The organism is Arthrobacter sp. CP30 (genome assembly GCF_053470025.1).
In genome coordinates this window covers 285,414-338,312 of sequence record NZ_JBQEMM010000004.1, presented here as the reverse complement: position 1 = coordinate 338,312, position 52,899 = coordinate 285,414, and the positions used below count along the sequence as shown (strand labels likewise).

Below are 52,899 nucleotides of genomic sequence, written 5' to 3'. Positions count from 1 at the left end.
AGGTGGGGTGGGTGGGGCGGTCGGTGGAGCTCAGATGCTCACGGGAGCGGCGTCGACGGCGCGGTCAGCACGGACGCATCCCGTCCGGCGGGTTGTTGCCCGCCGTGGTGTGGATGCCCTTCAGGAAGAGGCCGTCGTTGTTGGCGTCACGGTTCGGACCGGACTTCTGCCGGTACCAGGGCCCGCTTGCCCGGTTGATGTAGCAGTTGGAGGTCATGGAGGTGTTGTTGTACATCCAGTGCTCCCCGGCGCAGTCGCGGGTCGCGTCGTTGAAGTTCGTGCCGTTGGCCGGGTCCATGCAGCTGCGCGAGCTCAGGTCCGGACCGCCGGCCGTGATGGTCCATTCGGTCTTCGGTGGGGGCGGCGGTGGAGGGGCTTCGCCACTCCGTGCGGCGGCCTCGGCAACCGGCCCCGGCTGGTCGCGGGAGTTGAGCGAGCGCACCCTGATCGAATGGCGCTCGCCATAGCCGCTGGTGTTGACGGTCCTGCTGCCCGAGTTGCCCACGTCCTCCCAGCTCCCGCCGTCGATGCTGATCTGGATCTGGCGGACGTCGTGCGCGGAGGTGCTCGGAGCACCCCAGCTGAGCTCGAGGCTCTTCTGCTCGGCCCGGCCGTCCCGCCCGGACGCCATGGCCGCACCGGGTGAGCCGTACGGCCGCACGGCGGCGGAGGGCGCGCCCGGGTCGCTCGTGTAGCTCGAACCGTCGCTGGCGACGAGCGCCCGGACGGTCGCGGTCACGTTCTGCCCGTTGGCGAAGCCGCCCACGGTCTGGTTCTGGCTCAGGGGCCGCCAGCCCCCACCGTTGAAGCTCGCCTCGTAGGAGACCTCGCCCGCGCGGGCGCCGTTGCGCTGGGCGGCGGAGAGCGGGGTGAAGGTGATGGTCACGGCGCGGCCCGCTCCACCGGTCTCCGCCTCGACCAGTTGCGGCGGGGCCGGTGGTGCCGGATTGCCGACCGCGCGCCGAGGCGCGGACTGCGCACCGTACTCCGACCAGCCGGCCCGGTTGAAGGAGCGCACCGCGTAGGAGTAGTCGGCTTCCGCGTTGTCCACGGTGATGGTCTGCTGGGATGCGGGAGCCTCGGGGAGCGTACGGACGAGGGCGCCCCCGCGGAACTCCTGCACCTGGTACTTCGTCACCGGGGCGCCGTTGGGGTCGGCGTCGTTCCAGTCGACGGACAGCTGGCTCTGTGCACCGACGGACTGGGCGCGCGTCGTGGTCGGCGCCTGCGGCACCCCGGGCAGCCCGGCGGGCGTCTCGGCGGCGGAGTAGTCGCTCCAGTCGGACGGGTCGGGGGCGGCGTTGCGCGCCTGGACGCGGACCCGGTAGGCCGTCCCGTTCTCGAGGCCCTCCCAGACCACGGGGCTGCCCGCAACGGAGCGCTGGGTCGCTCCGCGGGGCGGGGCGGGTGAGATCTGCAGCTCGTAGCCCTCGATCGGGGACCCTTCGTTGGTGGGCGGCGTGAAGTCGACCGTCAGCGATCGGTCCCCGAACACCAGCGTGGGTGGGGCCGGCTGGTCCGGTTTGGTGTCGGGCCGGGCCGGGGCGCTCGCGGGCGAGGGGTCGGAGGTACCGTTCGCGTTGGTGGCCGTGACCTGGAAGACGTACTCGACGTTGTTGGTCAGCCCCGTGATGGTGCAGGTGGTCGTGGGGCATTCCTGGGTCACGCCGCTGGTTCCCGTCACGGTGTAGCCGGTGATCGGTGAGCCGTTGCTGGCCGGCGGATCCCAGGACATCACGGCGGTCCTGCTGCGCACGGACTCGACGGTGGGCGTGCCCGGCGCACCCGGCGTGCCCTCGACGGTGAGGCGGATCTGCCCGGTCGCGTACCGGTTGCTGTCCCCGGTCTTGTCCCCCACGGTGTACTGGACCGTCATGCTGCCCACGAAGTCCGCTGCGGGAGTCACGACGACGGCGTCGCCCTGCAGGGTGGCGGTGCCGTTCCCGTCGGCGGTGGCGTCCACGACGGTCAGCGGCGTGTCCTCGAACGGGTTGGCGTCGTTCTCGAGGACCGGCACCGTGACGGGCTCACCCTGGATGGCCTTGGGGACCACGTCGGTGTTCGCGACGGCGAGCGGGCGGCTGGACGCGAGGACGGTGAGTTCCACGACGTTGATGGCCGTCTCCTGGCCGTCGGTGACGGAGATGCCGAGGCGGCCGACCGTCCCGGGGCGCGCAGCATCCGTCGCGCGGACCTCGAGCACGGACCCGTCGAGCGTGGCGTCGAACCCCGGCGGGACCTCGCCCTCGACCGCGAACGCGAGCGAGTCGACGTCCTCGGGGTTGGCGTCGCCGGCCAGCTGCCGGAGGTCGAGGGATGCCGCCGGCTCCGCGATCGCCGGTTCGAGCGACCCGGAGGTCAGCGTCGGGGGGATGTTCCGTTCCGCGGCGGGGATGACGTTCGTCAGGACGGTCAGCGTGCTGCTGAGCCCCTCGGGGTCGTCCGGTCCGCTGCCGTCCGTCACCTCGAACGTGATCGACCCGCGGCCCGCATAGTCGAGGTCGGCGCCGTACACGAGCGTGCCCGGGTCCCGGATCAGCTCGGCCTGGTTGTCGACCCCGATGGCCACGACCTTCTCGGCGACGGTGACGCGCGGAGTGCGCCCCTCGCGTACCTCGACGAGGGCACCGAGGTCGAGGACGAGGTCCTCGCCGGCCGTCACGTCGAGGGGTGCGTCGGAGAGCAGCGTGGGGTACTGCTCACCCAGGCGGGGAACCCAGATCACGGCGCGGGCGACTCCCCCGTCGATGTCCTCGACCTCGTACGGGATGAGCTGGTCCTCGGCGGTGAGATCGACCGTCACCACGTCGTCCCGGCCGACCGTGACGCCCTCGTAGGCGGGGTCGACGGTCACCTCGAGGTCCTCGCGGACACCGTCGGGATCCTCGTCGTTGTCGAGGACGGGGACGACGACGGCGGTCTCCCCCCTGGTCTCGGACGGCTCCACGCGGTCGTCGCGGGCGATCGGCAGGAGCAGCTCGGCGTTCTGGTCGACCGTGACGGTGATCGCCGCGTCGGCGCTCCCGCCCCGGCCGTCCGTGACCCGGTACCGCACCGTGAAGGTGCCCTGCTCCTCCGGCGCCGTGAACAGGATGCGGCCGTCGCGGATCTCCGGCGCCATCCCGGCAGGCTCCGCGGAGAGCGCCTCCGGGACCAGGCGCAGGGGATCTCCGTCGGGGTCGGAGTCGTTGCGCAGGGCCTCGACGGCGATGGCCCGCCCGGGCCGCAGCAGGACGCCGTCGTCGACCGCGACCGGCTGCTGGTTGGACTCCGCCGCAGGCGCGATGCCCACCTGCACCGTCCCGGTGTTCTCCAGGCCGAAGCGGTCCCGCACGCGGTAGGTGAAGGAGTCGGTCCCGGCGCCCGTCGCGGAAGCGGTGAAGTCGATGTAGTTGGTACCGGGGACGGCGGCCCCCTGGCGCGGCGCGCTGTCGATCCCGGTGAGGAACACCGAGTCGCCGTCGGCGTCGATGCCGTCCAGCGGCACGGGGATGCGGATGGTGGACCCCGCGATCACGCGGCCCTCCAGGTTCCGCGGGACCGGCTGGGCGTTCTTCGCGTCGTCGCGCGCCTTAATGGTGATCCGCACCTCCGCGGAGTCCACCTGCCCGGTGCTGTCCTTGACGTCGTAGATCGCGTAGACGGTCTTGGCGGTCTCACCGGCGACGAAGCGGAGCACGTTCTCCGACGCGAAGATGCGGCCGTCGGCGGGGTCCACGGACTGGGCCAGCACCGGATCGAGGGTGAGGGCGTCCCCGTTGGGGTGCGTGTCGTTGTCGAGCACCGGGATGTTCACGACGTCGCCCACGCGCACCGTGGCGGCATCGGGCGTGGCCTGCGGCGGGAGCAGGGTCTCCGGTCCCGCCACGGACAGCACGCTGACCTCGCCCGTCGCGGAGGCGGTGCCGTTGGAGACCGTGTACGTCAGGGTGGTCTGCTGGTTGAGGCTGCGGACGTCGTGGATACGGAGGATGTCGTGGTCCAGCAGGGCGACGTCCAGCGGTGACCCGTCCGGGGTGCTCACGGACTGCACCACCATCACGCCGCCGGTCGGGTCGGTGTCGTTGGCCAGGACGTCCACCAGGACGTCGCCGTTGCGGGGCAGGAGCGCGACGTCGCGGACGGCCACCGGCGCTCCCTCGATCCCGCTGGTCCGGGCATCCACCCGGATGAGACCGGTAGCGGTCTGCGGGCCGTTCGTCACCAGGTACTCGACGTAGGCGGTGCCCGCGGCCGACGGTGTGAACGCGATCGTCCCGGTCTCGTAGTCGGGGGCGATCGGGGCGTCCCCACCCGTGGCCTCCGCCCGCGCGAGGCTCAGTTGCCCGCCGGCCGGGTCGAGGTCGTTCTGCAGCGGTGAGAGCTGCACCTCCTGGCCCACGACGGCGGTGAAGTGGTCGAAGTTCGCGACCGGGGGCAGGACGCCGTTGGCACGGACGTCGAAGACGATCGTGCCCTCGACCTGCTCGGCACCGTCCGAGACCACGACGGCGACCTCCTTGACGCCCTGGCTCTTGCCGACGTCGCGGAAGGTCAGGAGCCCGTCGGAGCGGGTCCGGACCTGGTCGCCGTCGGGCGTGGGCGCGGCGCTGACCAGGAACAGGTCATCGCCGTCGGGGTCCTCCCACGTGTTCAGGATGTTCTGGCTGACGCTCCGGCCCTGCTCCACGAGGATGGTCGTGGGCCGCTTCGCGCGCGGCGCCTCATTGGTGTCGGGACCGCGGACGTCCACCGTGACCGACGCGCCGGCCGTTCCACCGCGTCCGTCCTCGATCTCGTACCTGTAGGTGCTCCTACCCTGCGGCGCGTCCTCGGGCACCACGATCTGCATGCCGGCGCCGTCGTAGATGCTCTGCACCGTGCCCGACGCCGGCTGCTCGCCCGCCAGGGTGGCCGTCAGCAGGTCCCCGTCGGGATCGGTGTCGTTGTCGAGGACGTTGAGGATGGTGGTCCGGCCGGCCCGCGCCCCGAAGCTGTCGTCGGTGGCGACGGGCGGGCGGTTCTCGCCCGAGCGGTCGGGCAGCGTGTTGACGGGGTTCTCGCTCGCGGACTCCTCGTCCTGCTCGTCGGACTCGTCCTTCGGCGGGATGATATCACCCCAGTTGTCCACCAGCTCGAGGTTCTGCTGGACGAGCCAGACGTCCCCGGCCGCGGTGTCGTTGAGCACCACCACCTCGCGGTTGACACGGAAGACCAGCTCGGACTCCGCCCCGATGTTCGGGATGTCCTGGCGCTGGTCGTCGGCGTCGTCGCGGCAGTCGCGGAGGTAGGTGGCGGCTCCGGCCCACGCGGCGTGCAGGCACGCCCCCTGCACCACGGGCACTGCGGGCCGGCCGTTGCCGATGTCCGTCACCACGGCGTCGGCGCCGTCGAGCGGCTGCTGGATAAGCGAGGTCTCGGTCGCGATTGCGACGGCGTCCGCCGCGGGCCCGCTCTGCTGCAGCTCCGCCCGCTCGGTGTCGTCGAAAGCCACCAGCGTCCCGTCGGGGAGGAGGACCTGCCCGGACGCCGGGTCGAAGACCACCGCGTCCTGCCCGATCACGGCGACCTGCAGGTCACCGGAGTCGGCGAGCTCAGGGACCTGGCGGACGTCGGGCTCCTCCCACGTACCGTCCTGGCGGACATCGTAGGTGGTGACGGTGGCGTCCTCGGGGTTCGCGACCACCACGCGACCGGTCGGGGAGACGGCGGCCACCGAGCCCGGCCCGGAGGACACGGGTTCCTCCTCCTGGTCGTCGAAGCCTGCGAGGTCGGCCGCGGTGGTGATCCAGACGGTCCCGGATGTCTGGTCGGTGACGGCCACCGTGGTGCCGCCCATGGCCACCTCGGCCGCTCCGGGCAGCTGCACCTCCGTGCCGCGCACCACGTTGGCGATGTCGACGGGGCTGACCTTCGACTGGTCGGTGTTGATGTTGAAGACTGTCGACGCCTCCTGGCGGAGGTCGAAGGCGTCGCTGTTGGCCGCGTACCCGCCGTCGAGGAGGCGTGACTGGTAGTTGAGGTGGCCCACCATGCCGAGGTTCTCGTTGGTGACCCACACGCCGCCGTCGTTCAGGTCGACATCGGCGGTCGCGAAGCCCGGATAGAGGAGCGCACCGGCGACGACGCCACCCGTCACGGCAGTGGCGACCGCCGTCGAGAGGGCGCGGCGATGCTTCGCCTGCGCGCGTCTGAGACCTACGAACTTCACTCTTGTGCCCCACTTGATCGGTACTGCGGGCCACCGACGCGCGGCGAGCACGCCCCGGAGGACGGGCGACGGGCGCATGGGTGGTCGCTAGCAGTGTCGCACGGCGTGCCGGTTGTGCCAACGCGGGGCGTCCGGCGGGAACGCCAGGGGCGGAAGCGTGGCGTCCGGTTGCCGCTACACCGGCTTCCGCTCCGGGCGGCCGGGCGGCTGCATGCTGACGCTCGGCCGGGGAGACGCCCGGTGCTCAGTCGAGGACGAGTCCGCTGCCGGTCCCGCGCGCCAGGGTGACCGGACGCACCTCCCCGAAGCCGCGCACCTGGCGGGGCGCGTGGGGCGTGAGGACGAACTTCTCGTTGGTGTCGAGCGTGGCGGCGGTGGACCCGTCCACGAGGACCTCCCCGGGTTCCGCGAGCGCCGTGAGGCGCGCTGCGAGATTGACCGTCGGCCCGTAGATGTCACCGAGCCGGGAGAGCACCCGTCCCCAGACGAGGGAGCAGCGCGCGGAGGGCAGGAACTCGTCCTCCGTGAACGCCTTGGCGAGCGCCAGTGAGATCTCCGCACCCGCCTCGGGTGACTCGGCGATGTAGAGGACCTCGTCACCGATGGTCTTCACGAGGCGTCCGCCGCCCACGGAGATGATCTCTGCACTCTTGTTCTCGAAGCGCTGCACCAGCTGGGCCAGGGTGCGCTCGTTCATCTGGCGGGACAGGCTCGTGTAGGACACGAGGTCCGCGAAGCCGACGGCGCGGGCCAGGGGCAGCGGGGCGTCCTGCTCGTCGCCGTCACGGCCCGCCTCGCTGGACGCGAGCCCCGACTCCGCGCGCAGGGCCAGCCGCTGCACGGCGGCGTTCATCTGCCGGCGCCATGCGTAGACGAGGGTCCGCTCCAGCGGGTCGATCAGGTCCGGGAGCTCCGAGACGAGGGTCTTGCGCGCGTCGGCGTCGGTGAGGCCGCGCTGGGCCACCATCTCCTCGACGATCGCCTCGATCTGCCAGACGACCATGCGGTCCGTCATCTGGCCGACCGCTCGCGTGATGGAGATCGCCGCGTCCTCGGTGAGCTGCTCCTGGCGCACCATGTCGATGATGGTGGTCAGGGCCCCGAGGTCCTTCTCCGTGAAGGCGATGTCGTCGTCGCCGATGTTCGGGAAGCCCATGGCGCGCCACAGCTTCCGCGCCGAGAGCAGCGAGACCCCTGCGCCCGCCGCGATGTCACGGCGTTTCAGCGTGCGCTCGGCTCCCAGCAGTTCACGCTCCAGCCGGCGGATGGTCTCGCGGTCGAGCTCGATGGGCCCTGCCGGCGCCGCCTCCTCCGGACCGGCGGTCGCCATGTCCGGCTGCAGCTGCCAGACCGCCTTCGACGCCGTCGAGGCCGCGGCCTCGGGCGCGTCGTCGAGGCGGCTCGTGTCCGTCCGCGACTCCGTCGGGACGGCAGGTGCGGTGGCCGGATCAGGAGCCGGGGCGCTGTCGCGCGTATCCCCCGGCGGGGTGGCCGGAGCCGGGGCGCTGTCCGCTGCCCTCACCGGCGCGCGGTCCGATGCGCCGGGGGCGGCGCCCGGGCCGTGGCGGTCCTCGACTGTCACGCTCGCTCGCTCCTGCCCTCGTGGTGCGGCCATTCCTGGCGCGCCCGACCGTCCTGGTTCCGCCCCGCCCCGCCCCGGGCGTACTGCGGATCGATTTCCATGTCTACACCATCGAACATGCGGGTCAGGGGCAGGTCGCTGATCGCCTGCACCACGAACTCCTTGAAACGGGCTATCTGCGGTACGTCCCGGTAGGCGTGCGCCCTGTCGAACCCGAGGTCGGCGATCAGGGTCCCGCTGCCCACCATGCGCTGGATGAGACCCTGCTCGGTCTGCAGCTGCGAGATGGCGGAGAGGTTGATCTGGTGCTCCGACCGCCGGGCCGCACCCCTGCGGTGGATCAGGCGCATACTCGTGAGCACGAACCGGTTGCTGGACCATCGGAGCAGCGGACGGACGAGCACCCGGAGCAGCAGCAGGACCACGACCGCGAGGAGCACCAGCAGGAGCACGGGCTGCCAGTCCCCGAGATCCGCGACGTCGCGGCGCATGAGGAAGCCGAGGCCGAACCCGCCGAGCGCGAGGAGCACGAAGCCGAGGATCACCGGCCCCACGAGCGGTAGGGGCGAGGGCCGGGTCCGGACGAGGACCCGTTCCCCCGGCAGCAGCTTGATGCGCACCGCTACACCTGCGGGCGGAGGTGCACGACGTCGCCCGCCGAGACGGTGTGCCGCTCGCCGTCGTCGTCCCGGATCACCAGGGCGCCGTGTCCGTCGAGGCGCAGGGCGCGGCCCGTCAGGGACCCGCCGGGCAGGTCCGCGCGGACGTCCTGGCCGAGCGTCGCCATGCGGGCGGCGACCCGGGCCTGCAGGGAGGGTCCGCCGTCCCAGTCCGCGTCGGCGTCGCCGTCGACATCGCAGAAGGCCCGGTACCGGTCGGCGAACGTGCGGAGGAAGGACTTCAGCAGGATGTTGCGGTCGGTGGTGCCGGCGTACTCGAGCAGGAGGCTCGTCGCGGTCGGGACGGGCAGCTCGTCATCGGTGAGGCTCACGTTGAGGCCCACCCCGACGACGACGGCGGGGGGTTCGGCACCAGCGCCCGGGACGAACTGCGCGAGGACACCGGCGAGCTTGCGGCCGTCGACCGTCACGTCGTTGGGCCACTTCAGCTGTGGTGCGATCTCCGTCCGGTCCTCCACACTCTCGGCGAGGGCGAGCGCGGCCAGCAGGGAGAGCCACGCGTAGGCGGCGGTCGGCACGGGGCGCCCATGCCGGTTGAAGGGACGCAGCAGGATGCTGACGAAGAGCGAGGAACGCTCGGGCGCGGTCCAGCTGCGGTCGAGCCGCCCGCGGCCGGCGGTCTGCACCTCCGCGCACAGGACGCTGAGATCCGGCCATCCAGCGGTCTCCCGCTGGGCATGGTCCACGAGGTCCGTGTTGGTGGACCCGGTCCGCTCGACGATGTCGAGGCGCGGGAACGGACCGGCAGGCATGCACAGGGCTGTCCTCAGCGCGCCGAGGTCGAGGCCGGGGCGCTCGAGATTGGAGTAGCGGGAGGACATGCCTTCGATCCTATCCGGCCGGGTGCCCTCCCCACCGGAGCGGGGCGTCGGGGGGATCAGGGGGATCAGAGGAAGATGTCCGGCACCAGCCGGTCCTCGGTCGCTCCCAGGCTGTATCCGGTGAGGTCCGTGACCCCCTCGTCGCGGAGGACCTGCTCGTCCGTGTAGAAGTTGCCGGTGCAGTCGCTTGCGGCCCGCACGAGCACGGCGTGCGCGGCGTCGGCGACGATGTCGGCGCTGCGGGCGGCCTGCACCATGCGGGTCCCGCCGGGCATGTTGCGGATGGCTGCCGTGTCGATCAGCGTCGCGGGCCAGAGTGAGTTCACGGCGACGCCGTCGTCCTTCAGTTCCTCCGCGAGCCCCAGGGTGGTCAGGCTCATGCCGTACTTGGCCATGGTGTAGGCGAGGTGCAGGCCCGCCCACCTCGGGGCGAGGTTCAGCGGGGGCGAGAGGGTCAGGATGTGGGGGTTGGCCGACCGTTTCAGGGCGTCGAGGGCGAACTTGCTCAGCATGAAGGTGCCGCGCACGTTGATGTCCGCCATGAGGTCGTAGCGCTTCATGTCGACGTCGGGGGTCTTCGAGAGGTCGATCGCCGAGGCGTTGTTGACCACGATGTCGATCCCGCCGAAGCGACCGACGGTGGCGTCCACGGCGGCGCGGACGTCGTCGTCGTTCCGGACGTCGCCGACGAACGGCAGCGCGGCCCCGCCGGCCGCCTCGATCTGCTCCGCGGCGGTGTACACGGTGCCCTCGAGCTTGGGGTGCGGCTCGCCGGTCTTGGCCATGATGGCGACGTTCGCGCCGTCGCGGGCCGCCCTCAGGGCGATGGCGAGGCCGATGCCGCGGCTCCCGCCCGACATGATGATGGTGCGTCCGGCGAGGGTGGGGAGACGGTCCGCCCCGGCATCCGTGGCGGGTGATTCCTGAGCTTCGTCGCGTGCAGTCATGGCACCAGCCTAAGCACTCCCCCCAGCGGGAGCGGCGTGCGACGCACCGATGTTACCGGCGGGTAACATCGCTCGGCCGGCTAATCGATGGGGAGGGAAACTGTAGGGCTCCTACAACAGCGGGCGCCGTGGGCGTCACTAGACTGGGTGGATTGCGCCGAACGTTGTCGGAAACCTCCAGTGACGCAGCGCATACCCCCGCCACCCGCCGACCGGAGTACCAATGCACCAGGACCTGCAGCCCGACCTCACCACGACGGCCGGGAAGCTCGCCGACTTCCGGAGGCGCACCGCGCTCTCGGAGCAGCCCTCAGGTCCCGAGGCCATCGAGAAGCAGCACGCGCGCGGCAAGAACACGGCGCGCGAGCGCATCGACCTGCTGGTCGACGAAGGCTCCTTCGTCGAATTCGACGCCCTCGCCGTCCACCGCTCGACGGCCTTCGGCATGGAGCGGAAGAAGCCGCTGGGCGACGGCGTGGTCTCCGGCTACGCGACGGTGGACGGACGGCTGATCGCCGTCTTCAGCCAGGACTTCACCGTCTACGGCGGATCCCTCAGCCAGGTCAACGGCGAGAAGATCGTCAAGGTGCAGGAGTTCGCGCTCCGCAACGGCTGCCCGGTCATCGGCATCAACGACGGCGGTGGGGCACGCATCCAGGAGGGCGTGGCCTCGCTGGCGATGTTCGCGGACATCTTCCGCAACAACGTGCACGCCTCGGGCGTCGTCCCGCAGATCTCCCTCATCATGGGTCCCTGCGCCGGCGGTGCGGCCTACTCCCCCGCGCTCACCGATTTCGTGGTCATGGTGGACAAGACCTCGCACATGTTCATCACCGGTCCCGATGTCATCAAGACCGTCACCGGCGAGGACGTCGACATGGAGACCCTCGGCGGCGCCCGGCAGCACAACACGACGACGGGGACCTCCGCCTACCTCGCCACCGACGAGGCCGACGCCATCGGCTTCGTGCGCGAGCTCCTCGACTTCCTGCCCTCGAACAACCTCGCCGAGGCCCCGCTGACGGAGTTCGTCGAGGAGCCGGACACCACCGACGAGGACCTCGCCCTCGATGCGCTCATCCCCGACGCCGCCAACCAGCCGTACGACATGCACGCCGTCATCGCCGCGGTGGTGGACGACGGCCACTTCCTCGAGCTGCAGGCCCTCTATGCACCGAACGTCGTCACCGGGTACGCCCGGGTGGAGGGCCACACCATCGGGATCGTCGCCAACCAGCCGCTGCAGTTCGCCGGCACGCTCGACATCAACGCCTCCGAGAAGGCGGCCCGCTTCGTCCGCCACTGCGACGCCTTCAACATCCCCATCCTGACCCTGGTGGACGTGCCCGGATTCCTCCCGGGCAAGGACCAGGAGTTCCAGGGCATCATCCGCCGCGGCGCCAAGCTGCTCTACGCCTATGCGGAAGCCACCGTACCGAAGCTGACGGTGATCACGCGCAAGGCCTACGGCGGCGCGTACATCGTCATGGGCTCCAAGAAGCTCGGGGCGGACCTGAACCTCGCGTGGCCCACCGCGCAGATCGGTGTGATGGGCGCGCAGGGCGCGGTGAACATCCTGTACCGCGGCCGGCTGAAGGCCGTGGCCGACGCAGGGGGTGATGTCGAGGCGGCGCGCGCCGACGCCGTCCAGCAGTACGAGGAGGAGTTGCTCAACCCGTACCAGGCAGCGGAGCTCGGGTACGTGGACTCCGTCATCGCGCCGTCGGACACCCGGCTCCACATCGTCCGCGGCCTGCGGGCGCTCCGTGACAAGCGGGCGTCCAACCCCGCCAAGAAGCACGGGAACATCCCGCTGTGAGCGGCCACCGGGACGGGCACGACGGCGATGCTACGGCCTCGGCCGATCCCGTCGACGACGCCGGCGCCGAGGGCGCCGTGCTCTCCGTGGTCTCGGGTGCGCCGACGGACGAGGAGCTGGCGGCGCTCACCGCCGTCGTCCTCGCCCTCCGGGATACCGGCGAGGTGGAGGAGGCCCCGGACCAGGGGCGGTCCTGGTTGCGCCGTGCCCTGCTGCGGCTCGGGCCGACCCCCGGCCCCGGCTCATGGCGGCGCAGCGTCCGCTGACGGCGTCCGTCCGTCCGCCGAGCGGCCCGTCCGAGGGCGTGCGCGGCGTCGGGGCAGCGGCCCTGGCTGCGCCCCGTTCGGGGCAGCGCCGGGGATACCGCGGGCCGGATCAGGTCACCGCGCCGGGACGGTGCGGCTCCGGCCGCGGAACTCCGCGACCGCCCCGTCCGCCGAGGTGACGTGGACGTCGTACAGGCCGCTCCGCCCGGTGCTCGACAGGACCGACCCGACGGCAGTGAGGGTCTGGCCCTCGTAGGCCGGCGCGAGGAACGTGACGTCGGCCCCGGACGCGACGGTGATGACCCCCGGTGTGCCCGCCGGGTCGTTGCACGCCAGGGCGAAGCACGTATCGGCGAAGGCGAAGAGCACGCCGCCGTGCACGATCCCGAAGCCGTTCACCATGTCCCGGCGGAGCACCATCGAGATGCGCGCGCTGCCGGACTCCGCCGCCTCGACGGAGACCCCGAGCCAGGCGGACATGTGGTCGTTCTCGAGGAGCGGATGGGTGATGGGCATGAGCGGCCTTCCGATGGACGTCCTCCGTGTATACCAGTGACAGGCGCCGGTGTCCGGTAGCCCCCGGTCCTCCGTGCGGTGCTACGGGCCGGTCTTGGTGGCCTCCGGCAACCGGTCGGCAGTAGGCTCGGAACGTGACCCACACCACCCCAGCCCCCGCCCCGGGCGAGCAGCCCGACCGCCCGTCCACCGCCATCGACGCCGTGGCCACCTCGTACTACGAGACCCTCCTGGAGCTCATGCCCGACTTCGCCACCGAACTGGGACTCCCGGGTCGCGAGACGGAGTACCGCGACTACTCACCGGCCGGCATCGAGGCCCTCACCGAGGCCGCCGGCACCACGCTCCGCCTGCTCGAGGACCTCGCACCGTCGGACGACGTGGACGCCGTGACCCTCGACGCCATGCGCGAACGCCTCGGCCTCGACCTCGAGATCCACGAGGCCGGGCTGGACTACTCCGAGCTGAACAACATCGCCTGCCCGGCCCAGGGCATCCGCGCCATCTTCGACCTCATGCCCACCGCGACCGCGGAGCAGTGGGGCCACATCGCGGGCCGGATGTCCGCCGTCCCTGCCGCCATCGACGGCTACGTCTCGTCGCTGCGCACGGGCCGCGAGCGCGGGCTCGTCGCTGCCCGCCGCCAGGTCGAGATCGTGATCGAGCAGTCCACGAAGTACGCGGAGGACGGCGGCTTCTTCGACGCCCTCGGCGCGACGGACCGGGCCGACGACGGCCCGCTGCCGGAGTCCCTCCGGGAGCAGCTCCGGACGGGTGCCGGTGCAGCCCGCGGCGCCTACCGCACCCTCGCCGCCTTCCTGCAGGACGACCTGCTCCCGGATGCCCCCGAGAAGGACGCCGTCGGCCGCGAACACTACGCCCTGATGTCCCGGTGCTTCCTCGGCTCGGCCGTGGACCTCGAGGAGACCTACCGATGGGGTGTCGAGGAGCTCGATCGCGTCATCGCCGAACAGGAGGCGGTGGCCGAGGAGATCAGTGCGGGCGCGACCATCCGCGAGGCGATGGACCTCCTCGACGCCGATCCGGCTCGGCAGCTCCAGGGCACCGACGCCCTGCAGGCCTGGATGCAGACCCTCTCGGACAGAGCCGTGGACGCGATGGCCGGCGTGCACTTCGACATCCCGGACGTCATGCGGCGCCTCGAATGCAGGATCGCACCCACGAAGGAGGGCGGCATCTACTACACCGGCCCGAGCGACGACTTCTCGCGACCGGGCCGGATGTGGTGGTCGGTACCCGAGGGCGAGGACTCCTTCACGACCTGGAAGGAGACCACCACCGTCTACCACGAGGGGGTCCCGGGCCACCACCTCCAGATCGCGACCGCCACCTACCAGCGGGCCCTGCTCAACCCGTGGCGCCGCAACGCCATCTGGGTCTCGGGCCAGGGCGAGGGCTGGGCGCTGTACGCGGAGCGCCTCATGCAGGAGCTCGGCTTCCTGTCCGATCCCGGCGACCGCCTCGGCATGCTCGACGCGCAGCGCATGCGGGCGGCGCGGGTGGTGTTCGACATCGGCGTGCACCTCGAACTCGAGATGCCGGAGCGATGGGGCGAGGGCACCTGGACGCCGGACAAGGGGTACGCCTTCCTGAAGGAGAACATCGCCATCAGCGAGGGACAGCTGGCCTTCGAGTTCACCCGCTACCTCGGCTGGCCCGGCCAGGCCCCCGCCTACAAGATCGGCCAGCGCCTCTGGGAGCAGGTCCGGGACGAGGTGCGCGACGCCGAAGGCGACTCCTTCGATCTCCGCGCCTTCCACACCCGGGCCCTCAACCTGGGCTCGGTGGGACTCGACACCCTGCGGCGAGCGCTGGTCGCATAGCGCGAGCTTCGTCACACGCGGGCGGGCCTGCAGGCCCGCCCGCCCGTGATGGCGGCGGCCGGCGGTCGGGCCTCGTCCCGCTGCGGATAGACGGTGCGTAACATTTCGCAACCTGCACTTCGTCCCGGTATACGCCGACCCCTAGTGTTTCCGGCGTGTCTACTGAAACCACCTCCGTGCCCACGCGGCGACCGTTGCCCCGCTGGGTGACCTCGTTCGGTCCGCAGATCATCGCCGCCCTCGTCGTCGGCCTGGCCCTCGGCCTCCTCGCGAAGAACACCGGCCACACGGCCGAGACGCCCAACGGACTCGGCACCACGCTCGCCACCCTCGGCTCGAGCTACGTGGCCCTGCTGCGCGCCGCCGTCGTCCCCCTCATCTTCACCGCCGTGGTCAGCTCGATCGCAAACCTGCGTGCGGTGAACAACGCCGCGCGCCTCGCCGGCCAGACCCTGCTGTGGTTCGCCATCACGGCCCTCATCTCCGTGGTCATCGGGATCGCGCTGGGAGTCGTCTTCCAGCCGGGAGCCGGCACGGGCGCCACCCAGCCGGACGAGTACACGGGGACCACCGGCAGCTGGTGGGCGTTCCTCACCGGGCTCATCCCGGCGAACTTCCTCGGACTGCAGGCATCCTCCAGTGTCGCCGAATCGGGCTCGGTCACCACGGCGCTGAACTTCAACGTCCTGCAGGTGCTGGTGGTCGCCATCGCCGTCGGTATCGCCGCGCTCAAGGTCGGCAAGCAGGCCGAGCCCTTCCTGACCTTCAACGCGTCCGCCCTCGCCGTCATCCAAAAGGTGCTCTGGTGGATCATCCGCATCGCACCGCTCGGCACGGTGGGGCTCATCGGCAACGCGGTCGCGGTCTACGGCTGGGACACCATCGGCTCGCTCGGCAAGTTCACCCTCGCCATCTACGTGGGCCTGGCCCTCGTGCTGTTCGCCGTGTACCCGGTGCTGGTCAAGACCCACGGGCTGTCCGTCCGCCAGTACTTCTCCGGCGCGTGGCCGGCGATCCAGCTCGCCTTCGTGTCGCGCTCCTCGGTGGGCACCCTCCCGCTGACCCAGCGTGTGGCGGAGCGGAACCTGGGCGTTCCCCGCGCCTATGCGTCCTTCGCCGTCCCCCTCGGTGCGACGACGAAGATGGATGGCTGCGCGGCCATCTACCCCGCCATCTCGGCGATCTTCGTGGCCCAGTTCTTCGGCATCGACCTGACGCTCACGCAGTACCTGCTGATCGCGCTCGTGTCGGTCCTCGGCTCGGCCGCGACCGCCGGGACCACGGGCGCAGTCGTCATGCTGACCCTCACGCTCTCCACCCTGGGACTCCCCCTCGCCGGCGTCGGCCTGCTCCTCGCCGTCGACCCGATCCTCGACATGGGGCGTACCGCGGTCAACGTCGCGGGCCAGGCCCTCATCCCCACGATCGTCGCCAAGCGGGAGGGCATCCTGGACACCCGTCTCTACGACGCGCAGCGCAACGGTGATCCATTCGCCGATGACAGCACGATCGACGAGGTCGACGTGGAGACCGCCGCCTCCGCCACGAACGACGGCATCTCGGTGGCCCGCTGACCGCGGATACCCCCTCCGGTCGCTGACTGCGGCCCGCCCCGACCACCGGGGCGGGCCGCAGCCGTTCCCCGCTAACGATTCGGCGCCGTTCGACGGCACAGCGGCGCTTTCCCGTCCCGGTAGGCGGACCATGGACTCACCTATCCAGCTCGACAAGGTGGTGCGCCATGAACCGATCGCGCACGACGGGGAAGATCCCCGCCGCACTCGCCGTCCTCGCCCTGACCGCAGGCCTCGGCCTCGCGGGGGCGCCGCCGGCATCCGCCGCATACTGCGGCATCACGTGGGGCTCGACGGCCAAGACCGCCCCCACCTCCTCCTCCGCTCCCATCACCGATGTGCGCTCCGGCCGGCACACGTGCTTCGACCGGCTCGTCATCGATGCCCGCGGCCCCGTCTCCGGGTACCGCGTGGCCTACGTGGACCAGGTGACCCAGCCGGGCTCGGGCGCCACCGTCCCCCTCAGGGGTGGTGCACGCATCTCCCTCACGGTCCTCGCGCCGGCCTACGACGCCGCAGGACGGGCCACCTACTCACCGGCGAACCGGACGGAGCTCACGGATGTGGCGGGCTACTCCACGTTCCGCCAGGTGGCCCTCGCCGGGAGCTACGAGGGCCGGACGACGCTCGGCCTCGGTGTGCGGGCGCGCCTTCCCGTCCGTGTCATGGTCCTGCCCGGCCCGGGCACCGGTTCGAGGGTGGTGGTCGACGTCGCACACCAGTGGTGAGGATTTCTACCGGTCCCGGCGCGCCGTCGCTCCGGGACCGGGCCCCGGCCTGGACGGCGACCGGCCCCGGCGTCCCCGGCCCTAGGCTTGGGGCATGACCGCACGCCTGATCCTCGCCTCCAGATCGCCTGCCCGCACCAAGCTCCTCGCCGAGGCGGGCATCGAGCACCGCGTCCTCGTCTCGGACGTCGACGAACCCGCCGTCGTCGCCGCCTACGGCGAGCTCGACCCGCACGACACATCACTGCTTCTCGCTCGCGCCAAGGCGGAGGCGGTCGCGTCACTGCCCGACGCCGATGGCTCACTGGTGATCGGCTGCGATTCCGTCTTCGAGTTCGACGGCGAGGCCCACGGCAAGCCCTACGAGTCCGCCGTGGCCATCGAGCGCATCAGCCGCATGCGCGGACGGTCGGGCGTCCTCCACACGGGCCACTGGCTCGTGGACACGCGTGACGGCGGTTCGGGTGCGACCATCGGCGCAGTGTCCTCGGCAACGGTGTACTTCGGGGCCATGACCGACGACGAGGTGCGGCGGTACGTGGCCAGCGGGGAACCGCTGCAGTGCGCGGGATCCTTCACCCTCGACGGCCTCGGCGGTGCGTTCATCGACCGCATCGACGGGGACCCGCACGCCGTCGTCGGGCTCAGCATCTCCACCCTGCGAGCGTTGCTCCACTCTGCCGGGGTGCCCATCACCGCCCTGTGGGGCGACGCGCCGGCGTTGTAGGTTCCCTACAAAGGATCGGCACACAACACTCCCTCGGACCACGATCCATGGGCAGAAGCGACAAAGGCGGGCTAGGCTCCGATCTGAGAAGAAGGAGTTCAATCCCCCATGAGCCAGTCCCCCGCAGCCCCGTCCGAGTCGTCCGACACCGGTACCCCGAGCAGCCCCGCCGGTCGCTCGCGGGAACTCAGGCCCATGACGAAGGTGCTGGTGGCAAACCGCGGGGAGATCGCCGTGCGCGTGATCCGGGCGGCACGGGACGAGGGCCTCGCCTCGGTCGCCGTCTACGCCGATCCGGATCGGGACGCCCTCCACGTCCGGATGGCCGACGAGGCCTTCGCTCTGGGCGGCGAGACCGCGGCGGAGTCGTACCTCGTCATGGACAGCATCCTCGACGCCGCGCGGCGCAGCGGGGCCGACGCCATCCATCCCGGGTACGGCTTCCTCTCCGAGAACGCCGAGTTCGCGCAGCGCGTGATCGACGCCGGGATCACCTGGATCGGGCCGTCGCCCGAGTCCATCTCGCAGCTCGGCGACAAGGTGCAGGCCCGGCACATCGCCGAGCGTGTGGGCGCCCCCCTGGTCCCGGGGACCAAGGACCCGGTCGAATCCGTGCAGGAGGTCGTCGACTTCGCGCAGGAGTTCGGGCTGCCCCTGGCCATCAAGGCGGCCTTCGGCGGCGGCGGACGTGGCATCAAGGTGGTGCGCAGCCACGAGGAGATTCCCGAACTGTTCGAGTCGGCGGTCCGCGAGGCGACGGCGGCCTTCGGCCGCGGCGAGTGCTTCGTGGAGCGTTTCCTCGACGCACCCCGGCACGTCGAGACGCAGTGCCTCGCCGACGCGTACGGCTCGGTCGTCGTCGTCTCGACGCGTGACTGCTCACTCCAGCGCCGCAACCAGAAGCTCGTCGAGGAGGCGCCGGCTCCGTTCCTGTCTGCTGAGCAGAACACCCGGCTGTACGAGGCGTCCAAGGCCATCCTCCGTGCGGCGGGCTACCAGGGCGCCGGCACCTGCGAGTTCCTCGTGGGACAGGACGGCACCATCTCCTTCCTCGAGGTCAACACCCGCCTGCAGGTGGAGCACCCCGTCTCGGAGGAGGTCACCGGGCTCGACCTCGTGCGGGAACAGTTCAGGATCGCCCGCGGCGAGGAACTCGGCTACGGGGATCCAGCCGTCCGCGGCCACTCCTTCGAGTTCCGGATCAACGGGGAGGACGCCGGCCGTGGCTTCATGCCCGCTCCGGGCACGGTCCAGACGTTCACGCTCCCGAGCGGACCGGGTGTCCGCGTGGATTCCGGGATCGAGGCCGGAGAGGTCATCGGTGGCAACTTCGACTCCATGCTGGCCAAGCTGATCGTCACCGGCGCCACCCGCGAACAGGCGCTCCAGCGCGCGCGGCGGGCCATCGGTGAGATGGTGATCGAGGGCATGCCGACCGTGCTCCCCTTCCACGCCGCCGTCGTCGCCGATCCGGCCTTCGCCCCGGAGAGCGGGCCGTTCTCCGTGCACACCCGCTGGATCGAGACCGGCTTCGCCAACACCATCGAGCCGTGGACCGGCCCGGCGGAGCCGACGCCGGAGGAGGACACCCGCCAGCGCGTCACCGTCGAGGTCGGCGGCCGCCGCCTCGACGTGGTCCTTCCTGCCGGCCTCGGAGCATCCCCGAACGGCCGGACCGGCACGCCGGCCAAGTCGAAGAAGTCCGCCCGTGCCCGGGCCGGGAAGACGGCCGTCAGCGGGGACGAGCTGACCTCGCCCATGCAGGGGACGATCGTGAAGGTCGCCGCCAGCGACGGCGATGCGGTGCGTGAGGGTGACCTGATCGTCGTGCTCGAGGCCATGAAGATGGAGCAACCCCTGACCGCCCACAAGTCCGGAACCCTGTCCGGTCTCACCGCGGCACCCGGGGACACCGTCTCGGCGGGATCGGTGATCGCCACCATCGGCGATTGAGCCGGTCCGTCCCGGACCGTCAGCCGCCGTTACCCTTGCCCCGGGCTTCGTCCGCAGCTTTGTCGGCGGCCCTCTCGGCCTCCTTCCTGGCCTGCTCGGCGGCCTTCTCCGCGGCCTTCCGCTGCTGCTCGGCGGCCTTGTCAGCCCCCTGCCCGCCGTCACCCGGCGTCACTGCCCCCTGATCAACCGCTCCCCCGTCCCCCGCGTCCTCGTCCGGTTCGTTCTCCTCGGCTTCGTTCTCGTCCGTCTCGCCGGGTGTAGGTGCCGCCGGTGCCGCCGGTGCCTCCGAGACCGGAGCCGGGACCGGCGACTCCGGTGCCGGGTCCGCCGGGGCCGGAGTCGTCCCTGCCGGCGCCGGAGGGCCCGAGGTCCCTGTCGGGGCCGGCTCGGGCGCCGGGGTCCCCGCGGGAGCACCGTCGGCCGGCTCCTCCGCGGCCCGGAGGGAGGCGATCACGGCATCGATGTGCATGCCGATGAGCGAGGCACGGTCCTCGTTCACCGTTCCCGCGTCGCGGGCGCCGTCCACTTCCGCCCGGAGGCGTTCGGCCAGGGCGATCGCCCCGGTGCTGTCGCCTCCGGCTGCGGTGGCAGCGATGGTGCGCACCTCCGCCTGGAGGTCCCCCGCCGTCGCGGGATCGATCGGCTCGGCGCCGCACCCGCCGAGGAGCAGTGCCGCAGCGGCGAGCACCGGAAGGACGCCGATCCTGTACCGGGTCATCACTGCACGCTTTCGTAGAGTTCCTGGAGCCGCTCGCCCGGTTCGCCCGGCACCGCCGGCAGGGGCTCGATCCCGGGCGGGGAGCCGTCCGCGGTCATCGTTATCATGATCCAGAGGCCTGCGGCCGCCAGGGCCAGCACGGCGAGGAGAGCCAGGACCCACGGCAGGGCGGAGCGACGGCGGACGGGACGGGACGATGGACGCGGATCCCGGGTCTCGCCCGCGCCGTCGGGGTGGTTCTGGTCCACGGCGTCCGACACCCTGGTCGGGGCAACCCCCTGCGCCTGCTGCGCAGTGTCCGGGGCACGGTCACTCCAGGGGCGCTCCGCAGCGCCGACGCGACGCAGGCCCGAGACGCTGTCCGTGACGCGGTCCGACGGCGCCGGTAATGCTGTCACCGCAGGTGCAGGCCGTGCCGGGACCGCCGTCGACGGCAGGGGCGACGGCGACGGTAGCTCGGGGGCAGGCAGGACCGCCGTGCGTGGATGGGTCGACGACGGGGACTCGACGGCCGCGGGCACGGCCGCCGTGCCTGCATCGGGTGACGGCGCGCGCTCGGTGGCGGGAGGGAGGACCGCAGTGTGCGGGTCGAGCGACGCGGATGGCCCGGCGGCAACGGGCATCGCCGCGGTGCGCGGCTCCGGCGAGGCCGCGCCCCGGGGACCGGGCGCCGTCCAGGCAGCCGCCGGCACCTCGGTCGACGGCGTGCCGGCGGGCTCCCTCGACGCGCCGGTCGCGTCGGGTCCGCGCTGCGGGCCCATGACAATGAGGGCACGGACGACGCCTGCGGCGTCCGGTCGATCGTCGGGGTCGTCCAGGGTCATCGAGACGAGGAGGGCCGAGAGGGCGGGCCCTGCGGCGTGCGGGATGGACGGGCTCCGGTGGAGCCTGGCCAGGGCGCTCTCGATACCGGTGCCGGGAAAGGCACGTTCACCCGTGAGGGCCTCGATCAGCACGAGCCCCAGCGAGTAGATGTCCGAGGGCCGGCCCACGCCGTCGCCCCGTGCCTGTTCCGGGCTGAAGTAGGCGGCGCTGCCGATGACCTGCCCGGTCGCCGTCATACGGCCGCCGTCGAAGAACCGGGCGATCCCGAAATCCGTGAGCAGATAGCCGAAGAGCCCGCTGTGGGGATCCGCCTCGCGCGTCAGGATGTTGGAGGGTTTCAGGTCGCGGTGCACGATGCCCTGGCCGTGGATGTACTGCAGCGTCCGGGCGAGATCGAGCGCCATTGTCCGGACCTCCTCGCGGCCGAGCGGTCCGGAGGTCCGGAGCCGGACGCCGAGATCCGGGCCGTCCACGAGTTCCATCACGAGGTAGGCGCCGTCCTGCGCGTCCTCACCGTTGTCCATGTCGAGGACCCGCACCAGCCCGGGGTGATCGAGTCGCGCCAGCATGCGCGCCTCCGCTGATCCGCGTTCCAGGCCGTCGGCGGTGCCGGGCCTGAACAGTTTGACGGCCACGTCCCGCCCGAGGCGGGTGTCCCGGGCCGTGAAGACATCCGCCATGCCGCCGGTGCCGACGCGCTTACCCAGCGCGTACCTCCCGGCCAGAGCCTGCTGTTCCATGTCGCCCGTTCCTACTACCCCGTCTTCCGCCTCCGGGCGAGCAGCGGCTGCGTCCGGGCAGGTGCTAAGCCTGCTGTGCTTCCAGTGTAGGGGGGCCGTGGCGGCGGCGCGCAAGCACAGCCACCACGGGCAAGCCGACCCGTCGGCTCACGAGCCCGGAACGACGACGGCGCCGCACCCTGGTGGGTGCGGCGCCGTCGGGTGATGCGGTGGGAGCTAGGCGACGTTGTTCTCGTAGTCGTGGTCGCGGGTCTCGCGGGAGACGAAGAGGGCGATGAACGTGGCCACGGCGGCCACGCTGAGGTAGGCGCCGACGAGTACGGTGCTGCCGCCCGCGGCCTGCCAGAGTGCCACGGCGATGAACGAGGCGGGTGCTGCACCGATCATGCTCGAGACGTTGTAGGCGACGGCGGAGCCCGTGTAGCGGACGTTGGCAGGGAACAGCTCGGGAAGGACGGCGGCCATCGGCCCGAAGGTGAGGCCCATGAGGGTGAAGCCGACGATCAGCAGCACCATGGCGCCCGCCGTGCCCGCGGCGAACAGCGGCGCCCAGAGCAGTCCGAAGACCCCGATGCCCACGGTGGTGGCGAGCAGCATCTTCCGGCGGCCGAAGCGCTCGGCCAGCGGGCCGGAGATGATGGTGAAGATCCCGAAGAACACCACGCCGATGATCAGCATCCACAGGAAGTCCGGCCGGCTCATGCCGAGGCCGGGCACGAAGGAGTCGATCTGCGCCTGCGTCAGTGTCTTGCCGGCGGCCTCGGCGCGGGCCTGCGCCTGCTCGAGCGAGGACGGCGCCGTCCCGTAGGTCAGCGTGAAGGCAGTCATGAAGTAGAAGAGCACGTAGGTGGCGAACATGATGAACGTGCCGAGCAGGAGCGGACGCCAGTGGGAGCGGAACACGGTGCCGAGCGGGAGCTTGACCACCTTGCCCTCGGTCTGGACCTTCTGGAACGAGGCGCTCTCGATGAGCTTCAACCGGACGTACAGGCCGATGATCACCATGACAGCACTCAGCAGGAACGGCACGCGCCAGCCCCAGGCCATGAAGTCCTCCGCCGAGAGCGTGGTGCTCAGCAGCACGAACAGCAGGTTGGCGAGGATGAAGCCGATCGGTGCACCCAGCTGCGGGAAGGTCCCGAAGATGGCCCGCTTGCCCTCGGGTGCGTTCTCCGTGGCCAGGAGGGCGGCACCGCTCCACTCGCCACCGAGCGCCAGACCCTGGAGGAAGCGGAGCACCACGAGCAGGAACGGCGCCCAGAAGATCCAGCCCGAGCCCTCGGCGGTCGGCAGCACACCGATGAGGAAGGTCGCGATACCCATAGTCAGCAGCGAGGCGACCAGCGTCGCCTTCCTGCCGATCTTGTCACCGAAGTGCCCGAAGAGGATGGAGCCGAGGGGCCGGGCGACGAACGCGACGCCGAAGACGGCGAAGGAGCTGAGCAGCTGGTTCGCCGACGTCTGGTTCGGGAAGAACAGGGCCGGGAACACCAGGACGGCGGCCGTCGCGTAGATGTAGAAGTCGTAGAACTCGATGGTGGTGCCGATGAGGCTGGCGAAGATCACCCGCCCCCGGGAGTTCAGGGGCTTCGTGGCTCCGCTTCGGTCAGCGGCTGTGGAGGAGGTCATGGAGTCGGCTTTCTCGGGCTGGACACCGGACCGCAGGCACCCCGAGGAGCGGCGCAGCCCGGAGCCCGTGCTTCAGGAGTACCCGGATATCAGACCACCAGTGTCCACGTGCTGGATAAGCGTGTCCACACTCTGGACCATGGGAACTCTTCCGGGCGCTCCGATCCCGCCGCCGCCCGCCCTAGATGCGGACGTGCAGCCTGCGCGCAGCCTCCGAGATCGACCCCGTGAGCGACGGGTAGACCGTGAAGGTATTGGCGACGTCGTCCACATGCAGCTTCTTCGTCACGGCGAGCGCCAGCGGGAAGATCAGCTCCGAGGCACGGGGCCCGACGACGACACCGCCGATCACCGTTCCCGAGCCCTTGCGGGAGATCACCTTCACGAACCCGTCCTTGACGTTCATCATCTTCGCCCGGGCGTTGGTGTGCAGGGACAGCTTCACGACGTCACCCTGGTACCGGCCCGAGGCGATGTCCTCCTCCGTCACGCCGACCGTGGCGATCTCGGGTGACGTGAAGATGTTCGACGCGACCTGCTTCAGCTTGATCGGACTGACCGAATCACCCATGAGGTGGGCGATGGCGATCCGGCCCTGCATCGCTGCGACCGACGCCAGGGCGAACACGCCCGTGCAGTCCCCTGCCGCATAGACGTTGGGTGCCGTGGTGCGAGAGACGCCGTCCACCTGGATGTGTCCGGACTCGCTGACGGCCACACCCGCCTCCTCGAGCCCGATCCCGGCCGTCCGCGGCACGGCCCCGACCGCCACGAGGCAGTGGCTCCCCTCGACCGTCCGGCCGTCCGCGAGGTGGACCACCACGCCGTTCTCCGTCCTGTCGACGGCGTTGGCCCGCGACTGCGAGAGGACGGTCATGCCGCGGTCCTTGAAGACCCCCTCGAGGACCTCCGCGGCGTCCGCGTCCTCGCCGGGCAGCACGCGGTCTCGGCTCGAGATGAGGGTGACCTTCGACCCGAGGCCGTTGTAGGCGCTGGCGAACTCGGCCCCGGTGACGCCCGAACCCACGACGATGAGGTGCTCGGGGATCTCGCGGAGGTTGTAGAGCTGGGTCCAGTTGAAGATGCGCTCGCCGTCGGGCATGGCGCTGGGAAGCTCACGGGGCGTCGCGCCGACCGCGAGGAGGACGGCGTCGGCCTCGACGATCAGGGTGTCTCCCTCCGACTCCACCTCGAGGCGGTGGTTGTCCAGCAGCTTCCCTGTGCCAATGATGACGCGCACGCCGAGGCGCTCGAGCGTCGCGCGGATGTCCGAGGACTGCTCGACCGCGAGCTTGAGCAGGCGCTGGTTGACCTTGTCGAGGTCCGCCGAGACCGCGCTGTCGGCGGAGAAGCGCACACCGAGCCCGCTCGCGTCCGTGAAACGCGTCATGGTGTCGGCCGTCGCGATGAGCGTCTTCGACGGGACCACATCCGTCAGGACAGCGGAACCACCGAGTCCCTGGCTCTCGACGATGGTCACCTGGGCGCCGAGCGAGGACGCCACCATCGCGGCTTCGTAACCGCCGGGTCCGCCGCCCAGGATCGCCAGGCGCAGTGAGCTGAGATCGAGTTGATTGGTCACGCGTCCATCATCGCGCATGCCACCGACACGTCGGAACAGCGAACGGTGTGCCACCCGGCCACGACACCCTGTGCCTGTGGGTGCGGCCGATGGGCAGAGGGTAAGTTGTAGCGGTGACTTCCGACTCCTCCCCCGACCCTTTCGACCTGGCCCGCGACGCTGCAGGCCACATCGCCCGAGCAACCGGCATCGACCGGCATGACACGGCCCTCGTCCTCGGCTCCGGCTGGGGCGAGGCGGCCGAGCTCATCGGCGAGACCACCCACACGCTGGACGCCGCGGACATCCCCGGCTTCTCCGCCCCCGCCGTGGTGGGCCACACCGGCACCATCCGCTCCATCCTGACCCCCAACGGCAAGCGGGCCCTGGTCCTGGGCGCGCGCACCCACTACTACGAGGGCAAGGGCGTCCGCGCCGTCGTCCACGGCGTGCGGACGGCAGCGGCGACGGGTGCGACGACGATGATCCTGACGAACGGCTGCGGCGGGCTGCAGGAGCAGTGGCAGCCCGGCACCCCCGTCCTGATCAGCGACCACATCAACCTCACGGCGTCGTCGCCCCTCGAGGGAGCCACCTTCGTGGACCTCACGGACCTCTACTCGACCCGGCTGCGCGCCCTCGCCCGCACCGTGGACCCGACGCTGGACGAGGGGGTCTACGCACAGTTCACCGGACCGCACTACGAGACCCCGGCCGAGGTGCAGTACGCCAAGCGCATCGGCGCCGATCTCGTGGGCATGTCCACGGCCCTCGAGGCCATCGCAGCACGTCATGCCGGCATGGAGGTCTTCGGCATCTCGCTGGTCACGAACCTCGCCGCCGGCATCAGCCCCGTCCCCCTCAGCCACACCGAGGTCCTCCAAGCGGGCCAGGCGGCCGGCCCGCGGATCTCGCGCCTGCTCGCCGACATCGTCGCGACCATCTGACCGCTTTCCGTCCGCCCGCCCACCCCGCTGGAGGGCTCGGCGGCCGGACCACCGCAGCACGACCGGTGCCCGTCCGGCCGCCGTCGACGATCCACCGTTAGGGACCCGCATGACCACCCCGGAACTGGACACCCTCCTCAGCACGGCCGACGACTGGGCCGCCGCCGACCCCGACCCGAGGACGGCTGACGAACTTCGGACCCTCGTGGGGCGGGTTCGGGACGGCGGAGCGCCGGCGGCAGCCGCGGAACAGGACCTCCGTGACCGCTTCTCCGGTCCGCTCGCCTTCGGCACGGCCGGACTGCGCGCAGCACTCGGCGCGGGTCCGAACCGGATGAACCGGGTCGTGGTGCGCCGTGCGGCCGCGGGTGTCGCCGCCCACGTCCTCGACCTCGCGGCCGGCGCCTACGTCCCGCGCGCCGTCGTCGGCTTCGACGCCCGGCACAACTCCAGGGTGTTCGCCGAGGAATCGGCGGCGATCCTCACCGCCGCCGGGATCGAGACCTTCCTCATGCCGACCGAGCTGCCGACACCGGTGGTCGCGTACGCGATCCGCACGCTGGCCTGCGAGGTCGGCATCATGGTCACGGCGAGCCACAACCCGCCGCAGGACAACGGCTACAAGGTGTACCTCGGCGGACGCGCCGTGGAGGAGGACGCCCGGGGCGTCCAGATCGTGGCACCGCACGACTCGGGTATCGCCGCGCACATCGACGCCGCCGGCGCGCTCTCGGACATCGTCCTGGCCCCGGAGGGCTGGACCGTCCTGCCCGGAAGCATCGAGGCCGACTACGTCTCCGCCGTCGCGGCCCTCGCCGATCCGGCGTCGTCGGCGCGCGGGCTCAGGATCGTCCTCACGCCGCTGCACGGCGTGGGTGGACGCACGGCGCAGGCCGTCCTGTCGGAAGCCGGCTTCGACGACGTCACCGTCGTCCGGCGCCAGGCCGAGCCGGACCCGGACTTCCCCACCGTCGCCTTTCCGAACCCCGAGGAGCCGGGCGCACTTGATCTCGCCCTCGCCTTGGCCCAGGAGACCGGAGCGGACCTCGTGATCGCCAACGACCCCGATGCCGACCGCGTGGCCCTCGCCGCCCGGGAACCGTCCACCGGTGTCTGGCGCATGCTCCGTGGTGACGAGGTGGGCTCCCTGCTCGGCCTGCATCTCGCCGCCCGCCTCGGCTCGGGTGGACGGGACACCCCGTCGGCAGGAGCCGGCGCACGCGGGGTCTTCGCGAACTCGATCGTGTCCTCCCGCCTGCTCGGGCGGATCGCCGCCGTCTCGGGGATCGATCATGTCCAGACGCTGACCGGCTTCAAGTGGATCGCGCGCGTGCACGGGCTCTCCTTCGGCTACGAGGAAGCGCTGGGCTACTGCGTGGCTCCCGAACTCGTCCGGGACAAGGACGGCATCTCCGCCGGCCTCCTCCTCGCCGAACTCGCCGCGGCCACCAAGGCCGACGGCCGCACGCTCTTCGACCTGCTCGACGACGCCTTCCTGGTGCACGGCCTGCATGCCTCGGACCAGCTGTCCGTCCGCGTCGGCAGCCTCGGACTGCTGGGGGCCATGATGAACCGGCTGCGCGAGAACCCGCCGTCGTCCTTCGCCGACTCGCCGGTGACCACGGCCGAGGATCTCGCGCAGGGCTCGGCCCACCTGCCTCCCACCGACGGGCTGCTCTACGTCACGCAGGACGAGACGCGCGTGATCATCCGGCCGAGCGGCACCGAACCGAAACTCAAGTGCTACCTCGAGGTCGTCGAGCCGGTCGGCTCTGCGGCCGAGCTCTCCGCCGCCAAGGAGGCGGCCCGCCTCCGGCTGCAGGCCGTACGCCGGGACGTCGGCGAGGCGCTCGGGCTCTGAACCCCTCCTGCCGCGGGGGCGGCAGCCGTCCGCGGTACGGGCGGCGGCATGGAAGGATGGACGCCATGTCTACCGATGCCTCCCTCGCGTCCTTCATCGACCACACCCTGCTCAAGCCCGAAGCCAGCCGTGAGCAGATCCTCACCATCTGCCGGGAAGCGGTCGAGTACTCCTTCAAGTCCGTCTGCGTCAATCCGCTCTGGGTCAGTACCGTCCGCACCGCGGTGAAGGACACCGGCGTCCTCACCTGTTCGGTCATCGGGTTCCCCCTCGGGGCCAGCACCACCGAGGTCAAGGTCGTCGAGGCGCGCGGCGCCGTGGCCGACGGCGCCGACGAGATCGACATGGTCATCGACATCGCCGCTGCACGGGCCGGTGAACGCGACGTCCTGGTCCAGGACATCCGGGCCGTCGCGGACGCCGTGCACGAGAACGGTGCCATCCTCAAGGTCATCATCGAGACCGCCCTGCTGTCGGACGAGCAGAAGGTGCTGGCCTGCGAAGCGGCCGTCGAGGCAGGAGCGGATTTCGTGAAGACCTCCACCGGGTTCAACGGCGGCGGGGCGACCGTCGAGGACATCGCCCTCATGCGGCGGACGGTCGGCCCGGACCTCGGCGTCAAGGCCTCGGGCGGGGTCCGCTCGCTCGAGGACGCCCGCGCGATGATCGGCGCCGGCGCAACCCGTATCGGAGCGAGCTCGGGAGTCGCTATCGTTAAGGGAGAACAGGGCGCCGCAGGCTACTGACGGCGAACCAGCCAGGACAGCGCGGAACCGGCCGTCACAGCACGCTAGGAGAACACATGTCACACCAGGTCAACGCCGAGAGCCAGCCCGCCCACGCCGGCAAGGGTCACCTCGTCAGCAACATCGTATGGTTCGTGGTCATCTTCGGTGCATTCCTGCTGAGCATCTACCTGCTGACCTGGTTCACGCCGCAGGACATCTGGCCCATGGCCGTGATCGTCGTCGTCGCGTTCCTCGTCTTCTTCATCCCGCAGGGCATCCTCGGCCGCGCGGACACCGGCTACAACCTCGCCGAGGGCAACCGGACCGACGAGAAGGAGACATCGGCGGGCGTCGGCTCCTGATCTCCGGGCACACCGCGCCGACACCGGCCTGAACGACCTGAACGATGCGAAGAGGCCGTCCCCCGAGGGGGACGGCCTCTTCGCGTCGGTCCGGGGACCTAGGGGGTGAAGACCGCTTCCAGCACGTTCTTCGCCCAGTCGAGGATCTCGGCATCCACGAGGTCCCGACCGCCGATCCGCGCCGTCTTCGGCTTGGGTACCAGCACCGCGTTCATGGCGGGCTTCACCGTGGCGCCCGGATACATGCGGGTGAGCCGCATCTGCTTGGACTCCGGCAGCTCGGCCGGGGCGAACTTGATGAAATTGCCCTGCAGCGCCACGTCGGTGAGCCCGAGGGCCCGTGCCGCGACCCGGAAGCGGGCCACCGAGATCAGGTTCACGACCGCAGCGGGCGGCTCCCCGTAGCGGTCCTCGAGTTCGGCGACCACCGCGTCGATCGCCTCCTCGGTGACGGCGGCGGCCAGCTTCCGGTAGGCCTCCAGGCGGAGCCTCTCCCCCGGGACGTATTCGTGCGGTAGGTGGGCGTTGACGGGCAGCTCGATCTTCATCTCCGCCGCCTTCTCCTCGGCCTCGCCGCGGAAGGACGCCACCGCCTCGCCGACCAGGCGGATGTACAGATCGAATCCAACCCCCTGGATGTGGCCCGACTGCTCACCGCCGAGCAGGTTCCCGGCGCCGCGGATCTCGAGGTCCTTCATGGCCAGCTGCATGCCGGCACCGAGTTCGTTGTGGGACGCCACGGCCTTCAGCCGCTCGAGCGCCACCTCCCCGAGCGGTTTCTCCGACGGGTACAGGAAGTAGGCGTACGCCCGCTCCCTGCCCCGCCCCACGCGGCCGCGCAGCTGGTGCAGCTGGGAGAGCCCGTAGGAGTCCGCGCGGTCCACGATCAGCGTGTTGGCATTGGAGATGTCGAGGCCCGTCTCGATGATCGTGGTGCACACGAGGACGTCGAACCGCTTCTCCCAGAAGTCCACGATGATCTGCTCCAGGCGGGACTCCGTCATCTGCCCGTGCGCGACGGCGACCCGCGCCTCGGGCACGAGTTCCTTGAGGTGCGCCGCGGTCCGGTCGATCGACGAGACCCGGTTGTGCACGAAGAACACCTGGCCCTCGCGCATGAGTTCACGCCGGATCGCGGCGGAGGCCTGCTTGTCCGTGTACGGGCCGACGTACGTGAGCACCGGGTGGCGCTCCTCCGGTGGGGTCGCGAGCGTCGAGGTCTCCCGGATGCCCGTGAGGGACATCTCCAGCGTCCGGGGGATCGGCGTCGCACTCATGGCGAGGACGTCCACATTGGTGCGCATCTTCTTGAGCGCCTCCTTGTGCTCCACGCCGAAGCGCTGCTCCTCGTCGACGATCACGAGCCCGAGGTCCTTGAAGGTGATCTCCTTGGACAGCAGGCGGTGCGTGCCGATGACGACGTCGACGGCACCCGAGGTGAGTCCCTCGGCGGTCTCCCGCGACTCCTTCGCCGTCTGGAAGCGCGACAGGGCGCGGACACGGACCGGGAAGCCGGAGAACCGCTCGGAGAACGTCTCGAAGTGCTGCTGCACCAAGAGGGTGGTCGGCACGAGCACGGCCACCTGCTTGCCGTCCTGCACGGCCTTGAACGCGGCACGGACGGCGATCTCGGTCTTGCCGTAGCCGACATCCCCCGAGACGAGCCGGTCCATCGGCACCTCACGCTCCATGTCCGCCTTGACCTCGTTGATGGTGGTCAGCTGGTCCGGCGTCTCGACGTAGGGGAAGGCCTCCTCGAGCTCACGCTGCCAGGGCGTATCGGCACCGAAGGCATGACCGCGGGAGGCCATGCGCGCCGAGTACAGGCGGATCAGCTCGCCCGCGATCTCCTTGACGGCCTTCCGTGCCTGGTTCTTGGTCTTGCTCCAGTCCGAGCCGCCCATCTTGCTCAGCGCCGGGGCGTCCCCGCCGACGTAGCGCGTCACCTGGTCGAGCTGGTCCGTCGGGACGAAGAGGCGGTCCCCCGGGGCACCGCGCTTCGACGGCGCGTACTCGAGGACCAGGTACTCGCGGGTGGTCCGCGTGGGGCCGGCACCGGTGGAGCGCTGCATCAGCTCGACGAAGCGGGCCACACCGTGCTGCTCGTGCACCACGAAGTCGCCCTCCTTCAGCTGCAGGGGGTCGACGGCGTTCCTGCGCCGCGAGGGCATCTTCCGCATGTCGCGCGTACCCGAGGCACTGGTGCGTCCCAGCAGGTCCGCTTCCGTGAGCAGCCCGATTTTCAGTCCGTCCACCACGAACCCGCGCCCGGCGCACGCCGTCGTGATCTCGATGATCCCGGGCTGGGGAGGAGCGTCCAGGGAGTCGACGCGGCTCGTGGGGATGTCGTTGTCGTGGAACAGCTCCGCGAGGCGCTGGGCGGGCCCGGGTCCCTCGGTCGCGACCACGACGCGCCACTGGTCCCTGACACGTCCGCCGATGAAGTCCATCATCTCGGCGACGTCGCCCTGGTATCCGCGCGGCTCGCGTGCGTGCAGCGTGAAGCTGTCGACGTCGGCGAGCTCCTCGTCCGCGCCGAAGGAGGTGATCCCCCACCAGGCCACCTCGTGGGCGAGCGCCGTCGACCGCGTCTCCGTCAGCGAGCGGAAGCTCGCCTCCTGCAGGTCGGTGCCGAGACCGCCGCCGAGGTCGAGCGGGGCGGCGCCGCCGTCGGAGGCCGTGGACCACGCGGCGGCGAGGAACTCCTCGTTCGTGGCGGCGAGGTCGTGCGCGCGGGCGCGGACCTTCTCCGGCTCGATCACGACGGCGATGGACCCCGCGGGCAGCTCGCCCGCGAAGGGCACCATGGCGTCCACCAGCACCGGGGCGAGGGACTCCATGCCCTCGACGGCGATGCCTCCGGCGATCTTCTCCAGCATCGCCGCCGCGGCGGGGAGCTCGGACTGCAGTTTCGCCGCACGGGACATGACCGACGGCGTGATGAGGATCTCGCGGCAGGGCGGCGCGTACAGCGCCACCGGAGGTTCCCCCGTGGTCAGGGAGCGCTGGTCGGCGACGGCGAACCAGCGCATCTGGTCCACCTCGTCGCCGAAGAAGTCGACGCGGACCGGGTGGTCCTCGGTCGGCGGGAAGACGTCGATGATGCCCCCGCGCACGGCGAACTCGCCCCGGTGCGTGACCATGTCGACCCTCGCGTACGCCGCATCGGCCAGCGCCGTGACCACCTCGGAGAAGGCGATCTCGTCGCCCACCTTGAGCGCGACGGGCTCGAGGTCGCCGAGACCGGCGACGAGTGGCTGCACGACCGCGCGGATGGGCGCGGTGATGACTCTGATCGGCGACCCGCCCGGGTGGGCGAGCCGCCGGAGGACCGAGAGCCGGCGGCCCACCGTGTCCGAGCGCGGCGACAGGCGTTCGTGCGGCAGGGTCTCCCAGCTGGGGAACTCCTCGATGGCACTCTCGGGCAGGTAGCTGCGGAGCGCCTGGGCCAGGTCCTCCGCCTCCCGGCCGGTCGCCGTGATCGCGAGCACCACGGGCACCGCTGCGCCGGCATCAGGGGTTGTGGCAGCGCCGACGTCGGGTGCCGACAGGCCCGCCAGGCCGTCGACCATCTCCGCGATCAGGGGCGCGCGCAGTCCCGCGGGCGCACCGATCTGCAGGTCGGCGCTGCGCTGGTCGACCGGGCGCGAGGCGTTGGTGCGTACGCGCGCGTAGGACGCGTCCTCGGCGAGCGCCGCGCGCAATCCGTTCAGGCTCATCTGTCTGGGGCTCCTCAGGCGTGGTCTCCTCCGCCACCGGCCCATGGTCCGCGCCGGCTCGACGCGGCTGCCGAGGGGCTGGGACAGCACGAAAGCCCGGGAAGACGAATCGTTCCCGGGGATGCTCCCAGACTACCAAGGGGGCCTGACGCTTTCGGGGCCCGCCCGGCGCCCCCTGACCGGCAGGCCGTAGGATTGCTGGCAGACCCTGCCCGCCCGGCATCTCGACGACCCCAGGAGAACCCATGGCCCTGAACGCATCGACCACCCTCCCCTACGACCCGGCGACGGTCCTCGGGGTGTTCACCGACGAGGGCTTCGTCCGCCACATGAGCGAGCATGTCGGCGGCACCCTGGAGTCGCTCACGGTGGACGGGGACACCGCCGGCGCGTTCACGCTGACGGCGGTCCGCACCATGCCGACCGATCGCCTCCCCGACATGGCCCGCAAGTTCGTCGGCGAAACCCTGTCCGTCACCCAGACCGAGCAGTGGGCGGCGCCGACCGCCGACGGCTCCCGCGAGGCGACACTGCAGATGACCGTCGCGGGCGTCCCCCTCTCCGTGGCAGCGGTGCAGCGCCTCACGGCGCAGGGCGGCGGGACCGTCGTCGATCTCCAGGGCACCGTCTCCTCCACCATCCCGTTCCTCGGCGGGAAGATCGCCGGTGCCGCCGAGCCGATGATCGGCAAGGCCCTCAACGTGCAGGCGACCGAGGCCCGCACCTGGCTCGAGAACCGCTGACAAGACCGTAGCCACCCCACCCGAGAGTTCCGCGACCACCATGCAGCTGCCCACACCCCTTGCCCTGATCCTCATCCTCTCCGGCGTCTGGACCCTGATCGTCTGGCCGCCGTTCCTGCGCCGCATCCTCAAGGACCCGCGCGCCCGCGACGAGAAGGGCGCGGCGACCAGGTTCCTCACGGTCCACCTCATGCTGATCTCCACCTCGATGATCCTCGGCGCGGCGACTGCCGTCATCGGGGTGCGAGCCCTCATCGCCTGAGACCGGACCATGCCTGCACGCTGCATCCCCGAGGAGACCCGATGACCCAGGACGATCGAGCGAAGCCGGCAGGCGCCCACCCGGTGATCCTCCAGCGATCGAGCTATGCGGAGCACCTCCGCATCACGGAGATCCTGCGCAAGGAGACGGTGGGGGGCATCCTGCTCCTCGTCGCGGCCGCCCTTGCCATCCTCTGGGCCAACTCGCCGTTCTCCGAGTCCTACTTCGCGATCCGGGACTTCGAGTTCGGCTACGAACCATGGCACCTGAAGCTGTCGGTGGGTACCTGGGCCTCCGACGGTCTCCTCGCGGTCTTCTTCTTCCTCACGGGCCTCGAACTCAAGCGTGAGTTCGTGGCCGGGGACCTGCGGCGGCTCAGCCGCGCGATCGTCCCCGTCGCGGCCGCCTTCGGCGGTGTCCTCGTGCCCGCGCTCATCTACACGGCCGTAAATTTGTCCTCCCCCGAGACGCTCCGCGGCTGGGCCATCCCCACCGCCACGGACATCGCCTTCGCCCTGGCCGTTCTCGCGGTCATCAGCTCGCACCTGCCCGGTGCCCTGCGCGTCTTCCTCCTGACGCTCGCCGTCGTGGACGACCTGATCGCCATCGCGATCATCGCGTTCTTCTACTCGGAGGACGTCAGCCTCGTCTTCCTCCTCTGGATGCTGCTCCCCCTGGGCCTCTTCGCCCTGCTCGCCCAGCGGCGGCCGAAGTTCTTCGGGAGCACCACGCGGGGTCCGTGGCTCGTCCTCCTGCCGCTGGGTGTCGCCACCTGGGCGCTCATGCACGCGTCGGGGGTGCACGCGACGGTCGCCGGGGTGCTGCTCGGGTTCTGCGTGCCCGTCCTGCGGAGGTCCGAGGGCAGGCCCCTGCTGCCCCGCCCCAACAAGCCGGGACTGGCCGAGGTCCTCGAGCATCGCTTCCGCCCGCTCTCGACGGGCTTCGCCGTACCCGTCTTCGCCTTCTTCTCCGCGGGTGTGGCGATCGGGGGCGCGGAAGGCTTCGCGTCCGCGCTCACGGATCCGGTCCTGATCGGGGTCGTGCTCGGGCTCGTCCTCGGCAAGCCGATCGGCGTGCTCCTGACCACGTTCGTCGTCACGAGGACCACGAAGGCCGACCTCGATCCGGGACTGAGCTGGTGGGACCTGCTGGGCGTCGGGATCCTCGCCGGGGTCGGGTTCACCGTGTCCCTGCTCGTCAACGACCTCAGCTTCGGGGCGGGCAGCAAGCACGACGACCACGCGAAGGTCGCCATCCTCACGGCATCCCTCCTGGCGGCGCTCCTGGCGAGCGTGGTGCTGCGCCTGCGCAACAAGCACTACCGCCGCATCGAGGAGGAGGAGAAGGTCGACACCGATGCGGACGGCGTCCCCGACGTGTTCGAGAACCGCGCGGACTGATCCATGGCCGAACCGGGGGTGGTGCAGGCAGGGCATGGTCCGGTCGAGGCCGTGCGGGGTCCCCGCCGGGCGCGTAACAGGCGCCGGATCATCCTGAGCGAACTGGCCCTCACCAGCACCTTCTCCATGACGGTCGTGCTCGGGCTGCTGCAGAGCGAGGAGCTCCGCTCCGTCCCCGTCTTCGTCGCAGGGTGGATCCTGAACCTGGCCGTCTTCGCACTGTGCTGCACGCTGCCGTGGTCGCGCATCCCCAGCCGCTGGGTCATCATCGTCCCGCTCGTCGATTTCGTCGCCATCGCGCTCACCCGGGCGGCCGCTGGAGACAGCCTCACGGGCGTCGGGCTCCTCGCCGCCTTGCCCACGGTCTGGATCGCCGCGTCGAGGGTCCGCACCGCGACCGCCGTGACGATCGCCGTCGTCGCCTCCCTCCTCGTCATCTGGCTGCCGTTCCTCCTCCGCACCGAGGTGCTCACACTCCGCGGCCTCATCGATCCCATCCTCCTGCCCATCATGCTCACGGGTCTGGCCGGGTTCGTGAGCGCGCTGGCGAAGGACAACCGGCGACGGCAGGACGCACTCCGGGCATCCCAGGCAGCACTGCGGGAGAGCATCGAGGCCGGCCGCGACCGCGAACGGCTCCTCGGGACCGTGCTGGACACGGTGAGCGTGGGACTTCTCGCCGTGGACCGTGACGGCAACGACATCCTGATGAATGCCCGCCAGCGCGAGGGCCATGCGGCAGCCGCACCCCCGGACACGCCCGATCCGCAGGAGAGCGAGCTGCTCATCTTCGGTGCGGACAGGACCACGCCGATCCCGCCGGAGATCCGACCGGTGCGCCGGGCCATCATGGGCGAGGACCTGCAGGGCGAACAGGTGTGGGTGGGCGCCGGACGGTCCCAGCGTGCGCTCAGCATCTTCTCGCAGTCCATGTACGACGACGACGGCGCCTTCGCGGGGACGGTCGTGTCCTTCAACGACGTCACCGAACTGCTCCTCGCCCTGCAGGCCAAGGACGACTTCCTGTCGAACGTCTCGCACGAGTTCCGCACCCCGCTCACGTCGATCCTCGGCTATCTCGACCTGACGCTGGAGCTGGGGGACGTGCTGCCCGAGGGCGTGGAGGGCTACCTCGAGATCGCCCGGCGGAATGCCCTCCGGCTCGAACAGCTGGTCGAGGACCTGCTCGCGATCAACGCCGGCACCTTCGAGGTCATCCCGATCGCCACGGACGTCGGCCGTATCCTGGCCGATGCGGCATCCTCCGGCCATCTGCGGGCCGTGCGGGCCGGCGTCCATCTCGAGAACCGGGCGCCCTCGTCCCTGCAGGCGGTCGCGGACCCGGCCCGCCTCGCCCAGGCGGTCGACAACCTGCTGACCAATGCCGTGAAGTACAACAGGCGCGGCGGAAGCATCACGCTGGACGCCTCCCTCGGGGACGACGGCCTCGTTATCGAGGTCGAGGACACGGGGATCGGCATCGAGGCCGAGGAACTGCACCAGGTCTTCGACCGCTTCTTCCGCTCCCCGTCGGTGCGTACCTCGGCGGTGCCGGGCGTCGGGCTGGGCCTGCTGATCACCAAGAGCATCGTCAGCGAGCACGGCGGCTCCATCTCGGTGGCCAGCGAGCCGGGCCGTGGGTCGTGCTTCACCGTCGTGATCCCGCAGCCCACGCGGTGAGCGGGGGTCCTGCCCGCACCACCGTGGGCCGGCTCGTCGGGACCTAGCCGTTGGCGGCGAGCAGGGACTCCTCGAGCGCGACCCAGGCGAGCATGGCGCACTTCACGCGCGCAGGGAACCGGGACACACCCGAGAAGGCCGCAGCGTCCCCGAGAACCTCCTCGTCGGCCTCGATCCGGCCGCGGGAACGCATGACCTCGCGGAACGCATCGACGAGCGTGATGGCCTCGTCACGCGGCAGGCCCTGCACGAGGTCCGTGAGCACCGACGCCGAGGCCATCGAGATGGCGCATCCGGCACCGTCCCACGTCACCGCCGCGACGCTGCCGTCCAGCACGGCGGCGCGGAGGGTGATCTCGTCCCCGCACACAGGGTTCAGCTGGTGGGACTCCCCCACCCTGCCGTCGCCGTCGTACGCTGCCAGGGGCGAGCCGTGCCGCGCCTTCGCGTGGTCGAGGATGATCTGCTGGTACAGCTGTTCGAGTCCTGAGCTCATCTACTCTGCTCCGAAGAAGGGGCGGACCTGGGCGACGGCCGCCAGGAAGGCGTCCACCTCGTCCGTCGTCGTATAGAGGTACGTGCTGGCGCGGGTGGTGGCGGTGAGCCCCAACCTGCGGTGCAGCGGCTGCGCGCAGTGGTGGCCCACGCGGACGGCGATGCCCTGGTCGTCGAGGAACTGGCCCACGTCGTGGGCGTGCACGCCGTCGACGTCGAACGCCGCCAGTCCGATCCGTGGCTGATCAGCCCGTGGCCCGAGGACCCGCACGCCGTCGATCGCGTCGAGACCCGCGACGAGACGCCTCCCCAGCGTGGCTTCCCAGGCCTCGATCCGCTCCATGCCGGTCTCCGCCAGGTAGTTGGCCGCGGAACCGAGGGCGACCGCCTGCGAGATGCGCTGCGTCCCGGCCTCGAACCGGTTCGGCGAGGGCAGGTACTCGGCGCCCTGCATGGTGACGGTGGTGATCATGGAGCCGCCCGTGAGGAAGGGCGGCATCGCGTTCAGCAGTTCGGCGCGTCCGTAGAGTGCGCCGATGCCGGTGGGTCCCAGCATCTTGTGGCCGGAGAACACCAGGAAATCGACGTCGAGGGCCTTGACGTCCACCGGCAGGTGCGGCACCGATTGGCAGGCGTCGAGGAGCGTCAGGGCGCCGACCTCGCGGGCGAGCCCCACGATCTCCGCCACCGGGCTGATGGTCCCCAGGACGTTCGAGGCGTGCGAGAAGGCGACCATCCTCGTCGAGGAGGTGATGACCTGCCGGGCCTCGTCGAGGCGCAGCGCACCGTCGTCGTCGACCGGGATGAAGCGGAGCTCGGCGCCGGTGCGCGCGGCGAGTTCCTGCCACGGGATCAGGTTGGCGTGGTGCTCCAGCTCCGTCACCACGATGCTGTCCCCGGGCCCGACGGCGAACCGGCGCGCGGTGTCCCCTCCGCGGCCGAGCGAGGCGTTGGACATCGCGTAGGCGACCAGGTTGATCCCCTCCGTGGCGTTCGAGGTCCACACCAGCTCGTTCGTCCGCGCTCCGATGAACCGGGCGACGGCGGCGCGCGCGTCCTCGTACGCGTCGGTGGCGTCGACGGCGAGGGAGTGGGCGCCGCGGTGCACGGCGGCGTTGCGCTGCTCGTAGAACTCCTGCTCCGCCTCCATGACGCTCACAGGATTCTGCGACGTGGCGCCCGAGTCGAGGTAGACGAGCGGCCTGCCGTTGACCTCCGTGCCGAGGATCGGGAAGTCGTTGCGGATGCGATGCACCTCGGCGTCCGTCAGCCCGGCGTCGGACGGGGTGAGCGTGACGGGGGTTTCGATCACGGGCACGGATACTCCTCGGATACGTCGCTTCGCCCTGCGGTAATTACACAAGGATTGTCTGCGCTAATCCTCCCATCGTCGAGGTGCCCATGGCATCCCAGTGGAGCCTAAGGAGTCCGATCAGGAGCGGAACACCGCGACCTCGCGGAACCACTTGGGCAGAGCCAGACCGAGGAACATCACGTTCGCGGCGAGGAGCAGGCAGTAGAGCGGCGCGAACAGGCCGGTTCCCCACGTCAGGAACACGAGCGCCAGGATGCCGTACTCTGTCGGCAGCACCGCCAGGGAGTAGACGAACGAGGAACTCCCCTCGCCTGCGAGTCGCATCGAGGCCGATCCCCGATGCAGACGGCGAAGCTGGTCCGTGAGCATGATGGTGAAGAAGAACACCGTGGCCAGCACCTGATACGCGATGGGCACGAGCATCAGGCCAGAGGGGAAAGCACCGGACGACCACCACCCGATCAGTACCACGAGGTGGATGCTGCCCATCTTCACGGCATCGACCACGTGATCCAGCCACTCCCCTGCCGTCGATCCTCCGCCCTGCAACCGTGCCAGCTGTCCGTCAGCCGAATCCAGTGCATAACCGAGCATCAGGAGCACGGCTGCGGCGATGCCCGTCAGGACACTCCAGGGGCCCGCGACCAGGACGGCAAAACCCGCGAATGTGCAGAGCGCACTGACCCCGGTCACTCCGTTGGGCGTCATCCGCATCAGGAAGGCGAGCGCCGCGAAACGACGACCGGCGGGGCGGTTAATGTAGGTGGCATACGCCGACGCCCCCTTGGACGTCTTCTGGTGCGCCTTCAGTTCTGCTACGAGACCGCTGTACGTCTGACTTGCTTCGGTCCCATTCGACACAGTGGATGTCATCCCCTTGGTGGTGATTGTCGACGCCGGCTACTGCAGCGTCTGCGTCTTCCAATTGTCCACGAGCAGGTCCATCGGGACGGACGCACGGCTCGACAGGACGGTGATCAGACCGACACTACCCGGAGCCTGAAGCTCAGCCGCGGAATCGGTGGCCTCGACCTGCCATGTCGTCCCCTCTCGGGCGCCGACCTTCCACAGACGAGCCTGGATCAGCGTCTTGCCCCCGCTCGACGGGTGGACCAGGACGCGGACCGCCAACTTCCCGTCCGGGGTCGCCGTCGCGCCCTCGACCTGGATTTCCTCACTGAGGGGCTTCTCGACACCCGAGGCGTCCGCCTTCATGATCGACAGCGAGGTTCCGATCGGGGCCGCGCGTACCTTCACCCGGTACTCGCCTGCATTCGGCACTGCGCGACCCACCACCGAGACGTACACCCCGCCCTCCTCGAGCTTGGCGGCGGGAGCGAATTCGAGTGAGGTCTGGCTCCCGTGGACCATGAGATCGTTCAAGTAGGCGGACGGTGCACTGCCGGGCTTCTTCATGGACCAGACTCCCGCTCCGGCCTTCGTCCGATAGTAGTAGTCGCCACCACTGACGGACCATGTTCCGCCCTTCTCCGCGTCTCCCAGTCCGGCGCCGTTGCGGGCGAAACTATCCAGGGCGATGGTCGTCGCCGACCCGGACACCGGGGCGGGTGCGGGGCTCGGCGCCGTCGGCGTGGTCGGAAGCGCTGACGGCAGCACCAGGCCCACCTTCCCGCGCACGTCGAACCCCCGCCCTTTCCACTGGTCGAATGACATCGGCGACTGGTCGAGGAACAGCTTCCTGTCCTGGAGTGCGTTGACCACGTAGGTGTTCCCCGAGAAGGCGATACGCGCATCAGCGACCGACCCGACGTAGCTGGACGCTCGTACGATCCCGCTGACGGCGGTGCCCGGGCTCCGGACGTCGATCACATTGTCCGTCACCTTCACGTCCTGCAGGCGGTACGGACCCAGCGGCCCGGATCCCCGCGGCCGAAGCTGGACGCCGATACCATTGAGATTCCCGCGGACGACATTGCCCTGGACCGCGACACCCGCGCTGGTGTTCACGTTGATCCCCGCACCGGACATCAGCCCGAGGCCTGATCCCCGCCCCTTGTTCAGGCCGTTGTCCGTCACCGTGTTCCCCAGGATCTGACCATTCCGACTGATCTCGTACCTGACGCCATCCGCGAGATTGGACGCAATCGTATTGTTCCGGATGGTGACACCATCTGCTCCCACGTCAGCCCAGACGCCGACGCCCCTGTTGCCCCTGAAGGTGTTTCCCTCGATGAGCGACGAGGAGTACGTAACCTTCATGCCGCCCGACTCCCAATCCGCCACCCAGAACCCGCGGGTGTTGTTGTAGGAGACGACATTGTCGATCACACGCGCGTTGTTCGACCTCCACTGACCGATGCCCAGCTGGCCGTTCCTCGAGATCCGATTCCCCTCGATCAGCGCGTTCTCGCCGCGGGCGATCATCAGGCCTATCGCGTGGTTGTCGGTGATGAGGCAATCCCGGACCGCCCATCCCTGACCGCTGACCATCACCGCCCCACTCTGCGGGAGGTTGGCGAAGCCGCGGATGATCAGACCGTCCAGGGTGACCCCCGAGGCCCGGGACTCGATGGCGGTACGGGTCCGGGCCAGGGTGTAGCTCGCCTCGGCGTCGCCGTTACCGACGTACAGCATGTTCGCGCTGTAGTCCGCGAAATACGAATCGGGCCCGAGGTCACGCAATCTGCCCACGGCTTTCAGCGCGACGTTGTCCCGGAAGAGGATCTCCGCCTGATTGCACAGTGAACTTGCGGCATCCTCGCACTGGCCGTTGCCCGAGTATCTCGGGGGCAGTACGCCTTTGGCCTCGAGCCGTCCGTTGATTTTTGCAAGATTGTCGAGGGGCTCGGCTCCCGACAGGACGGCCCCGGATCCCCTGATGACCTGGCCGGTTCGGGGAACGATCGTCTTCGTGACCTCGTGGACCCCGGACGCCAGGCAGATGACCGCGTAGTCCGGCGCCCTCTGGACTGCTGCCGCGATGTCCTGGCCAAGGACGACAGTGCGGGAGCATGGCGCCTGTGCCGCTTCGGCGGCCGTGCTCGGGCTCAGGCCGACCGCGACCAGCGCGAGGCCCAACGAGAGGACGAGACTACGATGAATGAGGGGTCGCACTAGCGTCACTGGTGACCTTAGGTATTGAGACCCTGAATGAGAACCGTACTGTAGGTTGCTGGAAAGACAACCGGCCGCCGCCGGCGACGCAATGAGGACTACGATAATGCGCATCCTGTTGATTCACAATTCTTACCGCAGCGCGCAACCGAGCGGTGAAGACATGGTGGTGGCGCAGGAATTGGAGTTGCTCACCGCAGCCGGACACGAGGTCGTGAGGCACTTCGTCGAGAGCGACAGCATTGCCGGTATGACGAAGATCGAGAAGGCGAAAGTGCCGTTCCGCGTCACGTGGTCGCCGGCCGACCGGCGGAAGGTCGCGCAGTTGCTCGCTACCCATGACATCGACGTGATCCACCTCCACAATCCCTTTCCCCTGATCAGTGCCTCGATACTCGCTGCAGCGAAGGATTTCGGCGTGCCGGTCGTGATGACCCTCCACAATTACCGGCTGTTCTGTGCGGCTGGGACCTTGCTGCGCGAGGGGAAGCCCTGCACCGCATGCCTGCCTCGGAGCTCCGTGCCCGCGCTGGTTCACGGTTGCTACCGGGACAGCCGCGCGGCGACGGCGCCGCTTGCTGTGTCGATCGACGTCCACCGGCTCCGGGGTTCGTGGAGTGATGGCGTCACGACCTTCATCGTCATGAGCGAATTCGCTCGGTCGATGATGACGAGATACGGGATTCCGGACGGGAAGATCACGGTCAAGCCCCACTTCATCCCTCGGCCCGATACGCTCGCTGATGCGCAGGCGCCGGACGCGCCGTTCGGGCTGTTCCTCGGCAGGCTGTCGAAGGAGAAGGGCGCGGATGTACTCGTCGACGCCTGGAAGCCGTCGATGGGAACTCTGGTCATCGCGGGATCCGGCCCGCTCGAGGAAGAACTCCGGCTCAAGGCGAGGGCCCACGGGGACTCGGTCCGTTTCGTGGGTGCACTGCCCCGTGACCAGGCCATGCGCCTCCTGTCGCGCGCCCAGTACCTCGTCAATCCCTCCAACGCCTTCGAGACCTTCGGACTCACAGTGGTCGAGGCCTTCGCACACGGCGTCCCTGTGATCGTTCCGGATCACGGCGTCTTCAGCGAACTCGTGGAATCGGGCACTACCGGCCTGCGCTTCACCCCTGGCGATTCCCACGCCCTCGCTGACGCGTTGGATTTCATGTCCGATCCGTCGACCTGCCGCGCGTGGGGTGAGACGGCGCGGTCGGTGTATCTCGAGCGGTACACCCCTGAGGCCAATCTCGTCCTGCTCGAACATGTCTACCGGTCCGCCATGTCCGGATCGTCGGCCCCTGCGACCTGAGCTGCTTCGTCCCGCCTCCAGCGCGTCACGCGACAGCCATCCTCAGATCGACGGGGACGGGAGAACCGTAGTTCTTGCAGAGCCCGAGGTATCCCCCCCGGTACGTGCTGTCCTCCACCTCGATACTTCCCTGCTCGCCCTGCCGTCCGACCCTGATACCGAGGGGGGTCATCCTGACGGAGACGGTGGTCCAGGCGCCGACGACCGGCGGTGCGGTGTTCATCGACGCAAGGACGAGGCTCTCGTCCTTCTCACTCCCCTCCGGTACGGGGCTCTTCCGGGTGAGGGACAGCTCACCGGCGGCGTTGAGGAGGACGTGATAGCCCCCTTCCGACCGCGGGATGGAAGCTCGGTAGGGAACGTCCGATTCCAGCCCGAAGGCGAAACCCGCCGAATCGTAGGGCGAGGACGGCGCCTCGGGCCACCTGATGCCCACGTCAAGCCGTAGATCCGACCCATCGACAGGACACAGCGAGCCGGTGATGTACCCGGCGTTGGCGTCCACTGCGAAGCGGACGGCGTTCTCCGCGGTCAGGAGCTGGGGCTGGAAGGTGGGAGAGAGGATCCACGGGAGATCTCCTGCCGGCCGCACGCCTGCTCCGACGGTGACGGCCGTTGCGGGCGCAGGAAGATCACTGGCCACGTAGGGGAAGTTCGAGCACATCAGACCCCGCACACCGAGATCGAGCACTCGGTCCCGCATCCACCGGGTGTGGACCTCCCAGCAGATCACCGGCTTGCCATACCCGACCAGAGCCCTGATCTCGTCGTCGGTGGCCCCGTGATAGATACCGAGGACATCGAACCGGTCGGCAAGCCGAGCGAAGGCATCATCTTCGTTGCTGATGAAGTACCCCCAGGTCGTGTAACCGCGCCGCACCGCTTCCGTGGGATCCGGCGCCACCGCCGCCTGCTTCCAGATGAAGCGCCGCGTGGAATCAGGATAGGAATCGAGGAGATCGAGGAGGCGGGTCGTATTGCTGCCCTGCTTGTCCTCGATCAGGATGACCACCTCGTCGTCCAGCGCATCCAGCACATCCGTCAGTCTCGGGATGGGTTGCGGCCGGGTGCCAGGGCCCGTCCACTCCGCCGAGAGGTTGCGGAGCACACTCAGGCGAGCGAAATCCTGCTCGGCGATCTCCAGGCCGACGCCCGTCATGCGCTCCGTGTTCTTGTCGTGGTGACACACGAGCACTCCGTCCCTGGTGCTGCAGACGGAGATCTCGACAGCCTGCGCTCCGGCCTCGACGGAGCGTGCGTACGCCTCGAGCGTGTGCTCCGGCCAATTGTCCCCGGACCCACGGTGAGCTATCAGGAAGGTGTCCTGGAGAACGAAGTCCGCTGCCGGGAGTGCCGGTCGCGGCCTCATCGACGCCACACCGCCGGCCGCTGCCGCTGTCGGACCGGCCGAGGGTGCTCCTGTGCATCCCGCCAGCGCCAGCGTACCCAGGACGCCGAGGCCCAGGAACTCCCTCCGCCGGATGGTGTGTCCGCCCGATGCCGTCACCGGGTGACCGATTCCTGTGCGGGCGATGTCCCCGCTGCTTCGTCCGAAAGACGTGGATCAGGAGCCGTGACCGACTCGTACCACCCGTCAAGCATCTCCGGGAGGCGGCGAACCGACCATCGATCATCGGCGATGCGGTGGTCGGTGCGGGTATGGGAAGCCAGGGCACGGGCGATCCGCGGAACCGGCCGGGCGCCCCTCGGGACGACGATCCCGGTCCGGCCGGCCAGGTGGGCAGGACCGCCCAGATCCAGCACGACCGCAGGCAGGCCCAGCGTGCTCGCCTCGGCAACCGTCCACGGAGCCGAGTCGTGCATGGAGGGGAACAGGAGCAGATCGGCCTCCCGCATGACCCTGAAGATCTCCGCCCGCGGAACCTGCCCGTGGAGACGCACCCGGTCGGAGAGACCACGCTTGAGGACCTGCCGTTCGAGCCACCGACGGTCCGCGCCTTCTCCGTAGTAGTCGAGCCTCCATCGCTCGTTCCCCTTTTCCGCAACCGCCTGCAGGGCTAGCCGAGTGCCCTTCCAGGTGACCAGGCGACCGATGAAGACCGCCCGGTAGTCAGGTGCCGGAGCATCAACGTGCCTGAGCTCGGCCGGCGGCTGATCCATCAGTGCCGCGTTGGGTTCGACGACCACGCGTGCTCGGTGCTCGAAGCGCCGGCGCACGTCATCGTTCAGTGCCACGACCAGCGCGGCCCTCGACGCCGTCGAATCACCGAAGGCACGCCTCAGCACCGAGCCGATGCACCGGCGAACCAGCTCGGAGGCGACGCCGCTGACCCCCAACGCCGGATACATCGTCACCGGCGTACTGGTCGCCCCTCCCACGGGCCCCCAGATCAACGGGACCGACGGCGGAAGGGAGGCGAGACCACACGGCATCCAGTCGACAGCGAAGGTGACGTGATGGGCCACATCGAAGCGGTGCTCGCTGTGCAGCCGCCCTGCAGTCCGGCCGGCGAGGCGTTGCCACAGTGGGTAGTACCAGTACACGTCGCGATGGCTTCGCTTCAACCGGAGGAGGGGATCCGGAAGATCGATGTACACAGGGTGGAGCCATCGGGCAAGCTCCTGGTCCTCGTCGAGCCTCCGCGTGATCGCATCCCGGAATCGCTTCCGTGTCAGCACCCACACCTCCGAGGTCACCGCTGCTGCTTCGGCGAATGCCCATCCTGCGCCCGGCTCCGAACCTTCACCCGGACCGCACGCGTACGCCGAGAGGAGCACCCGCCGTCTCCGAAGCCCATTCGATGCCATGACACGCTCCACCCTGTCCATCCCTTCGTCCCCCATCATCGCGACTTCTAGCGAGGAGTCGTCGCGAGGAAGTTCGAGACCCTCAGCCAGACCGGCGCGTTGACTGCGGACCCCGACAGCTGAGCTCGAACCCCGACCGATCCCTCGGCCTGGAGGGACGCCGTGGTGTCGACGGCACCGACCTGCCAGGCAGCGGGCTCACTCGTTCCGGCGGCCCAGACCTTCGCCTTGAGGTCGGTGCTTCCGACGCCTGACGCGAGCATCTTCAGGGTCAGGCGCTCACCGGGAGCGCCCGTCAGGCCTGGGACGAGTACTTCGCTCGTCAGGTAGACCTCCGAGCCGTCGCTCGCCGAGCGGGTCAGCGCGATGTACACGCGCCCCGACGAGATGTAGCGCAACTTGGCCCGGTACTCGCCCTGGCCTTCCACCGCCCTACCCGTCAGTGTGACGTAGACGCCGCCGCCGGTCGCGGGCTTGTCGAGCACTGCGTCCATCCGTGTCTCGGTAGCCGAGGACACGACACCCGGGACAAGAGCGGCAGGAGCATTTCCCGGAGCCAGCATCTTCAGGATGCCCGCGGAGGGCTCCACCGAATAGCGGGTCGATGATCCCGAGATACGCCAGGCGCCGCCCAGATTCGCGGTCCCCAGTCCTGACGACAGGGTCCGGTCGAAGGCGTCCTGCACGAGGGGCGTCCCGGCCGGCAGATCGAGCCGGACGGTCACTTGCTGCCGGCTGGTGGCCGACAGACCCTGAGCGTCACGCACCGTCAGATCGACGGTATACGTCCCATTCGCGGCGAAGGTCCGCGTGACGACCTGGCCTGACTGAGCGGAGCCGTCGCCGAAGGACCAGTCCCAGCCGGCCACAGCTCCCTCGGGATCGGCGCTGGCACTCCCGTCGAACGTGCAGGTCCGGTTCTCGCAGACTGCGGTGAACGACGCGGTGGGCGCGGTGTTCACCGGAATCACCACCGTGACCTGCTGGGACGAGGTTGCCGTCAGTCCGGCGCCATCCGTCACCTGCAGACCGACGTCGTAGGTACCCGACTCCCCGTAGGCGTGCGTCGCAGTGCGTCCCGATCCCGAAGCACCGTCACCGAAGTTCCAGGAGTAGCTCGCGATCGCTCCCTCGGCATCGGCAGAGGTACTTGCATCGAAGGCACAGTCCGCACCGTTGCAGGACGCGGTGAAAGCTGCCTTCGGTGCCGTATTGGGAGCCTTGACCTCGACGGCCTGGGTGCTGGTGTCCTTGACACCCCTGTCATCGGTCACGGTCAGGGTCACCTGATAAGTCCCTGCCGTCGCGTAGGTGTGGGACGCAGTCCGATCGGTTGCGCGGTTGCCGTCGCCGAGATCCCAGGCGTAGCTGGCGATCCCTCCCTCGGCATCCGTCGATGCACTGGCGTCGAACGAACACGTGAGGTCCACGCAGCTCGCGGTGAACTGTGCATCGGGCGCCGTGTTGCCGATGCCCAGCTGGAAGTGCCATGCGGCATCTACGGCCGACAGGGCCGTCGGGTAGACCGCAACCTCGTCGATACTGCCCTGCAGGGCGGCACTGGACGGCTGGCCGGGCCAACCCGAGAGATTGTCCGCACCGACCCGCCAGTAGCCTGTGTAGGCGTTGATCGCCGGCACGACCCGTGATTCCTGTAGGACGCCGTCCACGTAGAGGTCGACAGCGCCTGGGCGGACCGACGTCAGCACATGGTGCCAGACTCCGTCATTCAGCGGCTTCTTCGACGACACGATCGCTGCGGACCCGGTCCAGGCCCCGAAATTGACCACGCCATCGTTGCGCATGTAAAGGTGCCGGTCGTAATTGGAGCTGGTCGTGTCCTTCTGGTTGCCGAAACCAAGAATGCGACCGCCCTGCTTCGTCGTCGTCTTGATCCATGCTTCTGTCGAGAACGTCGCCGGGTTGGGTAGGAGATTGCTGCTGCTGATCCTGCTGCCGCCCGCGCTCAGACCTGCTGCTGACGAGCCTGGCGTGATGCCCGTCTGGCCGAGTGCGACGCCGCTGAGGGTGCCTGCGTTCGTCCCCACAGCGTCCGCCGCCGTGGTTCCCGACGTCTCTTCGAGGCGCCAGTGGAGGTCGGCACCATCGGCCTTGACGGTCTCCGCGTACGACAGGGTCGCGTCCGAGACCGTCACGTAGGGCGTCCAGTAGGAGGTGACCGTCCCCACTCCATCAGTTGCTTCCACCCTGTAGGCCACCTTCGACCCCGGGGCGAGGCCCTCCTCCTGAAACGTCACGGAGGGCCGGTCCCAGAATCGGGATTCGATGTCCTGTGTGAGAACCGGCTCAGCGACGCCGCTGCGATAGACCCGGTAGGTCAGCTTCTCGTCATCGGCGTCGACCGTCGTCTTGAAGGTCGTTTTCACCACACCGCTCCGAGCGCTGGCCGAGGTCGGGGTCAGGGGCCGCTCGGGATTCGTCTGAGGGGTGGGACCGAAGAGCCCGACTCCCTGCTGAGGCTTCCCGTTGACGGTCGTGAAATCGCCGCCGACCCACAGCCTGGTCCCATCGGTCGCCATGGCGAACGGACCGACCCGGGTCGTCCCGGCCCCGTTCGTCGTCGGGTACCAGCCCTCGATCTTCCCGCTCTGCGTGTTCTGCGCGAGCAGCATCCGGTTGGGACCTTCGGGGAAGGCGCCCTCGAACGAACAGTTGTGCGCGTGGGACCCCTTGTAGAGAGATCCACCGATCAGGGCCAGAGCCTCAGTTGCACCGAGGCAGTTGTTCTTCCACCGGAGCTCGCCCGTGGCGATACTCGCGGAGAACGTCCCGTCGAAGCATCCACCGCCGTCTCCCGCTGATGCCACGTAGATGGAGTCGGCGTCCCGGATGATCTCGCGGACACGGGCATCGCATCCGCTGGTCAGGGGAGGCATGGCCGACGCGGCAGGAAAGGGCAGATTGGCACCCGCAGCGGCATCGACGTGCGCGATGGCCCGCTGGGGATTGCCCCCGATGCTGGAGAAGGCTCCGCCGATGTAGACGGACGCCTCATCCGGCGCCACCTCGACCGCTGCGATGTCTCCGTCCGCGGAAGGATTCCACGGCAGGAGCACGCCCGCCGTGGTGACCGCCGCGGCGCGGGTCCGTGTCTCATTGTTGACGGCGCCGAAGGACCCACCGAAATAGACTTTGTCCCGCGTGGCGCCGATCGCCGTGACGCGATAGGCGACGTTGGGGTTGAAGGTATGGTCGACGGCCAGCGTCGACGTGTTGATCGCGGCCAGACGACGATGGGTCTTACCACCGAGGGTGGTGAAGTCCCCGCCGGCGTAGACGCGGGTGCCGTCGGGAGAAGCCTCCAGCGCATATACCTTGCCGTTCGAGGCGGCGTCGAAAGACGTCACGAGGGCACCGGTCGCCGCATCGAACACGGCGAGGTAAGGCCGCGCCACCTCGTTGGCCCCTGCGGCAGCGCCCGGCGGGCGCACGCTCGTGAATTCACCTCCGACGAACACTTTCCCGTTGGCGTAGGCCAGGGTCCGGACAGTGCCGTTCGTCTGCCACATGGCTGTCTCGGTCGCGGAGATCGGCGTCTGGCGTGCCTGTGCAGGCAGTGGAAGTCCCACGGCCAGGGTCAAGGCCACGAGCAGGGCGAGGGTCGTTCGAAGGAGTGATTTCACGGCTGGAACCGTTTCTGCGAAGGTGTGCGAAGCTGGACGGCATCTACACGGGGACGGGGAGGGGAAGCTGACGAACTGACGCACACGGCCAGGAGAAGTACCAGGGTGAGCGAGGAAAGATCGCTGAGGCCACTTTCGTTGACCGACGCGATCATGACGTAGACCAGGAGGAACATCGAACCAGCCCGCGCGAGCGCGTTCGTCGTTCGGATCGCTGAATAGAGCGCCGCAAGGACTGCAGCGAGCACCAGGACGACGCCGACGAGGCCGACCTCCCAGAACAGGCTCAACCAACTGTTGTCGATTGGCACCGACGCGATGTCACCCTCGCCCCGGCGCAGGGAGACGCGCTTTTCCCCCAGACCGTGACCGAGGAGAAAGACCCGGAGATCCAGATCCCTGGACAGGATATATTCCCACACGGCTGTCCGACCGCTGAGTCGGCCGATCAGTTCCGGCTCTTGCCCTCGGATGACCCAGGCCGTCACCGGGGAGAGGAAGGGAACGCACAGTGCTGCGGCAGCGAGAAGCGCCACCAGGCCACGGCGCCCCAGGCGGTGGCCCGCAGTCAGGAGGAAGGCGACCAGCAGTCCCGCAACGAGGCCCAGTGCGGCGGTACGCGTCCTACTGAGCAGCAGGAGGCTCAGACCCAGAACCACCGACGGAGATGCCACCCACCACCGCATCTTCCCGGCAAAGGCCAGGATCAGAGTCAGGCCGACGAGGATCGCACCGATCTCACCCACGCGTGGTGGCATCATCGGCAGTAGTCCCCCGGCGAGCCTGCCGCCCGCCGAGTACGGCTTACCGTCGAGCCACTGCCCACCGCCCGAGGCGAAGCCGGCTGCGACGCTCAGCCCGAGCAGACCGAACGCCGCGACCCCGGCCGCTAGGACCCGGCCGCTGCGATCCCGGACCAGGACGCCCAGTATGACGACGACCAGTATTCCTGCCAGGTACCGGACACTCCGCAGGAGAGCACCGATCTCCTCAGCCTGCGCCAGCCCCACCAGGAAGACGTAGACCCCGTACGCGAGGAGGACTCCTGCCGCCGCCGGCACGCGGACCTTCGATCGTGGCGGTACGACGAGCATCAGCATGACCAGGGTCGCCAGGATGACTGCGCCCTTCAGCTCCGCGCTGCCGTCACCACCGCCCAACGGACCGCTCGCCGACCACGGCTGCACGTTGACGAAGAGGACTGTCCAGGAAGCACCCAGCACGAGTGCCGAGACGCGGCTGCGCGCGGTCGACGCGACCGCGGGCGCGGTCGCGTTCGGCCCGGCCTGATCCAGCTCGGATGCGTGGAGGGTCGTCATTTCGCCGCCAGGGCCCTGGGCGTGGGCTGCGTACCGAGAGGCTTACGCCGTGTCCGCAGACCTGCGGCCGCAGATCGCCCAGCTGATCGTCCGGCGGATGACCGCGGCTGGTCGTCGGAGGACGTCCGCCTGGTACGGTCCAGGATGATCGTCCCGCCGATGGTGACTCCGGCATCCTGGAGCTTCCTCGTGACCTGCGAGACGTTACTGACCGTGTCCTTGTCCCTCCGCACCAGGAGTACGGCGGTTCCGTCGAAGGACCTCGGCAGCAGGGCCACCTGCTCGATCGAATCCTCCGCCGTTCCCGAGACGAGCAGCACGACCTCGGGCGCCGCGGTGGTACCGGTGGACGCGAGGACGACACTCGATGCGACACCGGCAGCTTCCTGTGCATCTGCGCGTGCTGCGCCGGACAGCAGGGTGAGGCTGCCGGCCTCGACCGACGAGTGGTCCTGCAGCTGCTGCATCTCCGTCGCCGCCGTCGGATCGAGCGCGAGGACCACGAAGCTCTGCCCCTGTGCCAGCAAGCCGTTCGCCAGCAGGGCCAGGCCAGGAGCGATGCCCGGGCCGGAGGTCACCGGCCGCAGCAGGATCGTCCGAGGAGTGCTGCCGTCCTCGCTGGAGGGGGGGACGATGGAACGCACGAAAAGTTGACCGGCCGACGCGAGGGTGCGCCCGGCACCGACCTCAGCGACGGTGTGCACTCCCGTGCTGCGGGTGACGTCCGTGTCGTCCAGTACCCTGTTGCCCACCTGACGGAGCAGCACCACGAGGGCGAACCCGACCACCAGACCGAGCAGGCACCCGAGTGCCCCGAGCTCCACAGCGGAGAGGGATGACGACACGGTACCGGCTGTCGCCGGCCGCAGGATCTCGCCTCCTCCGGAGAAGGAAGCTGCGGCCGACTCCAGCGCCGCGGACGATGCGCTTGCCGTGCTCGCCAGACCTTCGAGTTCCTGACGGCGAGTCAGGAGCACCGAGGCGTAGGTATTGTTCCCGTCATCGAGCGCCGCATCGATCGGTGCATCCAGGGCCACCGCCGCTTCGAGATCCTCTGTCGCCGTGGCCTGCCTCTGATCCGCCAGGCGGAGCAGTTCGTCCCGTCCGACACCCGCGCGGTACTCGAGGAATGCGGCAGCGACAGCGTTCGCGTTCCGCACTGCAGTCTCGGCCGTTGGGCCCTTCACGCCGATGAGATAGCTGTTGTCCGTCGTCGGCGCGGCGGAGATGCCGCCGGCGATGACGGATGCCTCGTCCTCCCCCAACCCCAGCTGCGCTGAAGCATCCGCGGCGATCGACGGACTCGCGATGATCAGGGCCTGGGTCTCGGCCGGAAGCTCCAGGCCGAGCGGTCCGGTCTTCTCGACGGCCGGATCGGTGCCGATGTCCGCCGGAAGGGCGTAGTTGCCCGTGACGACCTCGGCTTTCGCCGTGTAGACCACCGGATCGGCGATGGCCGAGGCCAGACCGACCACGCCTCCGATCACCCCCAGGAGCGCGACGAACTTCCACCGTGCTTTCAGTAGCTTCATGATGCTGCCCCAGATTGACCAGTCGTCCACAGTGGATCCGTTCCTAAGTAGTTGCCTCGGACGAAACCGAGGCGTGAGTTTTCTCGATGGAACCGGGCGTGGTGTCGGGAAGCAGTGAGAATACTTCCGTCTGCCCGGGTGGCGCGGCGACGAGCACCGTCCGGTGGTACAGCACGACCCAGAGCATCATGTTCACGCCGGCTGCCGCGCTCAGTGCCCACGCTGCTGTCGCCGCGTCAGGACCGAGCATCGCCAGAGACACGAAGACGAGCACGACGCAGGAGGTGAGGATTCTCATCCACATGCTCCGGCGGGCCGCCCGGAATGCCCGGAGCGCGACGACCGGCCCGGTGTTGAGGCCGTTCAGGACCTGGGTGAGGCACAGCGGCAGGAGAAGCGCGGCCGCAGCCATCCAGGATGGCCCGGCGAGGGCGCTCATGATGCTGTCGGGAGCCAGAGAGACTGCGATCCCCCACGCAGCGGCGCCGCAACCGACGATCAGGGAGAGGGCCAGGGCAAGTCGGCTGACCGTCGGCCGCCCGCCTGCCATGGCCTTCACGGCCTCCGGCACCGCGACGGCACCGATTCCCTGGACCAGGACGTTGACCGGACCCAGAACGACCAT

At 69.7% G+C, this 52,899-nt stretch carries 37 protein-coding genes (1 of these 37 cut by a window edge); 16 read left to right on the top strand and 21 right to left on the bottom strand.

Going from position 1 to position 52,899, the window contains the following annotated elements; genetic code table 11:
* Positions 1–64: 64 nt before the first annotated feature.
* The 5 genes from ACTIMO_RS08290 to ACTIMO_RS08270 all read right to left on the bottom strand — a co-directional run bounded on the left by ACTIMO_RS08290 (position 65) and on the right by ACTIMO_RS08270 (position 10,220).
* On the bottom strand, positions 65–6,268 hold the full coding sequence (locus ACTIMO_RS08290) for an Ig-like domain-containing protein (protein WP_448182102.1): 6,204 nt from the start codon (positions 6,266–6,268) through the stop codon (positions 65–67).
* Positions 6,269–6,434: 166 nt separating this feature from the next.
* Positions 6,435–7,520, bottom strand: coding sequence for an adenylate/guanylate cyclase domain-containing protein (locus ACTIMO_RS08285; protein WP_055770844.1), 1,086 nt, complete (start codon positions 7,518–7,520; stop codon positions 6,435–6,437).
* Between the two features lie 248 nt (positions 7,521–7,768).
* Positions 7,769–8,392, bottom strand: a complete 624-nt coding sequence (locus ACTIMO_RS08280) for a PH domain-containing protein (RefSeq protein WP_448182101.1) — start codon at positions 8,390–8,392, stop codon at positions 7,769–7,771.
* Positions 8,393–8,394: 2 nt separating this feature from the next.
* Positions 8,395–9,273 carry a biotin--[acetyl-CoA-carboxylase] ligase gene (locus ACTIMO_RS08275; RefSeq protein WP_448182100.1) on the bottom strand — a complete coding sequence of 293 codons (879 nt, stop codon included), beginning with the start codon at positions 9,271–9,273 and terminating at the stop codon, positions 8,395–8,397.
* Positions 9,274–9,338: 65 nt separating this feature from the next.
* A complete protein-coding gene (locus ACTIMO_RS08270) occupies positions 9,339–10,220 on the bottom strand; it encodes an SDR family oxidoreductase (RefSeq protein ID WP_448182099.1) in 882 nt (293 codons plus the stop codon).
* A gap of 235 nt (positions 10,221–10,455) precedes the next feature.
* Here ACTIMO_RS08270 and ACTIMO_RS08265 point away from each other — a divergent pair, with 235 nt between their 5' ends.
* Together ACTIMO_RS08265 and ACTIMO_RS08260 are read left to right on the top strand one after the other, a co-directional pair.
* On the top strand, positions 10,456–12,039 hold the full coding sequence (locus tag ACTIMO_RS08265) for an acyl-CoA carboxylase subunit beta (protein ID WP_448182110.1): 1,584 nt from the start codon (positions 10,456–10,458) through the stop codon (positions 12,037–12,039).
* Positions 12,036–12,305 carry an acyl-CoA carboxylase subunit epsilon gene (locus tag ACTIMO_RS08260; RefSeq protein WP_448182098.1) on the top strand — a complete coding sequence of 90 codons (270 nt, stop codon included), beginning with the start codon at positions 12,036–12,038 and terminating at the stop codon, positions 12,303–12,305. The genes ACTIMO_RS08265 and ACTIMO_RS08260 overlap by 4 nt, the downstream gene beginning before the upstream one ends.
* Positions 12,306–12,419: 114 nt before the next feature.
* Here ACTIMO_RS08260 and ACTIMO_RS08255 read toward each other — a convergent pair whose 3' ends face one another.
* Positions 12,420–12,821, bottom strand: coding sequence for a hotdog fold thioesterase (locus tag ACTIMO_RS08255; RefSeq protein WP_448182097.1), 402 nt, complete (start codon positions 12,819–12,821; stop codon positions 12,420–12,422).
* Positions 12,822–12,955: 134 nt separating this feature from the next.
* Between ACTIMO_RS08255 and ACTIMO_RS08250 the strand changes: the two genes are divergently transcribed.
* The 5 genes from ACTIMO_RS08250 to ACTIMO_RS08230 all read left to right on the top strand — a co-directional run bounded on the left by ACTIMO_RS08250 (position 12,956) and on the right by ACTIMO_RS08230 (position 19,647).
* The gene (locus ACTIMO_RS08250; RefSeq protein WP_448182096.1) at positions 12,956–14,665 is read left to right on the top strand and encodes a DUF885 domain-containing protein; all 1,710 of its coding nucleotides are present in this window, start codon (positions 12,956–12,958) and stop codon (positions 14,663–14,665) included.
* Between the two features lie 155 nt (positions 14,666–14,820).
* Positions 14,821–16,239: a dicarboxylate/amino acid:cation symporter gene (locus ACTIMO_RS08245; protein WP_448182095.1), complete on the top strand. Its 1,419-nt coding sequence runs from the start codon at positions 14,821–14,823 to the stop codon at positions 16,237–16,239.
* A gap of 167 nt (positions 16,240–16,406) precedes the next feature.
* Positions 16,407–16,967, top strand: coding sequence for an AMIN-like domain-containing (lipo)protein (locus tag ACTIMO_RS08240; protein ID WP_422391552.1), 561 nt, complete (start codon positions 16,407–16,409; stop codon positions 16,965–16,967).
* Positions 16,968–17,061: 94 nt separating this feature from the next.
* Positions 17,062–17,694 carry a Maf family protein gene (locus ACTIMO_RS08235; protein WP_055770364.1) on the top strand — a complete coding sequence of 211 codons (633 nt, stop codon included), beginning with the start codon at positions 17,062–17,064 and terminating at the stop codon, positions 17,692–17,694.
* A 195-nt stretch (positions 17,695–17,889) separates the two neighbouring features.
* On the top strand, positions 17,890–19,647 hold the full coding sequence (locus tag ACTIMO_RS08230) for an acetyl/propionyl/methylcrotonyl-CoA carboxylase subunit alpha (protein WP_235498889.1): 1,758 nt from the start codon (positions 17,890–17,892) through the stop codon (positions 19,645–19,647).
* 19 nt (positions 19,648–19,666) lie between these two features.
* Here the strand turns inward: ACTIMO_RS08230 and ACTIMO_RS08225 are convergent, their stop codons facing one another.
* From ACTIMO_RS08225 to ACTIMO_RS08210, 4 genes are all read right to left on the bottom strand, one after another.
* Positions 19,667–20,365 (bottom strand): hypothetical protein, encoded by a 699-nt coding sequence (locus tag ACTIMO_RS08225; RefSeq protein ID WP_448182094.1) that lies wholly within the window; start codon positions 20,363–20,365, stop codon positions 19,667–19,669.
* Positions 20,365–21,930, bottom strand: coding sequence for a protein kinase domain-containing protein (locus tag ACTIMO_RS08220; RefSeq protein ID WP_448182093.1), 1,566 nt, complete (start codon positions 21,928–21,930; stop codon positions 20,365–20,367). The genes ACTIMO_RS08225 and ACTIMO_RS08220 overlap by 1 nt, the downstream gene beginning before the upstream one ends.
* A gap of 216 nt (positions 21,931–22,146) precedes the next feature.
* Positions 22,147–23,559 (bottom strand): MFS transporter, encoded by a 1,413-nt coding sequence (locus tag ACTIMO_RS08215; protein WP_448182092.1) that lies wholly within the window; start codon positions 23,557–23,559, stop codon positions 22,147–22,149.
* A 181-nt stretch (positions 23,560–23,740) separates the two neighbouring features.
* Positions 23,741–25,159, bottom strand: a complete 1,419-nt coding sequence (locus tag ACTIMO_RS08210) for an NAD(P)H-quinone dehydrogenase (RefSeq protein WP_448182091.1) — start codon at positions 25,157–25,159, stop codon at positions 23,741–23,743.
* A gap of 95 nt (positions 25,160–25,254) precedes the next feature.
* On the opposite strand from ACTIMO_RS08210, the gene ACTIMO_RS08205 reads away from it, so the two are divergent.
* From ACTIMO_RS08205 to ACTIMO_RS08190, 4 genes are all read left to right on the top strand, one after another.
* Complete coding sequence (locus tag ACTIMO_RS08205; RefSeq protein ID WP_448182090.1) at positions 25,255–26,067, top strand: purine-nucleoside phosphorylase; 813 nt, start codon at positions 25,255–25,257, stop codon at positions 26,065–26,067.
* A gap of 109 nt (positions 26,068–26,176) precedes the next feature.
* Positions 26,177–27,928, top strand: coding sequence for a phospho-sugar mutase (locus tag ACTIMO_RS08200; protein WP_448182089.1), 1,752 nt, complete (start codon positions 26,177–26,179; stop codon positions 27,926–27,928).
* A gap of 65 nt (positions 27,929–27,993) precedes the next feature.
* A complete protein-coding gene (gene deoC, locus ACTIMO_RS08195) occupies positions 27,994–28,674 on the top strand; it encodes a deoxyribose-phosphate aldolase (protein WP_448182088.1) in 681 nt (226 codons plus the stop codon).
* Between the two features lie 56 nt (positions 28,675–28,730).
* Entirely contained in the window at positions 28,731–29,018 is a 288-nt protein-coding gene (locus ACTIMO_RS08190) for a hypothetical protein (protein WP_055770343.1), read from the top strand.
* Between the two features lie 98 nt (positions 29,019–29,116).
* Here the strand turns inward: ACTIMO_RS08190 and mfd are convergent, their stop codons facing one another.
* A complete protein-coding gene (mfd, locus tag ACTIMO_RS08185; protein WP_448182087.1) occupies positions 29,117–32,737 on the bottom strand; it encodes a transcription-repair coupling factor in 3,621 nt (1,206 codons plus the stop codon).
* Positions 32,738–32,982: 245 nt separating this feature from the next.
* Here mfd and ACTIMO_RS08180 point away from each other — a divergent pair, with 245 nt between their 5' ends.
* Genes ACTIMO_RS08180 through ACTIMO_RS08165 form a run of 4 tightly spaced genes read left to right on the top strand, consistent with a single transcriptional unit; the run spans position 32,983 to position 36,822 of the window.
* Positions 32,983–33,480 carry a DUF2505 domain-containing protein gene (locus ACTIMO_RS08180; RefSeq protein WP_055770339.1) on the top strand — a complete coding sequence of 166 codons (498 nt, stop codon included), beginning with the start codon at positions 32,983–32,985 and terminating at the stop codon, positions 33,478–33,480.
* Positions 33,481–33,520: 40 nt separating this feature from the next.
* A complete protein-coding gene (locus ACTIMO_RS08175) occupies positions 33,521–33,742 on the top strand; it encodes an SCO4848 family membrane protein (protein WP_055770337.1) in 222 nt (73 codons plus the stop codon).
* A 41-nt stretch (positions 33,743–33,783) separates the two neighbouring features.
* A complete protein-coding gene (gene nhaA, locus ACTIMO_RS08170) occupies positions 33,784–35,142 on the top strand; it encodes a Na+/H+ antiporter NhaA (protein WP_448182086.1) in 1,359 nt (452 codons plus the stop codon).
* Between the two features lie 3 nt (positions 35,143–35,145).
* Complete coding sequence (locus tag ACTIMO_RS08165) at positions 35,146–36,822, top strand: sensor histidine kinase (RefSeq protein WP_448182085.1); 1,677 nt, start codon at positions 35,146–35,148, stop codon at positions 36,820–36,822.
* A 43-nt stretch (positions 36,823–36,865) separates the two neighbouring features.
* Here the strand turns inward: ACTIMO_RS08165 and sufU are convergent, their stop codons facing one another.
* The 4 genes from sufU to ACTIMO_RS08145 form a co-directional block, all read right to left on the bottom strand.
* Positions 36,866–37,318, bottom strand: a complete 453-nt coding sequence (gene sufU, locus ACTIMO_RS08160; protein WP_448182084.1) for a Fe-S cluster assembly sulfur transfer protein SufU — start codon at positions 37,316–37,318, stop codon at positions 36,866–36,868.
* Positions 37,319–38,635 carry a cysteine desulfurase gene (locus ACTIMO_RS08155; protein WP_448182083.1) on the bottom strand — a complete coding sequence of 439 codons (1,317 nt, stop codon included), beginning with the start codon at positions 38,633–38,635 and terminating at the stop codon, positions 37,319–37,321.
* Between the two features lie 114 nt (positions 38,636–38,749).
* Positions 38,750–39,505 (bottom strand): CDP-alcohol phosphatidyltransferase family protein, encoded by a 756-nt coding sequence (locus ACTIMO_RS08150; RefSeq protein ID WP_448182082.1) that lies wholly within the window; start codon positions 39,503–39,505, stop codon positions 38,750–38,752.
* Between the two features lie 27 nt (positions 39,506–39,532).
* A complete protein-coding gene (locus ACTIMO_RS08145; RefSeq protein WP_448182081.1) occupies positions 39,533–41,716 on the bottom strand; it encodes a right-handed parallel beta-helix repeat-containing protein in 2,184 nt (727 codons plus the stop codon).
* A 46-nt stretch (positions 41,717–41,762) separates the two neighbouring features.
* Between ACTIMO_RS08145 and ACTIMO_RS08140 the strand changes: the two genes are divergently transcribed.
* Positions 41,763–43,010 carry a glycosyltransferase family 4 protein gene (locus ACTIMO_RS08140; RefSeq protein ID WP_448182080.1) on the top strand — a complete coding sequence of 416 codons (1,248 nt, stop codon included), beginning with the start codon at positions 41,763–41,765 and terminating at the stop codon, positions 43,008–43,010.
* A gap of 25 nt (positions 43,011–43,035) precedes the next feature.
* Here the strand turns inward: ACTIMO_RS08140 and ACTIMO_RS08135 are convergent, their stop codons facing one another.
* From ACTIMO_RS08135 to ACTIMO_RS08110, 6 genes are all read right to left on the bottom strand, one after another.
* Positions 43,036–44,517, bottom strand: a complete 1,482-nt coding sequence (locus ACTIMO_RS08135; RefSeq protein ID WP_448182079.1) for a glycerophosphodiester phosphodiesterase — start codon at positions 44,515–44,517, stop codon at positions 43,036–43,038.
* Positions 44,514–45,668 (bottom strand): glycosyltransferase family 4 protein, encoded by a 1,155-nt coding sequence (locus ACTIMO_RS08130; protein WP_448182078.1) that lies wholly within the window; start codon positions 45,666–45,668, stop codon positions 44,514–44,516. The genes ACTIMO_RS08135 and ACTIMO_RS08130 overlap by 4 nt, the downstream gene beginning before the upstream one ends.
* A 158-nt stretch (positions 45,669–45,826) precedes the next feature.
* Complete coding sequence (locus ACTIMO_RS08125) at positions 45,827–49,423, bottom strand: PKD domain-containing protein (RefSeq protein ID WP_448182077.1); 3,597 nt, start codon at positions 49,421–49,423, stop codon at positions 45,827–45,829.
* Positions 49,420–50,742 carry an O-antigen ligase family protein gene (locus ACTIMO_RS08120; RefSeq protein ID WP_448182076.1) on the bottom strand — a complete coding sequence of 441 codons (1,323 nt, stop codon included), beginning with the start codon at positions 50,740–50,742 and terminating at the stop codon, positions 49,420–49,422. The genes ACTIMO_RS08125 and ACTIMO_RS08120 overlap by 4 nt, the downstream gene beginning before the upstream one ends.
* Positions 50,739–52,304 (bottom strand): hypothetical protein, encoded by a 1,566-nt coding sequence (locus tag ACTIMO_RS08115; RefSeq protein WP_448182075.1) that lies wholly within the window; start codon positions 52,302–52,304, stop codon positions 50,739–50,741. Before ACTIMO_RS08115 ends, ACTIMO_RS08120 begins: the two co-directional genes overlap by 4 nt.
* Positions 52,305–52,317: 13 nt before the next feature.
* Positions 52,318–52,899: the 3' end of a hypothetical protein gene (locus ACTIMO_RS08110; protein WP_448182074.1), read on the bottom strand. It continues 726 nt past the right edge of the window; only the last 582 of its 1,308 coding nucleotides appear in the window; its start codon lies off the right edge, out of view; it ends in the stop codon at positions 52,318–52,320.

Bases quoted from the DNA above. Each gene is read 5' to 3' on its own strand.
- deoC (WP_448182088.1), top strand. From the start codon at position 27,994: ATGTCTACCGATGCCTCCCTCGCGTCCTTCATCGACCACACCCTGCTC.
- ACTIMO_RS08210 (WP_448182091.1), bottom strand. From the start codon at position 25,159: ATGCGCGATGATGGACGCGTGACCAATCAACTCGATCTCAGCTCACTG.
- sufU (WP_448182084.1), bottom strand. From the start codon at position 37,318: ATGAGCTCAGGACTCGAACAGCTGTACCAGCAGATCATCCTCGACCAC.
- ACTIMO_RS08180 (WP_055770339.1), top strand. From the start codon at position 32,983: ATGGCCCTGAACGCATCGACCACCCTCCCCTACGACCCGGCGACGGTC.
- ACTIMO_RS08255 (WP_448182097.1), bottom strand. From the start codon at position 12,821: ATGCCCATCACCCATCCGCTCCTCGAGAACGACCACATGTCCGCCTGG.
- ACTIMO_RS08275 (WP_448182100.1), bottom strand. From the start codon at position 9,273: ATGTCCTCCCGCTACTCCAATCTCGAGCGCCCCGGCCTCGACCTCGGC.
- ACTIMO_RS08215 (WP_448182092.1), bottom strand. From the start codon at position 23,559: ATGACCTCCTCCACAGCCGCTGACCGAAGCGGAGCCACGAAGCCCCTG.
- ACTIMO_RS08270 (WP_448182099.1), bottom strand. From the start codon at position 10,220: ATGACTGCACGCGACGAAGCTCAGGAATCACCCGCCACGGATGCCGGG.
- ACTIMO_RS08235 (WP_055770364.1), top strand. From the start codon at position 17,062: ATGACCGCACGCCTGATCCTCGCCTCCAGATCGCCTGCCCGCACCAAG.
- ACTIMO_RS08150 (WP_448182082.1), bottom strand. From the start codon at position 39,505: ATGACATCCACTGTGTCGAATGGGACCGAAGCAAGTCAGACGTACAGC.
- nhaA (WP_448182086.1), top strand. From the start codon at position 33,784: ATGACCCAGGACGATCGAGCGAAGCCGGCAGGCGCCCACCCGGTGATC.
- ACTIMO_RS08190 (WP_055770343.1), top strand. From the start codon at position 28,731: ATGTCACACCAGGTCAACGCCGAGAGCCAGCCCGCCCACGCCGGCAAG.
- ACTIMO_RS08290 (WP_448182102.1), bottom strand. From the start codon at position 6,268: ATGCGCCCGTCGCCCGTCCTCCGGGGCGTGCTCGCCGCGCGTCGGTGG.
- ACTIMO_RS08240 (WP_422391552.1), top strand. From the start codon at position 16,407: ATGAACCGATCGCGCACGACGGGGAAGATCCCCGCCGCACTCGCCGTC.
- ACTIMO_RS08230 (WP_235498889.1), top strand. From the start codon at position 17,890: ATGACGAAGGTGCTGGTGGCAAACCGCGGGGAGATCGCCGTGCGCGTG.
- ACTIMO_RS08225 (WP_448182094.1), bottom strand. From the start codon at position 20,365: ATGACCCGGTACAGGATCGGCGTCCTTCCGGTGCTCGCCGCTGCGGCA.
- ACTIMO_RS08120 (WP_448182076.1), bottom strand. From the start codon at position 50,742: ATGACGACCCTCCACGCATCCGAGCTGGATCAGGCCGGGCCGAACGCG.
- mfd (WP_448182087.1), bottom strand. From the start codon at position 32,737: ATGAGCCTGAACGGATTGCGCGCGGCGCTCGCCGAGGACGCGTCCTAC.
- ACTIMO_RS08285 (WP_055770844.1), bottom strand. From the start codon at position 7,520: ATGGCGACCGCCGGTCCGGAGGAGGCGGCGCCGGCAGGGCCCATCGAG.
- ACTIMO_RS08220 (WP_448182093.1), bottom strand. From the start codon at position 21,930: ATGGAACAGCAGGCTCTGGCCGGGAGGTACGCGCTGGGTAAGCGCGTC.
- ACTIMO_RS08200 (WP_448182089.1), top strand. From the start codon at position 26,177: ATGACCACCCCGGAACTGGACACCCTCCTCAGCACGGCCGACGACTGG.
- ACTIMO_RS08175 (WP_055770337.1), top strand. From the start codon at position 33,521: ATGCAGCTGCCCACACCCCTTGCCCTGATCCTCATCCTCTCCGGCGTC.
- ACTIMO_RS08165 (WP_448182085.1), top strand. From the start codon at position 35,146: ATGGCCGAACCGGGGGTGGTGCAGGCAGGGCATGGTCCGGTCGAGGCC.